This window comes from Streptomyces sp. NRRL S-340, from assembly GCF_000720185.1.
Lineage (GTDB): Bacteria > Actinomycetota > Actinomycetes > Streptomycetales > Streptomycetaceae > Streptomyces.
On record NZ_JOIY01000023.1, the window covers coordinates 1 to 56,705 of the forward strand.

Below are 56,705 nucleotides of genomic sequence, written 5' to 3' on the forward strand. Positions count from 1 at the left end.
CGGAGCCGACCCCTGGGGCGGCACCCGCGCCGCCTTCCGCGCCACCACCGAACTGCGCCGCGAGGACTTCGCGATGAACTACAACCAGGTCCTCCAGGCAGGCATCGCCGCCATCGGCACCACCCTCAAGGTCGAACTCGACATCCAGGCCGTCCAGGGCAGTTCCCTCCCGGCCGGCTGATTGCCCCGCGCCCGCCCGGGCGAGGCCGCCCGCCCCCCGGGGCCCGCTCGGCACGGCCCAGGGGTGCGGCGCGGGGGCCACGTCCGTGTCCGCGCACGTCAGACGCGGGTGGTGTACCGGTCCAGGAGGGCCCGCAGCCGGTCGACGTCCTGCGCCGTGCTCAGGGCGTGCTTGGGCAGGACCTCCAGGCACATGATGTTGGGGTCCCGGCTGAGCAGGACGAAGTGGCCGCGCGTCTCCCGGTAGCCCCGGAGGACCGACCACTTCTGGATGAGCGTGCTGTGGTCGCTCGTGGCGGTGATCCCGGCCGGCGAGACGGTGGTGCGGTACTCGCCCTGCCATCCGACGAGCCGCTGCACCTGGCCGGCCTGCAGCCGGGGGTAGCCGCCCACGACCAGGACGACGAACAGGAACAGGGCGGTGGAGACCACGTCGGCGCTGCCCCGGTGGATGGTGCCGACCAGCCATTGGCCCACCCACAGCACGAGGAACACGCTGCGGATCACCAGCCCCCACCGCTTGATCCGCGCCCGGACCCGCAGGCCGACCAGGGTGTCGGCGGGCTGCGGGCGGTACACCAGCCGCACCGCCTCCTCCTCCACGACATCGGCGGCGGCTTCCGCGCCGCTGCCGGTGACCGCGCTGTCCTCGGCCATGGGCCCTCCCCCTGTGAGACGATCCGGGGATCCTAGACCAAGATCATGCCCGCCGCGCACAGCGGCTCCCGGCCACCGCCCGCCAGCGGTGACCGCAGGTCAGCGGCGGCCCCGGACCGACGGTGACCGCAGGTCAGCCCTGGCCGTCAGTCAGGAGAGGCGCTCGCGGCGTGCAGGACCTGGTGGGCGTCCGGCGGCAGGCGGACCGTGACCGACTCGCGCGCCATGGACCGGCCCCCCTCGGTGAACCGCGTCCCGGCACGGAAGGCGTCGGCGGGGCGTGCCCCTTCTCCTCGCCTGAGCCGGACCGCGTCCCGAAGGTTGATCGACGGGGGAGCGCTGCGTACGCTCGCCGGATGGCACATGACGACCTTCCGGCCCTCGAACTCGCCTTCCCCGGGCCGGAACGTGACCGCGGTGTGGCGGCGATCGTGAGCGGTCGGAAGACCGCGCTCACGGGCCTCCTGGAGATCTACGAGCACGCCCGGGAGCCGGTGCCGGCGCCCGGTCAGCGATTCTCGGTGCTCGATTCCGAAGGCCGTCCTGCCGTCACGATCGAACTCGTCGACGTGCGCGTCGTCCCCATGAAGGAGATCGACGACGACTTCGCGCTGGCCGAGGGACGCGGTTACTCCGGCGTGGCCGAATGGCGGGCGGCCCACGAGGAGTTCTTCCGGAGCGAGGGCGTGAGCGAGTACCTGGGGCACACCCCGGTCGTCGACGACGACACTCTCGTCGTCGCGGAACGCTTCCGCGTGGTCGAACCCGACGAAACGGCCGGTGACCCGCGGCCGTAGCGCCGCCGTGACCACCGTCCTCGCAGCGGTCCCCCTCAGCCGGCCCCGCCGCCGCCCCGGCCGCGAAGGCGGACCACCGCGGCGGAGGCGAGACCGGCGAGCGGGAAGGCGGCCAGCAGCGCCAGCAGCGTGACCGTCACGGTGCGGCCGGGGAAGAGGGACAGCAGGGGTGCGGCGCCGTGCAGCGACCGCCGCAGGAACTCGCCCGGTGGAAGGCCCAGCGTGTCCACCTCGACCCGCAGGCTGAACGCCCAGGACAGCACCAGCCCGAACACGGTCGCGCCCAGCGACGAACCGAGCAGGGACACGATCCGTGCCGACCGGGAACCCCGCAGCGCCGGCCGCCACGCCAGGGCCGCCAGGGCCGTCCAGAGCACGCACCCACAGCTCAGCAGGGTCAGCAGCCCCCACCACGCGATGCGCGTCGGCAGCGGCAGACGGAATATGTACGGCCCCAGGAAGGCGTCCTGGTCGGTGAGGAGACCCGCGGCCGTCATGCCCGCGCCCGCGGCGACACCGAACAGCTGGGACCTGAGCAGCGGACGCGGGCCGTACCGTGCGAGCAGCGTCCGCCACACACCCAGGGCCACCACGGCACCGGCGGGGACGGCCGCCGCGGGCAGGGCCGTCATGGCCTCCAGGGTGAACGACCGCATGGCCGGGGGCACTCCGAGGTGCGCCAGGCCCAGCGAGACCTTCTTGAGCACCGGGGCCCAGGTGAGACCGATGGTGAGACCCACGGCGAAGCACTGCCACACGCTCGGGGCCAGTGCCACCGCGGGATCGGCGATGGCCCGGCGGCGGGCGGCGGGCAGTGGATGGAAGGCGAGCAGCCGGCGCAACCACGTCCATCCCCACGGCTTCTGACGGTCACTCACCCCGCGCTCGCCGCCGTCCCGCGCCGCCTCGGCGGCCGCGAGCACCGCGAGCAGCGGTTTCCCGCTGCCGTTCCAGTGCGCCGCGCGGACGTCGGCGAACAGCTCCCGTTCGCGCAGGACGGCGTTGTGGTTGAGGAGGACCACGGCCGCGAGGGCGATCAACTGCCCCCAGAAACCGGCCCCGCCCAGCGGTGACCGGTCGACGCCGTCGACCTTGTCGTGGAAGAGGAGCAGGAGGGGCAGCAGCAGAACCCCCACGAACACCCGCCAGAGGATCACCGTGAGGTAGCTGACGTCGAGGTCGCCGCCGCGGACGTGGGCGAGTTCGTGGAGCACGATGGCACGGAACGCGGGCCGGTCGGTCACGGCGAGCGCCAGCAGTCCCCGGTTGAGCACGACGCGGCGGGCCCCCACGTGTCCGAAGGCGAGGCCGCCGATCCCGGGGTTGAGGGGGTCGGCGAGAAACCGCACCCGGACGCCGGCGGTCCGCGCCAGGCGGGAGAGTTCCCGGCTCAGCTCCGGCATCCGGTCGATCCGGACGAGGCCGCGGCGCAGGATGATCACATAGGGCGTGAGCGCGTACAGGAGCAGGCACCCGGCCCCGACCACGACGAGGACGGCCAGCTCCGGCGGGACCGGCAGCGGGTTGGGCGGTATCAGGCACTCGTCGTGGTACGCCATGAACGTGGCGAGTCTGCTGTTCGCGTCCGGTCCCCGTACAGCGGCGAACAGCATCGCCTGGCAGCGGCGCGACGTCATGAGCGGGCTCGGCGGAACGGCGTCGGCCAGCAGGGCGGCGAGGTCGGCGGCGGCCGCCACGACACAGACCGCCATCAGCACGAACCGCGGCCACAGCGCACCGGGCACCGCGAAGGGATCGGCGGCCGCGACGGGCCGCCGGTTCACTCCTGCACCTGCCGGCCCATCGCGAGCCGGCCCACGATGGCCGCCGCCATCAGCTCCGCCTGGGTGTGCTGCACGCCCAGCCGCTTCGCCTCGCGGTAGGCGACATCGCAGATCTCGCGCAACACGGCCTGGTCCAGCGCCACTTCGTCGGTGGGCAGACGGCCGGCCGCCCCGCCCCCGGTCGCGTCCGCCCCGGCGGTCCCGTCACCACCACCCGCCGCGGCGCCTCCCGCCGTGCCGTCGCCCGCTTCGCCCTCGGCGGCCTGGCCGCGCTGACCCGGGCGCAGCTTGTCGAACAGGCGTTTGATCCACTCGCCCAGCACCCCCGACGATTCCTCGCGGGCCGCCTGCACCGTCTGCGCCGCCAGGAAGGTCACGACCGCCTGGGTCGTTCCCAGGGCGGTCATGGTCAGCGCCGACACCGACTCGCCCAGGCCGAAGCCCAGCATGTCGTCGGTCCTCCGGTTCCGGCGGCCCCGCCGTGGCCGCCGGAAGTACACCGCGGCCGTCGTCTCCAGCAGCCAGAGTTCCTCGGGAGCCACCGCCTCGACCGCGCACCGCGCCAGCAGGACGACGTCCTGCCGCCCCCACGTCCGTCCCATCGCACCCCCGGATCCTCGGTCACGGACTGCCGGCGGGACCCGCCCCGCCGGGGGAAGCCCGACGGATCCCGACGGACCCCGACCGATCCCCACGGAACGCAACCGGTCACAACGGAGCCCACCGGAGCAGGAGCCCACCGGAGCAGAACGGATCATCCGACCGCAGTCATAGTGCGGTACGCCGCCGGGACGGCGCAGTCGTTTCACCGAAGACCGACCGGCTCCACGGCGGACCCGAACCCCGTCCGGCCCGGCCCGGCAGGCTTCGTGGGCGCCGGGCGCCGGGCGCCGGGCGCGGGGCTCCGGGCGGCCGCGCGGGAGACTCTCCGCCCACCCCCGCGGCCGGGACGGGCAGTGCGGTCACCCGCTGAGCGGGCGACCAGGGCCGCGGCGCTCGGCGTACAGTCGGCGGCCCGCCGGTCCGGTCCGCTCCGGCCGTACGACACCGGGCACGGCGGCCCGGCCGGCGCGCGAGGGATCCGACCGCAGGCCTGCCCTTGGCCCTGGCCGGGCGCCGACCGGTGCGACCACCTCGCGCCGGGCCCGTTGACCTCGTCCCCGCACCCGGCGGCGAGCGCGGACGCCCGGCGGCTGAGCACGCCGGCGACCTCGGTCCCCGCACCCGGCGCCCGCCTGCGGATACCGCACGCCGTACTGAGACCGGCGGGACTGGGTCCCGGCTCGCCCCTCACAGGGGGCTCCGCCCATGCTGGTCGTACGAGGACGGAGTCGGTGGCGCCGAGCGTGCGGGTGCCGGGGACGGCCGTCAGATTCCCGGCGGTGCTGCGGTGGGCGGTCAGGTGTTCTCGGCGGCGGCGGGGGCGGCCCACTCGACGAACTGGACGATCACGCCGTTGGGGTCGGTGACCTGGAAGAGACGTTCGCCCCAGGGCTCCTCGCGCAGCGGCATGACGATCTCGACGCCCTCCGCGCGCAGCCGCTTCTCCTCCTGTTCGAGGCCGGTGGTGGTGAAGGCGAGGATCAGGCCGGAGGCGTGCTGGTCGCGCTGGTCGGCCGGCAGGACCTCGGTGCCCCGGGCGAGCAGGACGATGTCCACCGCGGCGTCTTCGCGCGACAGCGAGGCGAATCCCTCGGCGGCGGCCTGCTCGACGTAGCCGAGATGGGTGGTGAAGAACCGCTGGGACGCGGCGACGTCGTCGACGGTGAGCGAAACGGTGGACGCGGTGATGTGCAAAGTGCATCTCCTCATCGGTTCGGGGGCGGCGGCGGGACGGGCTCAGGGGCGGACGGATCACGGGGCACACCCGATCTTCGCCCGGGCAAAACTTACGACGGACGTAAACTTATGCCAGTTCACTCGGGAGCGTCAACATAAAAATGCTACGAGGGTAAGATTGCACCCATGACTCCTGCCGCGATCCGCTCCGAAGCCGTCGTGCCTCCTCCTGCTCCCGTCGGTCTGCGGGAGTCAAAGAAGCAGGAGACCCGGCAGCTCATCTCCGACGTGGCCACCGGCTTGTTCCTCGCCCAGGGGTTCGAGCGGACCACCATCGCCGAGATCGCCGCCGCCGCGCGGGTGGCGAAGAAGACGGTGACCAACTACTTCCCGCGCAAGGAGGACCTCGCCCTGGACCACCAGGACGTCTTCGTCGCCTCCCTGGCCGCGACGGTGACCGGCCGTCAGCCCGGTGAGCCGGCCCTGTCGGCCCTGCGCCGTGCCTTCGCCGACGCGGTCGCCGAGGCCGACCCGGTCGCCGGGTTCACCGGCCCCGACTTCGCCCGCATGATCGCCGGCAGTCCGACCCTCTCCGCCCGCCTGCGTGACCTGCACGACCTGCGGGAGGCGGCGCTGGCCGACGCGCTGGCGGACGCCACCGGCGCACCCCGCGGCGACGTCATCCCCCGCACCGCCGCCGCCCTGCTCGGCGCCGTGCACCGCACCCTGTTCCAGCGCATCCAGGAACTCACCCTCACCGGTCAGGACAACGCCCGGATCTCGGCCACCGTCACCGCGGAGGCGGACAGCGCCTTCGGCCTGCTGGAGCCTTCGCTCGCCGCCTACGCCGCAGCCTGAGCCGGACGTCGGCGCCGCACGCCGGCCCCGCGCCGCCCTCGCACCTCGCCCCCCGGGCCCCGGGGCCTGAGAGCGCTCACCGTCCTCACGGCCGGGTGCGGCTCACTCCGGCGGCCTCCTGGGCTGCCTTCTTGCGCCGACCTGCTTTGAGACGCCGGTCAGCCCTCAAGTACCCCGGTACCGACGCGCCTTGAGGGACTGACCGGCCTCCGCGCCGGTCTCTTCGCGGCGCCGGCTCTCTCCCGGTGGGCTGCTCAGCCCCCTCTTCTTGCGGCTGCTTCTGCGGCTGAGGGCATCGCCCGCGTGCCCGCCTCCCTTCCCCCTCCCTCTCCCTCTCCCTCTCCGAGGCTCGCGCCACCGGTGCGGTACCGACCAGCTCCAGTCCTCGGTGGACACCTCCCTGACGCACCTCCCTGCCCGATGCCTCGCCTGTCCCTCACATACCCCCGGGGGTACCACTGTCCCTCTGTTATGGTGGTTCGCAGATACCCCGGGGGGTACTTTCAAGGAGAGGATTCGCAGTCGTGTTCTTCGTCGACACCCTGGAGATCGAGGGCCTGGGAAACCGCAGTTACCTGGCCGGCGGTGCCGGGACCGCGCTGGTGGTGGACCCGCCGCGCGACATAGATCAGGTCATCACCGCAGCCGCCCGGCGCGGGGTGCGCATCGCCCTGGTGGCCGAGACCCACGTGCACAACGACTACGTCAGCGGCGGTCTGGAACTGGCCCGCGTGACCGGGGCCCGCTATCTGGTGCCGGCCCGGGCATCCGTGGCCTTCACCCGCACACCGGTCACCGACGGCGACACGTACGCGGTCGACGACGGTCTGACCGTGCGGGCGATCGCCACTCCCGGTCACACCCCGCACCACACGTCGTACGTCCTCGCGGAGGGCGGCCGAGAGGTCGCGGTGTTCACCGGCGGTTCCCTGCTGATCGGTACCGTGGGCCGCCCGGACCTGGTCGACCCCCGGCTGACCGGACAACTCGCCCGCGCCCAGCACTCCTCCGCGCACCGCCTCGCCGACGAACTGGACGACGAGGTCGCGGTGCTGCCCACCCACGGCTTCGGCAGCTTCTGCTCCGCCGCCCCGGCCGAGGGCGCGTCGACCACGATCGGCGAGGAGCGCACCGGCAATGCCGTGCTGACCCAGGACGTGGACACTTTCGTCGCCGAACTCCTGAGCGGACTGGACGACGTTCCGGCCTACTACGCGCACATGAGCCCGGCCAACGCCGCCGGTCCCGCGCCGGTCGACCTCACCGCGCCGAAGCCCGCGGACGCCGAGGAGATCGCCTCCCGGCTGGCCGCGGGGGAGTGGGTGGTGGACCTGCGCAACCGCGTCGCCTTCGCGCAGGGGCACGTCGCCGGATCCCTCAACTTCGAGGGCGACGGCAAGCTCGCCACCTACCTCGCGTGGCTGATGCCCTGGGGCAAACCGGTCACCCTTCTGGCCGAGACGCCCGAACAGGTCGCCGAGGCGCAGCGCGAGCTGGTCCGGGTCGGCATCGACCGCCCGGCGGCCGCCGCCACCGGCGAGGCGGCCGACTGGATCCGCCCGGGCGAGCGGCTCGCCTCCTTCCCGCGTGCCCGCTTCGCCGACCTCGCCGAGGCGCGCGAGCGCGGCGAGCGGGTGGTGGTGCTGGACGTGCGGCGCGATGCCGAGCGTGCGCGCGGATCCGTCGGCGGATCCGTCCACATCCCGGTCCACGCACTGCCCCACCGCATCGGTGACGTGCCGGACGGAGTGGTGTGGGTGCACTGCGCCGGCGGTACGCGCGCGGCGACCGCCGCGTCGCTGCTCCACGCGGCGGGCCGGGCCGTGGTCGCGATCGACGACGGCTTCGACGCCGCCGCCGAGGCGGGACTGACCGCCCCCGCGCCGGAGAGCACCGGCTGAACGACGTGCCCGCGCCACAGGCACCCAAGTACGACCGCCACAGACACCCAAGTACGACCGCGCCACAGGCACGGCCCACCACTGGCACGGCCCACCGCAGGCACCACAGGCACGGCCCAAGGCGCAGATGTACCGCGCCGCAGCACCAGCACCCGCACCACCCACCCGCACGGAGTGATCAACCCATGTTCCCGTTTCTTCGCCGCGGCCCCGGCCGCCTCACCCCGGAACAGGCCCACGAGCGAACCAGTGACGGACGGGCGGTACTGCTGGATGTCCGCGAGACGCCGGAGTGGGACGCCGGTCACGCGCCGGACGCCCTGCACCTGCCGCTGAGCCGCCTGGCCGCGGTGACCGGTCTCCCGTCAGCGGTACGGGGCAGGACGGTCGTCGCCGTCTGCCGCTCCGGCCGCCGCTCCCGGCGGGCCGCCGAAATACTCGCGGCCAGGGGCGTGGACGCCACGGACGTCACCGGTGGCATGACCGCGTGGGCCCGAGCGGGCCTGCCGGTCGTCGACGGCGGCGGCAACAGCGGTGTCGTGGCGTGAGCGCGCTGGTCCCGGCCCTGGCCGCCGGCGCGGTGGTCGGACTCACGCTGGGCGCGCTCGGCGGAGGCGGCAGCGTCCTGGCGGTGCCCGCGCTGATCTACCTGCTCGGCTTCACCCCGGCCGCCGCCACCACCGCGAGCCTGATCATCGTCGCCGCCACCTCGCTCAGCGCCCTGTACGCCCATGCCCGTACCGGCAGCGTGCGGTGGAGGGCCGGCGCCCTCTTCGCGGCGGCCGGACTCCTGCCCGCCGCTGCGGCCGGCGCCGTCGCCGCACGGCTCCCCCAGCCGGTACTGACCGCGGCGTTCGCCCTCGTCGCCGCCCTCGCCGCCGTGCGCATGCTCCGCCCCGCCCGGACGACCGCCCCCGCAAAGTCCGCCCCCGCTACGACCACCTCCGCAACGACCGCCGCAGGGGCGGCTGTTGCCCGGACGGCCCCCGCCCGGACGGCCCCCGAACATACGGCCACCGCCCGCACGACGGCGGCACGGACGACCGTCGAGCGCACGCCGGCGGTACGGGGGAGCGCCGAGCGTACGCCGGCGGTGCGGCCGGCGAGGGTCGCGGGTGCCGGGGCGGGGCTGGGCGCGCTGACCGGACTGCTCGGGGTCGGCGGCGGCTTCCTCGCCGTGCCCACCCTGGTCACGGTGCTGGCGTTCGAGATGCCGTCCGCCGTCGGCACCAGTCTGCTGGTCATCTCGGCCGACTCCGTGGCCTCGCTCGCCACCCGCGGCACCACCACGGCCGGTCTCGACTGGGCGGTGATCGCACCGTTCACCGGGGCCGCGATCCTCGGCGCCTGGGACGGCAGACGTCTGGCCGCCAAGGTCACCGGCGCCCTGCTGCGGCGGACCTTCGCCGTCCTGCTCCTCGCCGTGGCCGCGTTCATGCTCCTCGACGCCCTCACCTGACAGCCGCCGCAGCGGCGCGGCACCGCTTCGTCAGGCCAGCGACAGGAACAGCTTCTCCAGCCGGGCACGCATCTGCTCCCGGTCCTCCGAAGCCGCCATGTCCGCATCGGTCAGGCAGTGCTGCAGCCCGGTGGCGATGATGGCGAAACCCGCCCTGTCCAGCGCACGGGAGGCGGCGGCCAGTTGCGTGACCACGTCCTCGCAGTCCCGCCCCTCCTCGATCATCCGGATCACCCCGGCGATCTGGCCCTGCGCCCGGCGCAGCCGGTTGACCACCGTCTTCAGTTCCTCGGCCGCCATCGCCAGTTCCACCACGAGCCACACCCTTTCCTCATACCCCTGCGGGTATTCTACCGAAAGGGTGGACCCCAGAAGAGCAAAGGAAAGCCCCCATGGCATCCCCCACCGCCCCCACCGCCCTCAGCGCCGCCGAGGCGCACGCCCGCCTGCGGGAGCTGACGGTCATCGACGTCCGCACGCCCGGCGAGTACGCCTCCGGTCACCTGCCCGGCGCGCACAACGTCCCCCTCGACCGCCTGGAGCAGGCCCTGCCCGCCCTGAGGACGGCCGCCGAGCGCCGAGACCTCCTCGTCGTGTGCGCTTCCGGCGCCCGGTCCGCGACCGCCGCCCAGCGCCTCTTGGCGCAGGGCGTGCCCGCCGCCACCCTCACCGGCGGCACCGGCGCCTGGCAGCGACTCGGTCACGACCTCCACCGTCCCGCCGGCGCCCGCACCCCCTGGGCCATGGACCGCCAGGTCCGCCTCGCCGCCGGTTCGCTCATCCTGACCGACCTGCTGGCCGCGCGAGGCCGGCGCAGGGCCCGCCTGCTCTCCGCGGGCGTGGCCGCCGGCCTGGTCCTCTCCGCCGTGACCGACACCTGCGGCATGGCGAAGATCCTCGCCAGGCTCCCGCACAACCGGCCCCGGGCCACCGACCTCGACGCCACGCTCGCCGCCCTCACCGGCTGACACCCGCGGTCCTCCCCCCGCCGCCCCGGCGCGCGCCGGAGCGCACCGCCCCCGGACCACGGGACCGGCGCGCCGCCCGCCGGAGCCGGGGCGGCAGGGGGAGCGGGGGGTGTTCAGGCGGTGCGCGGCAGCGTCCGGGTGCGCCCAGTGGCAGGGATACGGCAGCCCGCGCCTGGGCATGCACTCTGCGAACTCGCTTGGTCGCACTACGTGTTCAGTGGAGGGTGAATGACACCCGGGGCTTCCGTCAGGCACCTCGCCTGCATCATGGACGGCAACGGCCGCTGGGCCCAGAACCGCGGACTGGACCGTACCCACGGCCATATGGCCGCCCACCACGCCTTCGACGCGATCGTGGACGGAGCCCTGGGCGAAGGCGTGGAGTGGCTGACGCTCTTCGCCTTCTCCACCGAGAACTGGGCACGCCCGGAAGAAGAGGTCACCTTCCTGGTGCACTTCCTCGCCGAACGCGTGATCAAGCGGAGCGTGTCGCGCATGCACCAACGCGGTGTACGCCTTCGCCTGCTGGGCTGGGAGGACCCCCGCATCCCCGTCGACGTGATGGACCGGCTGCGCGAAGCAGAGGAACTCACCCGGCGGAACACCACACTGCACCTCACCCTGGCGTTCAACTACGGGGGACGCCGGGACCTGTGCGAGACCGCGCGTTCCCTGGTCTCCCAGGGCGTCACGCCCGAGAGGATCAGCCCCGACACCTTCGCCCGGCACATGGCCCTGCCCGAACTGCCCGACGTCGACCTGCTCCTGCGCACCGGCGGCGAGCACCGGATCTCGAACTTCCTGCTGTGGCACTGCGCCTACGCCGAACTCGTCTTCCTCGACGTGCTGTGGCCCGACTTCCGCGCCCCGCACTTCCAGCACGCCCTGGAGCTGTACCGGCAGCGCCAGCGCCGCTTCGGCGCCGTGGGCCCCGCCACCGCGCCAGGCCCGGACCACCCGGCGGACGACGGGACCGCCTGGCCCGGCGCCGACGGCCGCACCGTCCTTCCCGCCGTCGCCGCCCAGCCCGGCCGGACCGGCCGGGCCGGGCTGCTCGGTCTGCCCACGACGATCGCCTCGCACCTCGGCGCCAGCCTGCTGAACGGCCTGAAGGAGACCGCCCGCTTCGCGCTGCTGCAATTCTCCGACGACCACGGGCAGACCCACGGACCGGAGCCATGGTGAGGCCGCTTCCCGGTCTGCTCACCCTTCCCGGGACCGATCTGCTGCGGGTCCGCGCCCCCCGTGCCGGCCTGAAGCCGGGCGGGGCACCCCCGCGGTGCGGTCCCTGCCGGCCCGCACCTGCGGCAAGGCCCGTGCGGTCCTGGACGCCGCGCAGGAGGCCGCCGACGACGCGGATCCGGCGGTCCGGACGCTCAGCCGCTGCACGCTGACGGTCCCCTGCCAGGCCATGGGCGTTCTCGGACGCCAGGGCGCCGGCCTGCTCCGCGCCGGTCTCTGCGGCACCGCCGGCCCACCACCGCCTACCACCGCCCACCGGGGCCAGGGCGCCGTGCGGGCCGTCCAGCACATCCTCGATCCGGCCTGACCCTTGCTCCGCGCCCGGCTCCTACGCCGCCGGCCGTCCCGGCGTACCCGTGGAGACGGCCAGGTGCAGCCGTCCGTGCAGGACGCGCAGCAGACCGTCGAGGAGCGGGCCGGCACAGAGGCGCAGCGGGAGGGAGACGGGGTGGCGGGTCAGCAAGGCGCCGCGGCGTTCCACGGTGTTCATCACCTGGTGCTGGAAGACCAGTCCGGGCCGGTAGAGCAGTTGGTACTCCGGACCCTGCCGGGCGAAGGCCTCCTCCGCCGCGGTCAGAGCGGCGCGGGCCTCGCGGCAGGCGTGGGCCAGCAGGGTCCGCACCCCGGGCGTGTCACGCCCGGCTTCCAGGTCGGTCCGGGTGACGCCGAAGCGGACCAGATCCGCCAGCGGCAGGGTGAGCTTCCCGTCGCGCAGGTCCTTGGCGAGGTCGGCGAGGTCGTCCGTGCGCTGGACGGCCTCGGCGTGCGCGCGGGCCGCGGGGGCGGGCGGCTGGGGGGCGTCGGGCAGCACCGCGGCATGGATCAGGCGGGTGAGCGGCATGTTGATGCGCTCGATGTACTGCCGGTAGTCCTCCTGGGTCGGGTACTCGGTGTAGGTGATCTGCTGGGCCTGGCCCGCCAGCAGGGTGTGCACGTCCGCGTGGGGCAGCCCGCGCGCGGCCACGGTGTGCAGGAAGGCCCGCAGGAACGGCTGCCCGGCCCGGCCGGTGACCAGCCCCCGCCGCACCTGATCGTTCCAGTCGTACAGCGGTCCGGGGTCACGCTCGGCGACCGGCGCGTCGGCCAGGCTGTCGCCGTGCAGGCCGAAGGCGACGACGGCGAGCAGGTACGGCTGCCAGGCGGCGGGCATGAAGAGCCGGGTGGGCGCGTACCACAGGGGGAAACGGCGCATCGCCGTACCGGCCGCCGCCGTGTAGTCGTCCCGGAGCCGGGAGCCGCGCAGGCCGGCGGCGTTCAGCACGTGTCCCCAAGGGGTGAGCCCGTGGGAACGGGCGATCCGGGACAACGGCTCCCAAGGCGTCGGCATGACAGGCTCCCTCCCCGCGCCGCGTGCCGCACACACGGAGGCGCTCGTGGAACGGGTGGCGCGAGCACCACCCGGGTAGGTCACTTCGCAGCATCGATCACTCACGGAACGTGTTCACTTGGAGGGTGGATGCCCACGAACGCCCCTCGGCATGTGGCCTGCGTCATGGACGGCAACGGCCGCTGGGCCCGGCAGCGGGGACTGGCCGCCGCGCACGGGGACCTCGCCGCCGCCCACGCCGCCGGAGCACTGTTCGAGGCCGCCGAGGAGGAGGGCATCGAATGGCTGACTCTCCTGATCCCCGCCGACAGGCCCGCGGCGCCCGCGGAGCAGGGCGCCGGCTGCCCGCCGCACCTCCTCACGCAGCACATCCTCGGCACAGCCCTGGAACGCCTGCACGACGAGGGCGTACGCGTACGTCTCCTGGGCGCCGCCGGCCCCGGTCCCGCGGCGGAGATCCGCCTGCGGCTGCGGGAGGCGGAAGAGCTGACCCGGCGCAACACGCGGCGCAACCTGACGATCGCCCTCGACGACGGCGGCCGGAAGGACATCCTGGACGCGGCACGCGAGCTGGTCCGCCGCCGTGTCCCGGCCGACCAGGTGACGGAGGACTCCTTCCCCCGGTACATGCGGCACCCGGAGCTGCCCGACGTCGACCTGTGCGTCCGCACCGGGGGCGACCACCGGCTCCCGAGCCTCCTGCTGTGGCACTGCGCCGACGCCGAACTCGTCTTCCTCGACGTGCCCTGGCCGGACTTCCGTCCCGACCATCTGCGCTACGCACTGACCCTCTACCGGCAACGCCGCCTCGGCCGGGCCCCCGCCGGCCAGAGTGCCGCCGAGGCCGCCCGCGGTCCCGGCGCGCCCCCCGCCGGCCCCGCCCTGCGCCCCGGCCCCGACCCGCGGACCGGTCCCGGTTCCCGCACCGGCGAAGACCTGCTGTCCAAGCTGCTCCACCTCCCCCGCGCCCTCGCCGGCCGCCTGGGGCTCGTCCTGCTCGACGGACTTGAGGAGACCAGGCGCCACGCCCCTTCCGAGACCACCAACCACGCTCGGCCGCACCGCTCCTGACACCGCGCCAGGCCTGTCGTCACCTTTCGTCGTCTCCCGGAGGACGGCCCCGCGGTGTCCGGTGCGTGCTCCCGGCGCGCCGGGCGCAAGTCCTCGTACCGGGTGGGCGTGCCCGGGCTTTCGTCCGGTGCGGCGGTAGGGCGTGCCGGGCACCCCGGGGCAGGCGGGAAGGTGACGACAGGACCTGGGGGCCGGGGGAGCCGCGCGGGGGCTACGGCGTCAGCACGATCCTGCCGAAGACCTCACCGGCGTCCATCTTCCGGTGCGCGAGCGCGGCTTCGTCCAGGGGCAACAGTTCGTGCACCACCGCTTCGATCTCGCCGCGGGCGGCCGAGGCGAACAACTCGCCGCGCGCGGCACGCAGGTCGGCCTGGGGGACCGTGGCCGCGCTGAAGGCGGCGAAGGAAATCGACTTCTGGAACGCTGTCATGATCCTCGTGCCGAAGTCGGCGGGCGGCCGGCCTCCGACCGCGCCCACGGCCACCATGCGGCCGTTGGGGTTGAGCCGGTCGAAGAACGACGGCATGTCCTTGCCCGCCACCACGTCGATGATGACGTCGTACCCCTCCGAAGCCGCTGCCGCCGCCCGAGCCGCTGCCGCCCCCTGAGCAACTGTCCCCTCCGGACCCGCCGCATCTTCCTGGTCCGCCGCTCCCTCCGGAGCCCCCGCCCCCTCCGGGGTCACCGCTCCCTCCCGAGCCCCCGCCCCGTCCGAAGCCCCCGCCCTCTCCCGCACATCTGCCCCGCTCTCGCCGGAACGGTCCAGCACGAGGGTCGCGCCGAGTCGCCGCAGGCGTTCGCCCCGCTCCGCCGACGAGGTCGTGACCGCCACCGCGGCGGCGCCGGCCCGGGCCGCGAGCTGGACGGTCATGATCCCGATGCTGCCGGCCGCGCCGCGCACGAGGACCCTCTCGCCGGGTGCGAAGTGAGCGTGCCGCAGCCCGAAGCGGGCCACCGCTCCCGCACTGCCGAGGGTCACTGCCGCAGCGGAGGACAGACCGGCGGGCAGGGGGAGAACCTGCTCGGCCGGCGCGAGGGCCCGCTCGACGTAGCCTCCGCCGGTACCGGTGAAACCCCAGACCCGCCTGCCGATCCACGACGCGTCCACGCCGGCACCGACCGCGGTGACGGTGCCCGCCACCTCGCCGCCGGGGATGTGCCCCTCCGCGAAGCCGTAGGAGGCCAGCGCACCGCTCCGGATCAAGGTGTCGACGCCGCCCACGCCCACCGCCTCGGTGGCGATCACCACCTGCCCGGCGGCAGGCACGGGCTCGGGCAGCTCGACCACGGACAGCCCCTCGGGGCCGCCGAACGTCCGGATCTCGATCGCCTTCAAGGTCAACTCCCTGTTCCCGGACCGCCCGGCGCGGTCCGTCTCCAGCGCCCGCCGGCAGTCCTCGCCCCGGCTGCGGCGCGCGGAAGCCGCCCGGCACCCGAGCCGGACGAGCCGCGTCCCACTGACGCCTCGGACCGTAACGGGCGCCCCCGTCCGCCTGGCTAAAGTGAGAGCGGTGACCGACGATCTGTCTCACTCGCTGCGCTCCGACGCCCGGGACAACCGCGCGCGCGTCCTCGAAGCGGCCCGAGCGCTGTTCTCCGCCGACGGCCTGGACGTGCCGATGCGGGAGATCGCGCGGCGCGCGGGCGTGGGGCCCGCCACCCTGTACCGCCGCTTCCCGACCAAGCAGGCGCTGGTCGCGGAGGCCTTCGCCGACCAGCTGAACGCGTGCCGCGCCATCGTGGACGAGGCGTGCGCGGAGCCGGATCCGTGGCGGGGTCTGTGCCAGGTGATCGAGCGCATCTGCGAGCTGCACGCTCAGGACCGCGGCTTCACGGAAGCGTTCCTTTCGAGTTTCCCGGACACCGTCGACGTCGCGGCGGGCCGCGAGTACACGGTGGGCGCGGTCGCCGCGCTGGCCCGGCGGGCCAAGGAGACGGGACGGCTCAGGTCCGACTTCGTCCTGGACGACCTGATCCTCGTCCTCATGGCCAACAAGGGGATCCGTGCCGCCTCGGCCGCCACCCAGGTCATGGCCTCCCGCCGCTTCGCCGCACTGGCGATCCAGGCGCTGGAGGCCCGCCCCCGGCAGGAGTCCCTCCCGCCGGCGGCACGACTCGCCTCGGCCGAGCCGCGAGGAACGTCGCGCTGAGCGCCGCCCCCGCCATGGCCCGGACCCTGCGTCACCGGCGACGGCGGCGCTGCTCCGCCGCCTCCTGGACTCCAGCTCACCCCCGGCGCGGGGCGAGGGACGGTGGGCGGCACATCTCAGAGCCTGACGACCGGCTTCCTCATGGAGACGCCGTACCCCAGCGCCGCAGGGCGTCGGGGATGCGGGCGAGGCCGGGGCCGACGACGGTCGCCTGCGGTGCGGCGCGGTGGGCGCCGGTGCGAGCGCGGTCGGGAGGAAGCCGGCGTGGATCGCCGGTCCGGCTTCGTTGTCCCATTCCGCCCGGCGGGCGGCAGACGGCCGGCGACCGGCGGGCCGTCGGCAGGCGACCGGCCGGCCGGTGGTGTCTCGCCGGCCGGCTTCCCCCGGCCCTCCCGGTCATCCGCGGTGGCCGCCAGGGACGGGTTTCGGCGCGGGCGCGGGCGCGGGGACCGGGACGGGGCGCCCTTCGGCCCGCGAGCGGGTGGCGGCGTCCGCGACGGCGAGGGCGGCACGGGCGTCCTGGCCGGTGCAGGGACTGGGGCGGACACCGGCCACAACCTCGGTGAAGGCGGTGAGTTCGGCGCGGTAGGCGTCCAGGAAGCGTTCCATGAAGCCGGGGTGCGGGGTGCCTGCGGGCCAGGCCGCCCCCTCCGCCGAGACCAGCGGGGTCTCGTCGGTGAGGCCCGCGACCATCGTGCCCGCGGAGCCGCACACCTCCAGGCGCACGTCGTAGCCGGCGCCGTTGTAGCGGGTGGCGGTGCACGTGGCGAGGGTGCCGTCGTCGAGGGTGAGGACGCTGACGGCGGTGTCGGCGTCACCGGCGTCGGAGAAGAACCTCTCGCCGCGGTTGGCGCCGGTGGCGTACACCTCGACGACCTCGTGGCCCGTCACCCAGCGGACGATGTCGTAGTCGTGGACGGAGCAGTCGCGGAAGATGCCGCCCGATCCGGGGATGTAGCCGGCGGGAGGAGGCGTCGGGTCGGACGTGCACGCCCGCAGCGTGTGCGTCCAGCCCAGGCGGCCGTCGGCGACGGCCTCGCGCACCGCCTGGTACCCGGCGTCGAAACGGCGCTGGAAGCCGATCTGCAACGGGACTTTGCCGCCCTCCAGGGCCGTCAGGACCCGGTCGGTCTCCTCCAGCGTGCCGGCGACCGGCTTCTCGCAGAAGGCGGGCAGCCCCGCGCGGTGGGCCGCCAGGATCAGTTCGGCGTGGATGCCGGTGGGCGCGGCGATGACGACGCCGTCCAGCCGGGCGCCGAGCAGGGCGTCGAGGTCACCCGCGTACTCCGCGCCGACCCGGTCCGCCACCGCACGGGCGGACCGCTCGTCGGGATCGTGCAGCACGAGGGAGGAGACGGCCGGCAGACCGGCCAGGGTCGTCGCGTGGAACGCGCCGATACGGCCCGTGCCGATGAGTCCGATGCGCATGAGCGGAGCCTTTCGTGCGGAGGGGGACGGACGGAGAGCCGGAGCGGCCCGCCTGCTTTCTAGCCCCGGAACCGCCACAGATCAAGTGTTTGTGCTGACATAAAGACGTACGGAGCTTAGAGGCAATGAGGCATACTGACGCCTGTCGGCAGCAGTCCGCAGGAGGATGACGTGGAGCCGCTAGCACACAGGATCACCATCGACCGGAGCAGTCCGGTACCTCTGTACTTCCAGTTCGCCCAGCAGTTGCAGGACCTCATCGAGTCCGGGGAGCTGCCGCCCGGTACGCGGCTGAACAACGAGATCGCCATGGCGGACCAGTTCGGCCTGTCCCGCCCGACCATGCGTCAGGCCATGCAGCACCTCGTCAACAAGGGTCTGCTGGCGCGCAAGCGCGGAGTGGGCACCCAGGTCGTCACCAACCGCATAAGGCGGCAGCTCGAGTTCACCAGCCTCCACGAGGACCTGGAGCGCGACGGGCGCCGGCCGCGCACACAGGTGCTGTCCGTCGAAACCGTCCCCGCCGAAGGGGAGACCGCCGCCGGGCTCCGTCTGGCCGAGGGGACACCGGTGCTGGCCCTGGAGCGTCTGCGCTTCGCCGACGACCAGCCGATCGCGCTCCTGCACAACTTCCTGCCGGAAGGGCTGATCGAGCTGACCCTGGAGGAGCTGGCCGAGGCGGGCCTCTACCAGCTGATGCGCCAGTCCGGCGTCGGCCTGAGCAGCGCGGAGCAGACCATCGGCGCCCGGCGGGCCACGGTCGCCGAGGCCGGCCTCCTCGGCGAGGTCCGCGGCGCCACGTTGCTGACCATGACCCGCATCGCGTACGACGGTTCGGGCCGGCCGGTCGAATACGGCCGTCATGTCTACCGGGCCTCGCGCTACTCGTTCGAGATGACCGTCTCCGCGCACTGAGCGCGCTGCCGTGCGGTACTTCACCGGCACCGCGTCCCTCAGTGCCCGCGTTTGAGGAGCGCGTCGGACAGGTCGGCCGCCGCGTCGTTCAGGCGCAGGCCGATCACGTCGAGGCGGCGCAGCAGTTCGCGGCGGCTCAGGGAACGGGGACCCAGCTCCTTGCGGAACAGGGCGGCGACGGCGGTCTGGTACTCGCGCCGCACCCGGCCCGCGGCCTTGCGGGCGGCCAGGGCTCCGTCCTGCACCCGGCGCGGGTCGTCCGGCAGCACGGCGACCGCGTCGCGCAGCGCGACGAGTCCCTCGCGCACCGCGTCCAGGGCCGTCAGGTCGGCCGGGTCGCCGGGCATGCCGAACAGGTCGGTCTCGCGGACGAGGTCGCGCAGGTTGTCGAGCACGTCGTCGACGGAGCGGGAGAAGCGGTAGAGGTCCTCCCGGTCGATCGGAGTGGTCAGCGACGCGGACAACTCGGCGACCAGCGCGGCCCGGTGGCTGTCGCCCTCGTGCTCGACCGCGCCCATGGCCGTGCGTGCGTCGGCCGGGCTGAGGTGTCCGGCCGCGAGGTCGGCGGCGAGGTCGACGCCCTTGACCGTCGCGTTCAGCTGCTCGGTCAGGAGGGCGACGGTTGTGCGGTGCGAATGTCCGGTGAGGTCACCGAGAATGCGGCGGACGGCAGCGGCTACCAAGAGGTGAGTCCCTTCACGAGAAGGCCGGCCAATGAACCGGCGGCGAAACCGGCCGGCAGGGTCACCAGCCAGGCGGTCAGCAGGGGAACGGTGAACTGCCAGCGCACCCGTCGGCTGCCCTCGCTGGCACCCGTGCCGATCAGGCCGCCGGCCAGGGACTGGGTCATGCTGACCGGCATGCCGAGCCCCACAGTGGACAACACCGCGGCGGAGGAGGCGAGTTCGGCCGACATCACCTGCCACGGCCGGGCGGAGAGCAGCCGGCCGGCCGCGCCGCGCGCGATCCTGCGCGCCCCCACCAGGGCACCCAGGGCGAAGACCACCGCCACCAGGGCGTCGCCGGTCTCCCAGGGCCGGGGGAGCAGCGTGTCTCCCGCGAAGGTCACGGCGACCACCGCGAACATCTTCTGCCCGTCGTTGGCGGCGTAGGCCAGGCACTGTGTTCCGAAAGCGGCCAGTTGCACAGCGCGCACCAGGCGGGGCATGCCGCGCACCGCGGGGATCCGGCGCACGGTGCGGCCGATGAGCCAGCCGGCCGCCACCCCCACCAGCGGTGCAGCGGCACCGACGGTCAGCACCAGGGCCAGGTGCCCCCAGGAGGGCCGCACCCCCAGGGCGAGACCGGCCCCCGCCAGCGCACCCAGCACCGCCAGGGTCAGCGACGTGGCCACACCCCGCCAGGTCAGCACCACGACGAGGGCCACGGAGGCCGCGGCGCCCGCGAGGAAGACCGACTGCGCGGTGGCGGGCGGCCCCTGGCCGAGGCGGCCGGTGAAGGTGCGGGCGACGGCCAGGCCGAAGAGATGCGGGCCCAGACCGACGGCCAGGGTCAGCAGCGCCAGCGCCAGACCCGCCGAGCGGCTGCGGTGCCGTACGGCCAGCTCCAGCAGCGCGCCGCCGTCGTTGGCTCCGCAGACGAAGACGAAGGCGACGGCGGTGACGCACAGGGCGACGGTCAGGGTCACGGAGGCCTCTTTCACGACGGGCGTGTCGGGCAACGGCGGCGCACGGGCACCCACACCGGATCCGCACCCGCGCCGGCAACGGTCCGGACACGGCCCCGGCACCGGCATCGGGCCCGGCAGGGGCCCCGGCACCGGCATCGGGTCCGGTAGGGGCTCCGGCTCCGGCTCCGGCGCGGGCGCGTGGCGCACTCTGCGCGGATCGCGGGCCCGCGGAGCGGCCGGGGAGACGCGCAGGGGGGGCGCCGTCTCCCCGCGAATCGCACGGAGCGCTCCGCGCCGGAGCGGAGCAGGGGTCAGCGCACCCCGGCGGCGCGCAGGACGTCGGCGAGGTCGACGAGCTTGTAGTCGGTGTCGGTGCGGCCCCCGTCGTCGCCGCCCGCGGCCGGTGCATTGTAACCGTCCTGGGCGACGAACAGACCGTGCGGGAAGGCGGTGCCCAGTGCTCGGCCGGTGGCGGCGATGCCGTCCGTCTCCTCCGAGCCGTCGACCGTCGCGCCCGGGGCGACGCGGAACGCGCCGGCCCAGCGGTCGTCGGAGGTGTCGTAGAGGGAGTAGGTGTAGTCACCCTGGCTGGAGGCGATCAGGTACTGCCGGCCGGAGGGTGCGCGAAAGAGGGTGAGTCCCTCGGTGTCCGCGACGAGGTGGTGGCCGCCGTACCCCGGGTCGTCGCCGGCCACGCACTCCTCGCTCGCCGGGTCGTACTCGGCCGGCACGCCGAACTGCTCGGTCCGGTCGACCAGTCGCGGCGCGGCGGCGAGGTCCGCGGACACCTTCCAGATCCCGACGTCCTCCTGGCCGATGTAGGCGACCCCCCGGCCGGCGTCCACGGTGATGCCTTCGGCCTGCGGCCCGCTGCCCGGCTTCTCGCACGGGCTCCAGGAGCCGCCGGGCGTGCGGAAGGTGCTCGGCAGGGTGAGGGTACGGACCTTGTCGTAGGTGAGGGTGCCGGCCGCGGTGACGCGCACCTCGAACAGTCCCACGTCGGGGCTGTGGCGGCGGCTGGCGAGCACGTACGAGCGGCCGGTGCGCCGGTCGCGCCAGGCCGCGGTGCCGTACGCCGTGTACTGGTCGTCGACCTCGGCTTCGGTGGCGGCGAAGGCGCGCGGGACCGCCGCGTCGGTGACGTCGGTCAGCGGCGCCGACGGCCGGGAGCCGTCGATCCGGTAGAAGCGGATGCGGTCGCGTCCGCGGTCGGTGACCACGGCGACGTCCGAGCGCCGGCCGTCGGGGAAGCGCAGACCGGTGAGCACGTCCACGTTGTTGAAGCGGCCGGGTGCCGATCCGGCGGCGGGCGCCGCGGGGGCGGGCAGGGTCTCGAGCCGCGTGCCGTCGAGACGGTGGACGTCGAGGCCGCCCTCCTTGGCCGTGCCCAGGACGAGGCTGGACCCGGGGTGGGCGGCGTCGTACCAGATCGCGGGGTCGTCGGCGTTGGAGTTGCCGCCCTCGTCGTCGTCGAAGAGAGCCGGCGTCTCCGCCTTGGCGTACACCGGCGCGACGGTGTGGTTGCCGGGCAGCGGGGCGGTGGCGGCGGTCGCCGTGGCCGCCGCCAGTCCGGAGACGAGGACGGTGAGCGCGGCGGTGAGGCGGGTGCGTCTGTGCATGGTGTTCCTCCCTGACGGGGGGTCTGTCACCCCATGGTGCTGCGGACCTTACATAAGAATGTGCGGACAAATGAAGGGGGCGGGAAGGAGGTTGTGGCGGCCCTTCCAGGTGAACGGCAGGTGACCTGCGGGTTACGGAAGCACTAACAGCACATCAGAAACTGGTGTCATCAGTATGTCTTGACATAGAACCGGGTGCCGTTGAAGCTGTCCGGCATCAGGTCGCCGAGCCGTGCTCGATGGCCTCGGACCACGCCATTCGAGCCCGGTTTCCCCCGGGACACCGCGGGAGGTCACGCCATGCCCAGTCGCTCTTTCCGGGCCCGTCCCCGACTCACCGGCCGCCACCGGCGCACCGCCGTCGCCGTCGCCCTCGCCGGCGCGCTCGGCGCCGCTGCCGCCTGCGCGCCCTCCGGCAACGCGGGTTCCGGCGCGGGCCCGGGCGCCGGTCCCAGCGTGAAACCGGTGATCGAGACCGGCTTCGACCTGGACCGGCTCGTCGCCGCGGCCAGGAAGGAAGGCAGCGTCACGGTCTACGACAGCACCGGTGACATCACCAAGACTGCCGCCGCCTTCACCGCCGAGTACGGCATCAAGGCCACCGGGGTGAAGAGCAAGGTCGGCGACACCCTGGAGAAGATGACCCGCGAGAACCAGGCGGGCAACGCGACCATCGACGCCACCTTCTACGAGGACGGCCCCTCGCTCGTCGGCCAGTTGCTGGCGCAGAAGGTCGTCTACACGTGGATACCCGGCAGCCTGGTCCAGGACATCCCCGCCCCCAGGCAGAACCCGCTGCAGGTCCTGTCCAAGGGCAACATGTGGGTCTACAACCCCAGGCTCTTCCCGAAGGGATGCCCGGTACGGAACGTCTGGGACCTGACCGACCCGGCCTGGAAGGGAAAGGTCGCCCTCCAGGACCCCCTGGGCAAGCCCAACATGGTCGAATTCTTCAACCAGTTGAAGTCCGGCGGGGAGACCCGGCTGCGGCAGGCGTACCGGGCGAAGTACGGCAAGGACCTGCCGGCCGGCGAGTCCGCCGGTGAGGCCTGGGTCAAGGGCCTGGCCGGCAACAGCCCGATCCTCACGTCCTCGGACGACGACGCGGCCGCCGCCGTGGCCTCGCCGAACCAGACCAAGGAACGCCTCGCCCTGGTGTCCAACGCGAAGTTCCGTGACGTGAAGGACAAGGACTACTCCATGCGGGTCTGCACCGGGATGCAGCCCTGGGCGGGCTACCAGTACCCCAAGTTCGCCGCCGTGGCGACGAAGACCAGGCACCCGAACGCGGCCAGGCTCTTCGTGTACTTCATGCTCACGCAGGCCGGCGTGGACACCCAGATGAACACCGGCGGCGTCCCCGGCAACCCTCGCCTCAAGCCCGGCTCCTTCATGCCGGACGGCCTGACCGACTGGAACGGACAGCTGTTCGTCTTCGACCCGGCCCGGCTCGGCGGCGACTTCGCGAACCTGCAGGCGATGCAGGACTACTGGCGCCTCAACCACCGCTGACCACCCGCCGGGCCCGGTCCGTCACGACCGGGCCCGGCCCGCACCCGGACACGTTACGGAGACCCGCGCATGGCCGCCGCCACCCGCCCACCCGTCACCGCACCTCCCGACCCCGGTCACAGCCCGGCCGGGACCCGGCTCAGCCGACTGCGCTACCGGCTGAGCGTCCTGCGGCACGAGCCGACCCACGTGCTCGGCGTCCTGCTCATCGCCGCCCTGGTCTACCTGGTCCTCGCACCGCTGATCGCGGTCCTGTCCGACTCCGCACAGGTGCAGCACGGCGACGAGGGCCAGGCCTTCCAGGCGCCCGGCTCCACCACCGGCTACTACTTCTGGCGGGTCTTCCGCTCGCCCGTGGCCAGGCTCCTGTTCTGGCAGCCGCTGCTGCACACCGTCGTGGTCTCGCTCGGCGTGACCGTCGTCGCCGTGCTGCTCGGCGGGTCGACGGCCTGGCTGCTGACCCGCACCGACGTGACCGGCCGCAAGTGGCTGTCCACCGCGCTGGTCGTGCCCTACATGCTGCCCTCGTGGACGTTCGCGCTGGCCTGGCTCGCGCTCTTCAAGAACGACTCCTCCGGCGGCCAGATCGGCATCCTGGAGTCATGGGGAGTGCACACCCCCGACTGGCTGGCCTACGGCCAGGTCCCCATCATCATCTGCCTGGGCCTGCACTACTACCCGTTCGTGCTGCTGCTGTTCGGCAACGCGCTGCGCCGCATCGACAGCCAGCTGGAGGACTCCGCGCGCATCCTGGGCGCCGGCCGCGGCACCATCGCGGCCCGGATCACACTGCCGCTGATGCTGCCGTCGCTGTCGTCGTCGGTGCTGCTGGTCTTCGGCCGCATCCTCGGCACCTTCGGCACCCCCTACATCCTGGGCCTGCCGGTCAACTACGACCTGCTCTCCACCTCACTGTTCCGGTCGGTCAACAGCCACCAGCGGGGCGTCACCGCCGTGCTGACGGCGGTCATCGTGGTGATCGGCGTGCTGGTGATCCTCGTCGACACCCGGCTGGCCAGGGAACAGAAGCGGTTCATCACGGTCGGCGGCAAGGGAGCCATGGACCGCCTCGCCCGGCTCGGCCGCTGGCGGCTGCCCGCGCTCGGCGTCGCGCTCGCGGTGTTCACCGCGGGCGTCGTCGTCCCCGTGGCCACCCTGGCCCTGTCCACCGTGACCAAGACCCCCGGCGTCTTCCACGCCGACAACTTCACCCTCAAGTACTGGGTCGGCGCCCATCTGGCGGGCGCACCCGGCTTCCCGCACGGCGTGCTGCGCGGCACCGAGCTGTACTCGGCAGCGTGGAACAGCCTGCGCATCGTCGGCCTGGCCGCCCTCATCTGCGGGGTGGCGGGCCTGCTCATCGGCTACGTCGTCGTCCGCGCCGGCGGCAGCAGGATCGGCTCGCTCCTGCGGCAGATCAGCTTCCTGCCGTACATGGTGCCCGGCATCGCCTTCGCGGCGGCCTTCCTCTCCCTGTTCGCCGTGCGCCGCGGCCCGGTCCCCGCCCTGTACGGCTCAATCAGCCTGCTGGTGATCGTGCTGGCCGTCACCCACCTGCCGTACTCCTCGCGCTCGGGCATCAGCGCCATGACCCAGCTCGGCCGCGAACCCGAGGAGGCCGCCCAGGTGTCCGGGGCCGGCTGGTTCACCCGGCTGCGCAGGATCATCCTCCCGATCCAGCGCGGCGCCCTGACCACCGGAGTGATCCTTCCGTTCATCTCCGGCCTGAAGGAGCTGAGCATCGTCATCATGCTCACCACCACCGGCACCCAGTTGCTGACCACACTGTCGATCAACCTCGTCGACTACGCCTACGACCAGATGGCCAACGCGGTGGTCCTCGTCATCGCGCTGGTCTCCTTCCTCGCCACCTACCTCACCCAGCGCCTGACCAAGACCAACCTGTCGTCCGGACTCGGAGGCTGAAGACGTCATGCCGGCCATCTCGCTCACGTCGGTGCGCAAGAGCTACGGCTCCTCGGCGCCCGCCGTCGACAACCTCGACCTGGAGATCCCCGACGGCTCGTTCACGTGCCTGCTCGGCCCTTCCGGCTGCGGAAAGACCACGACCCTGCGCATGATCTCCGGACTGGAGTCGCTCAACGCGGGAACCATCACCGTCGGCGGCCGGGTCATGGACTCCACGCACCAAGGAGTCTTCGTGCCGCCGGAGAAGCGCGGCATGGGCCTGGTCTTCCAGAACTACGCGCTCTGGCCGCATCTGACGGTCGCCAAGAACGTCGAATTCGGTCTCCGGGTACGCAAGGTCAAACCGGCCCAGCGCGCCGAACGCGCCACCGCCGCCCTGAAGATGATGCAGATCGACTGGGCCGCCGACCGCTACCCGGCCCAGCTCTCCGGCGGCCAGCAGCAGCGCGTCTCGCTCGCCCGCATGCTCGCCGTCAGCCCCGACGTGCTGCTGCTGGACGAACCGCTGTCCAACCTCGACGCCCAACTGCGGCTGGACATGCGGGCCGAACTCAAACGCATCCACGACGAGACGGGCCACACCATCGTCTTCGTCACCCACGACCAGCTGGAGGCCATGACCATGGCCACCCACGTCGTGGTGATGAACAAGGGGGTCGTCCAGCAGATGGCACCCCCGATGGAGGTCTACAACCGCCCGGCCAACACCTTCGTGGCCCGGTTCGTCGGCAGCCCGCCGATGAACCTCTTCGAGGCCGGGGACGACACCGCGCGCGACACGTTCACCGGCGCCGTGCGCGAACGGGTCCTGGCCGCCCGGCCGGACCTGACCGAACGGCTCGCCACCGTCGGCGTCCGGCCCGAGAACCTGCGGCTGCTGCACGACGCCGAGGAGCCGCCCGCCGACGCGTTCGTCTTCGAAGGCACCGTCAAGACGGCGCTGCCCACCGGTTCCAGCTGGACCGTGCTGGTGACCGCCGGACGCACCGAGCTGTACCTGGTGTCGTACACCGACGTGCGCGCCACCCCCGCCACCCCCGTGCGCTGCGCCGTCCGCACGGCCGACCTGCACCTGTTCGACACCTCGGGCAAGAGGCTGCCCGACGACGCGGCCGGCGCCGCACCGATGAAGGAGAACACCGCGACATGGGCCAGCTGACCCGACCCACGGCACTTCTGCTGGACTTCGGCGGAGTGGTCGTGGCGACCACCAACCGCCCCTCCTGGGCGCACGATCTCGCCACCGAACTGCACGCCGCCCTGACCGCCGCGGGCTGCGCCGAGCTGACCGTCGAGCACATCGAGGCGGACCTGTCGGCCGGATCCGCCGCCGACTCGCACTGGAAGAACGCGATGAGCCGGCCGGCCGCCCCCGAGGAGATGACGCACCGGCGCTTCTGGAGCGACTTCGTCGCCGCCGACTGGCCGCAGGCCGCGCTCGCCTGGGTGACCGCCCACGCCGAACCGCTGTGCCACCGGCTCGGCGAGCTCAAGCAGGACCGCGTCACCCGCGACGGCATGCCCGCCCTCCTCGACACCTGTGACGAGCTGGGCATCGCCGTCGGCATCGTCTCCAACGCCCTGGCCGGCTCGGTGCACCGCGACTACATGGCCGAACACGGCCTCGACAAGCGCGTCGCGGTGCAGGTGTACAGCGACGAGGTCGCCGTCCGCAAACCCAACCCGGAGATGATCCGCATCGCCGCGCGTGCCCTGGACACCGACCCGGCCGGCTGCTGGTACGTCGGCGACAACTACGACCGCGACGTGCTGTGCGGCCGGCGCGCCGGAGCCGGCGCGACCGTCCTGATGGAGGCGCGCGGCACCTACGACCGGCCCTACATCGTCCAGGCCGAGCCCGACGCGGTCGTCGCCGGCCCGGACGAACTGCGGGAACTGCTGCTCGCCGCCCCGGCCCCTGCCGCCCGGTGACACCCGCCGGCCGCCCGCGCGCCGCCCCTCCCGCCCACCGGCCCGGCCCCGGCGGACGACGGTGCGGCGCGCACCCCTGCGGCCGTCCGCGCCACGCCGACCCCCTGACCCTCGCGAACAACCCGTACAACCCCTGCGACCCGAACAACCCGAACAATCCGAACAACCCGAAGAACCCGAAGAACCCGAAGAACCGGAACAACCCGAACAACCGGAACAACCCGATGGGAGAGTCCCCGTGACGACGCTCCGCCCCCCGCGGGCGCTGCTGCTGGACCACGGCGGCGTGCTGATGAGGTCCGTCAGACGCCCCGAGCGCATGGCCGCCTTCGCCGACCGCGTGCTCGCCCTGGTGGGCCCCCGCACGGGCCTCGACCGGGACGCCGTGCTGCGCGACGTCAACGCCGGCAAGGCCGCCTACCGCGCCTGGAAGAACGGCGGCGTCCGTACCCCCGAGCCGCGCGAGATCGGGCACCGGGAACTGTGGGAGGACTTCGTCGCCGCCGACTGGCCGCCCGCCGCGCGCGCCCTGGTCGGCGCCGAGGCCGTCCCCCTGTGCCGGGAGATGACGCTCGCCGAGAGCGACAAGACCCTCGCTCCCGGCATGCTGGAGACTCTCAGGCTGGCACGCGGCCACGGGGTGCGCACGGGCATCGTGTCCAACACCCTGCTCGGCTCGCTCAACCGCGACCTCGCCCGGCACGTCGGCACCGACCCCTACCTGGACGTGCAGGTCTACTCCGACGAGATCGGGCTGCGCAAGCCCGCACCCGAGACGATCCGCCTGGCCGCGCGCGCCCTCTCGGTCGACCCCGCCGACTGCTGGTACGTCGGCGACCACTACGACCGGGACGTGGTGTGCGGCCGGCGCGCCGGTGTGGGCGCGACGATCCTGATGCGGCCGGCCGGCCGCCGGGACGCGGGCGCGCGCCCGCAGCCGGACGCCGAGGTCGCCGACGGCCTCGAACTGCTCGGCCTGCTGCGGAGCGCGCTCACCGGGAACGGCACCCGGCCGCACCCCGGTCGGGGGGCGGCCGCATGAGCGAACTGGACGCACTGACGGTCCGGCTGCGCGAGGCCGCCACCGAGGCGGCGCTGGCCGTCGCCCCGGACCTGCTGGCGGCGTTCCGCGGCGCCATGGACGTCGATTTCAAGCGCGACGAGCACGACCCGGTCACCGTGCATGACCGGCGCGCCGAGGAACGCATCCGCGAGCTGCTGCTCAAGCGGGTGCCGGACAGTACCGTCGTCGGTGAGGAGGGCGGACGCCGGGACGGCACCGGCCGCATAGCGTGGTACGTCGACCCCATCGACGGAACCGCCAACTTCGCCCGCGGACTGGCCTTCTTCTGCACCTCCGTCGGTGCCGCGGTCGACGGCGAACCCGTGGCCGGTGCCATCGTCGACCCGGTCGCCGGGCACGTCTTCACCGCCGACGCCACGGGCGCCTACCTCGGCGACGAGCCGCTGCGCCCGAGCGGCGTGCGCGAGGAGGCCCGCGCCCTGCTCATCACCGGCTTCCCCACCTCACGCGAACTGGCGCGCGACGACCCGCAGACCCTGCCGCGGTTCGGCGAACTCATCGCCCGCTACGGCACCGTGCGGCGCACCGGAAGCGCCGCGCTGACCCTCGCCCACGTGGCCGCCGGCTGGTGCGACGCCGCGCTGGGCACCTCCGTCAACGCCTGGGACATCTGCGCCGCCCGGGTGCTGGTGCGGCGCGCGGGCGCCCACTACAGCGCCTTCGCCGGGGACGGCGGCTGGGACCAGCCCGGCTACCTGGCCCACGGCCCGGGCCTGGAGCCGCACGCCGCCCGGGAGTTCGTGGACTGGTACCTGTCCCGCCTGCCAGGAAGGAACACGTGATGGCGCCACCCGGCCCCGGCCTGCGCTACGTGTGGATCGTCACCGACCTCGACGGCACCCTGGTCGACCGCGGCCTGGAGATCGTGCGCCGCAGCGCGCTGGCCCTGCGGCGGTACCGGGAACTCGGCGGAACCGTCGTGATCGCCACCGGCCGCAACGAGGTGTCGGCAGGCCGCTTCCACCGCGAACTCGGCCTGGACACCCCGATGATCGTCTACAACGGCGCTCGCGTCGTCGATCCGCTGACCGGGACCCGGCTGCTCGACCTGGACCTGGGCGCCTCCTGGCGGACACTGCGCGAGGACCTGCTGCCCAGGCTGCCCGAGGGCGTGGGAGCGGTGGCCTTCGCCGGTGAGGACGCCTACGTGCTGCGCGGGGCCCCCTCGCTGGCGGCGTACGCCGCACGCGACCGGATCGAGCTGCGTGCGGGCCCCGCGCCGCAGGTCCCGACGAAGGTGATGCTGATCGCCGACCGGCCGGGCCTCGGCCCGCTGGCGGACCTCACCGCCCGCTGCTGTCCGGCGACCCGGCTGCTGCAGTCGGAGGACACGTATCTGGAGATCCTGCCGGCCGGCGCCGGCAAGGAAGTGGCGCTGCGCCACCTCGCGGAACGGGCGGGTGTGCCGATGGAGCGGATAGCGGCCATCGGCGACAACCCGAACGACACCGCCATGGTGCGGGCAGCGGGCCTGGGCGCGGCGGTCGGCGACGGCCACAAGGAGGTACGTGCCGCCGCCGACGTCGTGGTCGGGCCGTGCGCCCTGGGCGCGGTGGCCGACCTCGTCGAGCGCGTCACCGCGCACCCGGTCCGGTGATCCTCACCGTCCTCGGCTCCTCCGGCTCGGTGCCGGGCCCCGGCAACCCGTGCTCGGGCTATCTGCTCGAACACGGCGGACACCGGCTGCTGCTGGACCTCGGGACCGGGGCGTTCGGCGCGCTGCTGACGTACGCCGGCCCCCACCAGGTGGACACGGTGGTGCTCAGCCACCGGCACGCCGACCACTCGGCGGACCTGGCGGCGCTGGCGTACGCGCAGGAGAAGCTGACCGGCCGTGAGGTGCCGACCCGGGTGATCGCGCCGCCCGGGACGGCGGAGGGCGTACGGCGTGCGTCCGTGCTGGCCTTCGAGGACTCCCGGCCGGGGGACCTGGAGTGCGGGCCGTTCCGGCTGCGGCTGGCGCGGGTGCGGCACTCGGTGGAGACCTGCGCCGTGCGGGTGGAGGCGGGCGGTTCCTGCCTGACGTACACCGGTGACTCCGGACCGTGCCGGGAACTGGCGGAGCTGGCCCGCGGAAGCGGTGTCCTGCTGGCCGAGGCCGCGCTGGGAGCCGATACCGAAGCAGAAGCAGGAGCAGAAGCAGGAGCAGAAGCAGGAGCAGAAGCAGGAGCCGGAGCAGGAGCAGGAGCCGGGGCCACAGGCGCGGCAGGCCCCGGCGCGGCCGCACATGGCTGGGGCCGCGACCACACCGCCCCCGCCCCGCACCACCTGACCGCGGAACAGGCAGGGGAACTGGCCGCTTCGGCCGGTGTCGGTCTGCTGGCGGTGACCCACCTGCGTCCGTGGGACGACCCCGGACGGTCGCTGGCCGCCGCTGCGCTCCGGTTTACCGGCCCGGTCCTCCTGGCCCGGCCGGGGCTGCGGCTGGTCCCCGGTGGCGCCACCGGCGCGCCGGACCCGGACGAGGAGAGAGCAGCGCACCCGGAAGAGGAGAGATGAGTGAGACGCACGGAGCGGCTGCCGGCCGCGATCCGCATCGTCCGCGAGGCCGCGACGGTCGTCACAACGTCCGTCCGGCCGCAGCGGGCCCGCCCGGAGACCTCGGTGGCGGACATCCGCGACAGTACCGACCGGCAGGCGGGACGGCTGATCTGCCGCGGGCCGGCCACCGGGGTCCCCGGCGAGGCGACCGTCGGTGAGGTCCGGGCCGCGGCGGTGGCGCGGTGAACCACGACGGGACCTCGCTGGTCCACCTGGCGGCGGCGTTCGGACTGTGCGCCCTCATCGGCCTGGAGCGCGAGTACCGGCAGAAGTCGGCCGGCCTGCGCACCCATGTCCTGGTGGGGCTCGGCTCGGCGCTGTTCATGCTGGTGTCGAAGTACGGCTTCGCGGACATGCTCGGGCTGGACGGTGTGGCGCTGGACCCCTCGCGGGTCGCCGCGCAGATCGTGTCCGGCATCGGCTTCATCGGCGGCGGACTGATCTTCGTCCGCAGGGACGCGGTGCGGGGCCTGACGACGGCGGCCAGCGTGTGGCTGGCGGCGTCGATCGGCGCCGCGGCGGGCGCGGGACTGCTGGTGCTGGCCTGTGCCGTGACGGTGGCCTACCTCGTCGTGGCGTTCGCCTTCCCGCCACTCGCCCGGCGGCTGCCCCGTTCGCCGGCCGAGGCGGTGCTGCTGCGCATCAGCTATCTGGACGGCCGCGGCCTGTTGCGCGACATCGTCCGCGAGTGCACCGGCGCGGGTTTCCACGTGGCCGGGCTGCGCAGGGCCGGCCCGCTGCCGACGGGTTCCGCGCCCACCCAGGTGGGCGTCCTGCTGGAGCTGTCCGGCAACGGCGCGCAGGACGAACTGGTGCCCCGCCTCTCGGACCGGGAGGGGATCACCGAAGTGACCCTGCTGGAGGACGAGGCGGACTGACGGGGCGGCTGACCGGCGGGACGGCGGGTGCGGGGCGGCGGGCACGAGGCGGCGGGGCGGCGTCTGAGCGTGTCCGCCACCGGCTGCCGGCCGGGTCCCCGCAAAGGCACCTGCGAGACCCTCGACCGCGGGAAGGAACGAGGATGCTCCATGAGTCCGAATGTAAGGACAATAGGTTGACAGGGTGTGTGCGGGAAAGGCAGGCTCGTTCCACGCGGACGGGCCGCCAGCCCGGCGCTCCAGGAGAAGCTGAGAGAGGGCTTGGCATGCCGATCAGGTTGGCCCACGCCGTACACGTCACCGAAGGAGGCAGGCCGTGAGCGCACCCATCGCCGAGCGGGTCGCAGGAGCACCGATCTCCTGGGGAGTCTGCGAGGTCCCGGGCTGGGGGTACCAGCTCGCGCCGGACCTGGTCCTGCGTCAGATGCGCGAGGTCGGCCTCACCGCCACCGAGTTCGGGCCCGACGGCTTCCTGCCCGACGCCCCCGCGGACAAGGCCGCGACGCTGGCCTCCCACGGCCTGCGGGCCGTCGGGCAGTTCGTGCCGGTCGTGCTGCACGACCCGGACCACGACCCGCTGCCCGCGGTCCGGGCGGCGATCACCGGCCTGCTGGCCGCCGACGCCCGTACGGTCGTCGTCGCAGCGGCAACCGGGGCCGACGGCTACGACGACCGCCCGGTCCTCGACGCGGCGGGCTGGTCCGCGCTGCTGGCCAACCTCGACCGGATCTCCGCCGCCGCGCACGAGGCGGGCCTGGTCGCCACCCTGCACCCGCACGTCGGGACGATGATCGAGACGGGCGAGGAGACCGAGCGGGTGCTCGACGGTTCGGGCATCGGGCTGTGCCTGGACACCGGGCACCTGATCATCGGCGGCGGCGACCCGGTCGCCCTGGCGGCCCGGCGGACGGACCGCATCGCCCACATGCATCTGAAGGACGTGCGCCTGGACCTCGCCGACCGGGTGCGGGCCGGCCGGATGACGTACACGGAGGCCGTCGCCGCGGGGATGTACGTCCCCCTCGGCACCGGCGACGTGGACGTCGCGGCGATCGTCGGCCTGCTGGAGGCCGACGGGTACGCCGGATGGTACGTACTCGAACAGGACACGGTCCTGGCGGCCGCTCCCGGTGCGCAGGGCGGCGCCGGCCCCGCCGAGGACGTGCGCGCCTCGGTCGCCCACCTCCTCTCCCTCGCCCATGCCGCCGGACGCGGCCAGGGGAGCTGACCGATGGCACACGAGCTCGTCGTCCTCGGGCGGACCGGGGTCGACATCTACCCGCTCGACCACGGCGTGGGCCTGGAACAGGTGAGGACCTTCGAGAAGTTCCTCGGCGGAAGCGCGGCGAACGTGGCGGTCGCCGCCGCCCGCCACGGCCGCGGCACCGCCCTGATCAGCCGGGTGGGCCGCGATCCCTTCGGCAGGTACGTCCGGCGCGAGGCCGCGCGGCTCGGCGTGGACACGGCACACCTCACGGCGCTCACGACGGCGGACGGACCCCCCACCCCGGTCACCTTCTGCGAGGTCTTCCCGCCCGACGACTTCCCGCTGTACTTCTACCGGTACTCCAGCGCGCCCGACCTGCTGGTCGAACCCGGCGAACTGCCGCTGGAGGACATCCGGCAGGCCGCCGTCTTCTGGGCCACGGTCACCGGCCTGTCGGCCGAACCGAGCCGGGCCGCCCACTTCACCGCCTGGCAGGCCCGCGGCCGGCACGGCCCCACCGTCCTCGACCTCGACTACCGGCCGGTGTTCTGGGCCGGACCCGAAGCGGCCAGGGAACAGGTGACCCGGGCGCTGGAGCACGTCACCGTCGCCGTCGGCAACCTCCAGGAGTGCGAGGTGGCCGTCGGTGAGACGGAACCGCACCGGGCCGCCGACGCCCTCCTCGACCGCGGCCTCGAACTCGCCGTCGTCAAACAGGGACCCAAGGGCGTACTGGCGGCCACCCGGCACGAGCGGGTCGAGGTCGCGCCCTTCCCCGTCGAGGTGGTCAACGGCCTCGGTGCGGGCGACGCGTTCGGGGGCGCCCTCGTCCACGGCCTGCTCAGCGGCTGGGACCTGACCCGGGTCATCGAGTTCGCCAACGTCGCGGGTGCCGTCGTCGCCTCCCGCCTCGCCTGCTCCACCGCCATGCCGACCACGTCCGAGGTGGATGCCTTCCTCGCCTCACGGTCGCTGGTCCGCGCCGAAGGGACCGCATGATGGACGCCGCACAGCTGACCGCGATACGCGCCCGTGAACCCGAGCGCATCGAACAGTCGTGGCGGAAACGGGCCCGCCGCCCGCGGTGCGGGCCGGACGGCCGCCTGCTCGTCGTCGCCGCCGACCACCCGGCCCGCGGCGCCCTCGGGGTCCGGGGCGACGAGGGAGCCATGGCGAGCCGCACCACCCTCCTCGACCGCCTGGCGACCGCCCTGTCGCGGCCGGGCGTCGACGGGGTGCTCGGCACCCCCGACCTCCTCGACGACCTCCTGCTCATGGGGGCGCTGGAGGACCGGATCGCCATCGGGTCGATGAACCGGGGCGGACTGCAGGGATCGGTCTTCGAACTCGACGACCGGTTCACCGCGTACACCCCCGAGGCCATCGCCGCTCAGGGACTCGACGGGGGCAAGACGCTCACCCGGATCTGCCTTGAGGACGCCGGCACCGTGGCCACCCTGGAGGCGGCGGGGAAGGCGGTCACCGGCCTGGCCGCGCACGACCTCATGGCCATGGTCGAGCCGTTCCTCGCGGTGCGGGAGGACGGCCGCGTACGCAATCTGCTCGACCCCGACAGCGTCATCCGGGCGATCCAGATCGCGAGCGGGCTCGGCGCGAGCAGCGCGCACACCTGGCTCAAGCTGCCCGTGGTCGACGAACTCGAACGTGTCCTGGACGCGACCACGCTGCCGACCCTCCTGCTCGGCGGTGACCCGCAGGGCGACCCCCACGACACCTACGCCGCCTGGGACGCGGCCCTGGCGCTCCCGGCCGTACGGGGACTGGTCGTCGGACGCGCCCTGCTCTACCCGCCCGACGGGGACGTGGCCGCAGCCGTCGACATCGCGGCCGAACTGGTCCACGGGAGCGGCGCATGAGCCACAGCACCCGATGGGTGCGGCCGCCGGGCACCGCGAGCGGCGACGGCCGGGAGGCCGCCGTCACCGCCGCCGGCCAGGACCGGCACCACACGAGTCCGCGGGGGGCGGCCCTGACTGCCGGGGACGGCCGCGCCGTCGCCGCCGGCGACGGGGAGCACAACGTAGTACCCCTGTGCGGCGCCGTCCAGGTCACCGCGGTGACCGCGGGCGGCGGCAGTCGTCGTGCTCGTCCAGAACAACGGATTCCACTCGATCGGCGCGCTGTCGCAGTCGCTCGGCTCCCAGCGGTTCGGCACGCGGTACCGCTACCGCACCGCCGACGGGCGGCTGGACGGCCCCCACCTGCCCACCGACCTCGCGGGCAACGCCCGCAGCCTGGGCGCCCACGTGATCGAGGTCCGCTCGCGCGCCGGACTGGAGGCGGCCATCGCCGAGGCCAAGGCGTGGCCGGCCGACGGCGGTCCCGTCGTCATCCACGTGGAGACCGACCCGCTCGTCCCCGCCCCCGGCAGCGACAGCTGGTGGGACGTCCCCGTCGGCGCCGTCTCCACGCTGGGCTCGACGCAGGAGGCCCACACCGCCTACACCCGCCACAAGAAGGCCCAACGGCCGCTGCTCGCACCGGCGCGGCAGCCGGAGCCGGCCCGGCCGCCGCACGAGGACACCCGTGCCCAGCACTGAGGAAGCAGCCTTGACCGCATCACCGAAGGAGCCCGCCGTGAGCGCGCCGACGCGCATCACCCACTTCATCGACGGCCGCCCGTGGAGCGGTCCGGCCGCACGCACCGCCGCCGTGTACAACCCGGCCACCGGAGCGCAGACCGCTTCCGTGGACCTCGCCCCGGCCGGACTGGTCGGCGCCGCCGTGGCGTCGGCGAAGGCCGCGTGGGAGGAGTGGCGCGACCTCTCGCTCGCCAGGCGCGTGCGGGTGCTCTTCGCCTTCCGCGAACTGCTCAACGCGAGGAAGGAGGAGATCGCGGCCCTGATCACCGCCGAACACGGCAAGGTCCTGTCGGACGCCCTCGGCGAGGTGACCCGCGGACTGGAGGTCGCCGAGTTCGCGTGCGGCATACCGCACCTGCTGAAGGGCGGCTACTCCGAGAACGCCTCGACCCGGCTGGACGTCCACTCCATCCGGCAGAGCCTCGGGGTCGTCGCCGTCATCTCGCCGTTCAACTTCCCGGCGATGGTGCCGATGTGGTTCGTGCCCCTCGCCCTGGCCTGCGGCAACGCCGTGGTGCTCAAGCCGAGCGAGAAGGACCCGAGCGCCCCGCTGGCCCTGGCGGCCCTGTGGCAGGAGGCCGGCCTGCCCGACGGCGTACTGCAGGTCGTCAACGGCGACAAGGAGGCCGTCGACGCGCTCCTGCGCCACGAGGACGTCAAGGCCGTCTCCTTCGTGGGTTCCACACCCGTCGCGCGGTACGTCTACGAGACAGGCGCCGCGCACGGCAAGCGCGTCCAGGCCCTGGGCGGCGCCAAGAACCACATGCTGGTGCTCCCCGACGCCGACCTGGACCTGGCCGCCGACGCCGCCGTCAACGCCGGCTTCGGTTCGGCCGGAGAGCGGTGCATGGCGATCTCCGTGCTCGTCGCGGTGGAACCGGTCGCCGACGGACTCGTCGCCAGGATCACCGAGCGGATGCGCGCCCTGCGCACCGGCGACGGCACCCGCGGCTGCGACATGGGCCCCCTCGTCACCCGCGCGCACCGCGACAAGGTGGCCTCCTACCTCGACGCCGGCGTCGAGGCCGGTGCGGTGCTCCTGGCCGACGGCCGTGAGGGCGACTTCGACGCCGAGGGCGACGGCTTCTTCCTGGCCCCGACACTCTTCGACCACGTCGATCCGGGGATGCCGGTCTACACCGACGAGATCTTCGGCCCGGTGCTGTCCGTCGTCCGTGTGGCGTCCTACGAGGAAGGTCTGGCGCTCATCAACGCCAACCCCTACGGCAACGGCACGGCGATCTACACCAACGACGGAGGCGCGGCCCGCCGCTTCGAGAACGAGGTCGAGGCCGGCATGGTCGGCATCAACGTGCCCGTCCCCGTGCCCGTCTCGTACTTCTCCTTCGGCGGGTGGAAGAACAGCCTCTTCGGAGACAGCCACGCCCACGGTGCCGAGGGCGTCCACTTCTTCACCCGCGGCAAGGTCGTCACCTCCCGCTGGCCGGACCGCGGCCACGGCGGCCTCGACCTAGGCTTCCCCCGGAACGACTGAGAGCCGCACTCCCCGCCCGGCACCGGGGCCCGCCGCCCTCGGCACCGTGCTGCGCGACCTCGCCGGCCGGGCGGCGGCTCCTCAGCGCTGCCCGCCGGCGGCGGCCGCCTCGCCGGGCCGCCCGCCGCGGCCATGTGCGTGGAGGTCCTCGCGTGGAGCACCCGGCGCGCCCCGCCCGGCTCCGACCGCTGTGCGGCGTGTCCGGCCGGGCCGCCCACGCACCGGCGGGACGGCATCCAGCAGGGACAGGAGCCGGGTGACGCCGTTGCGGTTCCCACCGGTCGGGGTGACCGCCGGTGGAGTGCGTGTCCGTCGGTGATCAGGTGGTGCCGGCAGCCGGCCCGGCCCCGGGGACACGGTCCCCACCGAGACGACCGGCTTCGCCAGGCGGCGCAAGGGCCGCAGGTGGTCCGTCGGCACCGTCGTCGAGCCCACGGTCACGAGGATCGCGGCCCCCACGCTGCCGATGGCGCCGAACGGGGCGGGTGCCGGCGGCAGCCGACGGCGCCGGGACTTCCTGCCCGGCACAGGGCTGCGAACGCGCGCAGGCCGACCCGGGTCTCTGCACCCAGCTCCACCTGGGGTGAGTGGAGCAATTCCAAGGATTGACCGGGGTGCTGAGGTGCCGGAGGATCAACGCAGGCAGCCCAGACGGCAACCCGGGCTTGTGCCTTGGCACGGATCCTGGCCCGGCGAAGGCGCTGTGCGGGCGCCGGCCAACCCATTACCGAAGGGACACGGACACTGTGCCTGCTCTCCCTGCCACGACTGACCGGGCTGTCACCCTGCTCCGTGACTTCGGTGCCGAGAGCATCGCCCACCCCGGCGGCACTCTCCTCACCCATCTCCGGCGTGTACAGGCGCGGCTGGCGACGTGGAAGGCCCGTCCGGCCCTCCGGCTCGCCGGGCTGTGCCACGCGTTCTACGGCACGGACGGCTTTCCCGCAGCACTGCTGCCACTGGACCGCCGCGATGACCTGGCAGCGGTGATCGGCGCCGAGGCCGAGGCCATCGTGTACCTGTACGCCTCCTGCGACAGGAAGGCGACGTACCCAACTCTCCACCAGGCCGGCGCTGCCTTCCACAACAGGTTCACCGGCCGCTCCCACGTGCCGGGTCCACAGCTGCGCCGGGACTTCGCCGAGCTGTCGGCGGCCAATGAACTCGATCTCGCCGTCATCGATCCCGCCTTCCGCGACAAGTGGGGCCCCGCGCTGCTCGCCCTGTTCACCGGAGTGCAGGATCTGCTCAGTGCCGACGCCTGGCTGGAGTGCCGCACGGTCCTTGCCACCCCTGCCTCCGAGCCGACGAACCGACACACCGCTTCTTCCTCGCCGGTGCCGAAGGCCGACCAGCGCTGAGACGGCCCGCAACCGGCCGCTGTCCTGGCCCTGAAGAGTCTGTCGCGTAAGTGGATCAATACCGTGGACCGATTCCCGAATCCGACATGGGGGACGACATGCGATTTGCCGATGGCCCGAGCGTGCACTGCGATGTTCATGTCGAGGCAGACGTGGCGCGGGTCTGGGAGCTGGTGACCGACATCCGTCTGCCTGCCCTGCTCAGCCCGGAGCTGCAGCGCGTCGCCTGGCTCGACGGCGCGGAACGGCCCCTGGTAGGTGCGTGCTTCGAGGGCTACAACCGGCACGGGCGACTCGGCGAGTGGCGAACTGTCTCCCACGTGGTCGAGCTGGACGAACCGCGGACGTTCGCCTGGGCCGTCACGGATGCGGACGGACGATACGGAGAACCGACGTCGGATCCGGCGAAATCCATGGCGTCCTGGCGCTATGAACTCCAGGCCGAGGACGGCGGGACCCGGCTGCGGCAGTCGGCTCTCATCGGGCCGGGCCGCAGCGGAGTCACGCTGGCCCTCGACCGCCGGCCCGACCGGGAGGAGGAGATCATCGCATTCCGGATGAAGGAACTGCGCGCCGGGATGGAGGCCACCCTCCGCGGGATCAAGGCCCTTGCCGAGGGGAGCGGCTGAGACGGCATTTCGTCCGGTGTGCTCTTGCAGCAGGCGTCACCCCGGTCCGCCCCGGCGGACCGCGGTGACCTGCACCCACCACGGCCGCACGACATCCTCGACCTCACCCGCAGCGCCGTGGCCTCCTTCGCCGCCCGCAACGGCTCGCGCGCAGGGTCTCTGGAGGCGGCGGTGCGGCTGATCGGACCGGGCGGCACCGGCCCGCCCGACCGCCGGGGCACCCAGGTCGCCCGCCCGGCCGGTCCCGAACCGGCGGTTTCCTGACGAGCCCGCATCCCCGAGTCCACGGCGTTTCCCGCCGGCAGGACGCCTCGCCGTCCCGCGCTGTCCACGGCATGGCCGCTACTCGGCCCGGGCGACGGCCGTCGCCGGTGAGGTGCACGAGGCCCGCGGGGCGGGCAGCGCGCCCGCCGCGGCCGTCACCACGACCAGGCCCGCGAAGACCACCGCGAGGCAATCGACAGCCGTCCAGTAGCCATCGGTTGTGACTGAGCGTCGCCTCGTGCCGACGGCGCGGCTGCCGTGTCCGGCGTCGGGCATTCGTAGCCGGTGTGCGTGCTGACCCGGTGGGTCGACGATGTGACGTCGTCAGTCCGCCGCGGTACGGCGGGCGTAGGCGCGGGCGGCGCGGGCGCGGTCGCCGCAGCGGGTGGAGCACCACTGGCGGCGGCCGTGCTTGAGCAGGAAGCGGTTGCAGGGCGGGGAGGCGCAGGCGGTCAGGCGGGCGGCGTCGGGGGCGGTGAGCAGGTCGGCGGCGTCGGCGGCGATGACGGCCAGGGCGTGCTCGACGATCGCGGTGGTGGGGTGGGGCGTGGCGCGGTAGGGGCCGGTCTTCTCGTCCCACAGCAGGAGGGAGGCGGTGGGGACGCGGGTCATCGCGTCGTTGATCGCCGTGACGGCGGCGGGCAGGGCGGGCTGTCCGGCGACGCGGGAGGCCAGGAGCGACCTGACCTGTTCGCGCAACGAGCGCAGCTGTGTCGCGCATACCTCCGCCAAGCCGGCGTCGGCCGGTGCGAGGTCGCGCCGTGCCAGCCACTGCTCGGCCTGTGCCGGGGTGCCCAGGAGGTCGGCTGTGTGGCCGCCGGGCAGTGCGACGGCACTGTTGGCCAGGGCCAGGGCGGGATGCTCGTCCTCGCCCGGCGCCGACGGCAGGGCGGCTTCTTCCGTCACGAACTCTTTCACGCTTCTCATGGTACAGGTTGCGCTCATCCGTGAGATCTGCCTACAGTCGACTCACGGTTAACAAGTTGTCTATCCGTGAGGAATCTCTTTCGTGTCTTCTCCGACCCCGCAGACCGCCCCGTTCCCCGTACGCGTCTTCGGCGGCCCGACCGCCCTCTTCGAGTACGGCGGCCTGCGCTTTCTCACCGACCCGACCTTCGACGGCCCCGGCGACCACCAGGCGCCGGCCGTCGTGCTGACCAAGACGGCGGCGGCCGATGGCAGCCCGGCCGATCTCGGACGCGTCGACGTGGTCCTGCTCTCGCACGACGAGCACGCCGACAACCTCGACACGTCCGGCCGGGCGCTGCTCGCCGACGTCCCGCTGACGCTCACCACCCCCGGCGGTGGGGAGCGTCTCGGTCAGGCGGCCACCGGCCTCGCCGACTGGCAGCCGGTCGAGCTCGAACGCCGGGACGGCGGGCCCGGCACGGTCACCGTGACCGGCGTGCCCGCCATCCACGGCCCCGGCCCGCGCGAGGAGGTCGAGCCGGTCTGCGGCGAGGTCGTCGGGTTCGTCCTGACCGGCGAGGGCCTGCCCACCGTCTACGTCAGCGGCGACAACGCCTCTCTCGACGCGGTCGAGGAGATCGCCGAGCGCTTCGCCCCGGTCGACACGGCCCTCCTGTTCGCCGGAGCGCCCCGCTTCCCCGAAGTCTTCGACGGCAAGGTGATCGTCCTGGACAGCGCCCAGGCCGCCCAGGCCGCGAAGATCCTCGACGCCGGCCGCGTGGTCCCCGTCCACTACGACAGCTGGGCCCACTTCACCGAGGGCCGCGACGAGCTCGTCGCCGCCTTCGCCGCCGCCGGTCTCACCGACCGCGTCGACTTCGGCGTCCGCGGCTGACCCCGCACACGCTCGGCACCTACCCGGACACAGCGACGGCCGACAGAGCCCCTCCGCGACTGCCGGCCGTCGCCCCGCCCCTCCCGGACCTCCAGCACCACCGAAGGACCGCACGACCATGACCGATCCGATCCGCGGCACCCGCCACGGCTCCGCCCCCGCCCCTCTGTCCGTCCTGGACTCGGCCATGACCGGCACCGGTCAGAGGGCCGCCGAGGCGCTGGCCGGCAGCATCGAACTCGCCCGGCTCGCCGACCGGCGCGGCTTCACCCGCTACTGGATGAACGAGCACCACGCCATGCCCGGCGTCTCCACCTCCAGCCCGCCCGTCCTGTTGTCCCGGCTCACCGCGGAGACCGGCAGGCTGCGGCTCGGCGCGGGCGGGATCATGCTGCCCAACCATCCGCCGCTGGTCGTCGCCGAACAGTTCGGCATGCTGGACGCCCTCGCCCCCGGCCGCATCGACCTGGGCCTGGGCCGCGCCCCGGGCACCGATCACGCCACGGCCGCCGCCCTGCGCCGCGGCGCGAGCGACGCCGAGGACTTCCCCCAGCAGGTGGCCGAGCTGCTGCACTTCCTCGGCGACGACTTCCCGGCCGGGCACCCCTACGCCGACCGCGTGTACGCCGTGCCGGGGCCCGCCCAGGACCGGCTCAATGGCGTCACCCCGCCCACCGGCCGCCTGCCGGTGTGGCTGCTCGGCTCGTCCGGCTACTCCGCGCAGCTCGCCGCCCGGCTCGGCCTGCCGTTCGCCTTCGCCGCGCACTTCAACCCGCGCGATGTCGTGGCAGCCCTGCGTCTGTACCGCGAGCGGTTCACTCCGTCCGAGACCCTGGCCGAGCCGTACGCGCTGGTCAGCTTCACCGTCGCGGCATCCGACGACGAGCATGAGGCGCGCCGCCAGGCCGCCACCCTCGCGCACGCCATGCTCCGCATGTTCCAGCGCAAGTCCTACCTGATGCCGTCCCCCGAGGAAGTGGACGCCTACACCTACGACGCCCAAGAACGCCAGGCCGTCGACAACTGGCTCACCCACGTCCCGCACGGCACCCCCGAGCAGGTCACCGCCCACCTGGACCGGGTCCAGCGGGACTCCGGCGCGGACGAGCTCATGATCGGCAGCGTCGGCCACTCCGTCCAGGCCCGGCTGCGTTCCACCGAGCTGATCGCCGACGCCTACGGCATGCCCGACAGCCCGCACTGACACGGGACGGACAACCGGCGGTCCTCCGTCCGTCAACGCATACCCCGTCACCCCAAGTTGTGCGTCCCCAGGAGTTCCCGAGGAGTTCTCATGGCCACCGTCCTCGCCCTGGCCGGCAGCCCCTCCCGGACGTCCCGTACCGCACTCCTGGCCGAGCACACCGCCGCGGACCTCCGGGCCCGCGGCCACCCGACCCGCGTACTCGTCCTGCGCGACCTGCCCGCGGCACCGCTGCTCACCGCCGACACCCACGACGCGTCCCTGGCCCGCGCCGTGAGCCTGGTCACCGAGGCCGACGCCCTCGTCGTGTCCACCCCCATCTACAAGGCCGCCTACTCCGGACTGCTCAAGACCTTCCTCGACCTGCTGCCCCGACACGCGTTCGCCGGGAAACCGGTGCTTCCCCTGGCCACCGGCGGCAGCCCGGCCCACGTCCTCGCCCTCGACCACGCCCTGCGCCCGGTCCTCACCGCGCTCGGCGCCCAGGTCGCCCAGGGCCGGTTCGTCCTGGACCGGCACATCACGACCTCCCCGGACGGCGCGACGACCCTCGGCCACGACGACCTGCGGCAACCGGACCACATCATCGCCCAGTTCGCCCGCGCTCTTCCGTCCCGCACACACCTGAACGCCGCCTGACGACCACCGGACCGCCCCCGCCACCCCTGCCTCCCCCGAAAGTACGGATCACATGGGCCACCCGTCCCCTGCCTTCCCACGCACCCCACCCACCGCCGAGCTCTCCCCCTCCATATCCGCGGTGCAGAAGCGCACCCTTACCGTGCTGCTCCTCTCCCAGGTTCTCAGCGGCGTCGGCCTCGCCGCCGGTGTCACCGTCGCCGGACTGCTGGCCGGACGGATGCTCCACAACACCTCACTGTCCGGACTGCCCATCGCCCTGCTCACCGCGGGCTCCGCCGGTGCCGCCGTCGTCATCGGACGCATCTCCCAGCGCCTCGGCCGCCGCCCGGGACTGGCCGCCGGATACCTCACCGGCGCCCTCGGCGGAGCCGGTGTCGTCGTCGCGGTCACGCTCGGCAGTCCCGCGCTGCTGCTCGTCTCCCTGTTCCTCTACGGCGCCGGCACCACATCCAACCTCCAGGCCCGCTACGCGGGAGCCGACCTCGCCGCACCCCATCAGCGCGCCCGCGCCACCTCCACCGTCATCGTCGCCACCACCGCAGGCGGCATCGCAGGACCCCTGCTCACCACCCCCGCCGGACACCTCGCGACCGCGCTCCACCTGCCCGAACTGACCGGCCTGTTCCTCCTCTCCACGGCCGCGTTCACGCTGGCAGCGCTCACCCTCCTGTTGTGGCTGCGCCCCGACCCGCTCGTGCTCGCCCGCACCCTGCCCGCAGCGTCGGACCAGGGCGCGCCCGCGGATTCCCCCTCCCGGCCCGGCCCCGGCCTGGTCGTCGGCGTCGTGGTCCTCGTCCTCAGCCAGCTCGTCATGGTCGCCGTGATGACCATGACCCCCATCCACATGCACGCCCACGGCTTCGGCACGGCCGCGTCCGGCCTGGTCATCGCCCTGCACACCGGTTCCATGTACCTGCCGTCGCCGCCGGCGGGCCGCCTCGTGGACCGCTTCGGCGCCACTGCCATGAGCGTGGTGACGGCCGGCACCCTGCTCGCCGCGGGAGTGGTCGCCGCCCTCGCGCCCGGCCACTCCTTCCCTCTGATCACCCTCGCCCTCGTCCTGCTCGGCGTCGGCTGGAGCTTCGGTTTGGTCACCGGCACCGCGATCGTCACCAACAGCACACCCCTGGCCACCCGCGCCAAGGCCCAAGGACTGGTCGACGTCGCCGTCGCCGTCGCGGGCGCCGCCGGCGGCCTGGCCTCCGGCATCGTCGTCGCCTCGGCCAGCTACCCGATCCTCGCCCTCACGTGCGGCGCCCTCGCGTTCGTGGCCGCGCCTGCGGCCGTCATCGCGGCCCGCAAGGACTCCGCACGCGCCTGACCGACGCAGGAACGTCGACGTGGAATGGCTGGAACTCGCGGGACCACGCTCCGGCACCGTGCCGTCTGCGGCAACGTCGGGGATACTCCTGCTCCCGTAGGACATGTCGCGGCGTGTGTCGAACGGGGAATCTCCATGCAACGGCTCAGGTACGTCCTCGCGGGCATCGTCACAGCGGGCCTGCTCAGCTCTTGCGCCAGCGGCTCGGGGCACGGTGACGGAACGGAAGAGACCCACAAGCCCCCGGCCGGCGCAGGGAAGACCGGAACCGTGCCCCACGGTCAGTCCGCGCCCCATGACCGCCTGTCCGTGCCCAGCGTGTACGACACCTCCCACGGATGGGAATCGGACATGATGGGGACCCACCTCTTCCTCCCGCACTCCGCGGCCGTCGCCGTCTTCCAGCCGGCCGGGAACAACGGCGAGTTCACCGTCATGGACGCGGCCACCGGCACGACGAGGTGGACGAAAAAGGTCGAAGGCGCCGGCATGATGTCGGCCCTCGTGACGACCGAGCAGGGGCAGGACTATCTCGTGGCCACGTCGTCCGGCACGAAGGGCGAGGACGCGGTCAGAAAAGGCCGGGACGTCACGACCCTCGACATCTTCAGCGCCAAGGACGCGGCCAACGGAGCTGCCATGCCGGCGCGCCATCTCGAACTGCCGGGCGAAGGCACCGTCACCGACGGGGGCGGCGGCCTGCTGGTGCGGTTCGGCGACGAGTCCATCGCGACGGTGGATCCGGCCACCGGGGCGACGAAGTCCTTCGACCTGACGAAGACGAAGCCCCCGGCCGGCGAGTGCCGTCTGTGCTTCGCGTCGACCAAGGCCGTCGCGGTGACCTCGCGTGGACCGCTGCTCGCCACGGACGAGCAGCCCAAGGCCCACTACTGGGTTCCCGGCGTCTGGTCGGGCGGCGCCCTGACCACCGATTCCGAGAACAAGCTCTTCATGACCCCGGTCCGCACCGCCCTGTTCGCCCTGTGGCACGACGACGGGGCCAAGCAGGACACCCTCGCCGTCCTGGACCCCGCGACCGGCAAGGTGCGGGCGAAGGTGAACTGCACGGCGCACGGTTTCCAGCGGAACGAGGACGCCGCCAAGAGCGCTTCACTGTCCGCGAACGGGCGCTACCTCGTCCAGGACGACGCCGCCTTCGACCTGGAGAAGGGCACCGGCCGCTGCTTCGGGGACACCGCGCAGACCAAGGCCGTCGATTTCGACGGCGTGACCGACGACGGCACCGCCTTCGGCAGCACCCTCCCGGGGGACGACTCGCAGGTGCGGTCCCCGGTGGTCGTGGACATCGCCACCGGAACGGTCAGGGCCGACCGGTACGAGGTGACGCCGTTCGGTGACTTCGCCGGCTACGGCCTCTTCCTCTACAGCGCCGACGGAGCGGACACGAACCTGGAGCACTACAAGGTGGTCGCCTACCGGCACGCCCGGTGAGCTGATCGAACCGAGCGAGGCGCTGCCGATCTCCCTGCGCGCCCCGGTGACGGCCGGTCGCCGCTCCTCGGCAGCGCGTCTCCAGGATCGCCGGGGCGGTGGCCGTGAACGCGGCAGACGGGCTCGTCCGGATGACGCGTTACCCGGGCCGGCGGCCACACCTCGTCTACGGCCCGCGCCGCGTTCCCGGAACCACAGACGGAGTGCAAGCAGACTGGTGAGCGGGTCGAGCAGCCGGCGCTGTACGGAGGTCTTCACTGCGTATCCTCATAGGCTTTTTGTCGTAACGGGTCGCGACCGCCCGGGAGTTCTCGAGCCGCGGTTGGTGGTCCGCTCGACTTCGTCACGGCGCCGGTAGTGCTCCTGGTCGAACCCGGCGGGCCTGTCGCCCGCGCTGCCTCCGCACCGGCGGTCGGCCCGCTGGTCCCTCGGCTCCGGGATCGTGTGCCTGATCCGGCGTCTTCGCAGGCAACTGTGGTTGCGGCGAGGACGCCCGGGGGGAGTCGGGGCGGTCCGGGCGGTCCGGTCGCTCACGGCGCGCGGGAGGTCGGACCCTGCGAGCCGCACGGCAGGGTGGTCCTGGGTCCACCCCTGTGGGGGTGCTGGACCGCTGTCGGACCGAACGGGCCGCTCATAGCGTTGAGTTCATGATGGATGACACGAACGAAGAACGAAAAGGTGCCACCCGGCGGACGGCGCTGCGCGGGCTGGGACTCGCAGCGGGGGGCATGGCGCTGGCCACCGGGCTCGGAACCTCGCCGGCCGCGGCGGCCCCGCGTCGCGGGCTCGCAACGTACGTGCTGGTACACGGTACCCACAGCGCCGGCGCGTTCTGGATGCCGATCGCGCGGGAACTGGTGCTGCGCGGCCACCGCGTCGTCATGGTGGACCAGCCGCGGCACGGCGCGGAGGCTTTCGTGGCGGAGTCGTACCAGCGGCAGGACCTCACAGCGATGGCGGTCGAGCCCTCCCCGCTGAAGGGCCTCGGGCTGGACGACTACGAGGCGCGCGTCACGGGCATCGTGCGGCAGGCCGCACGGAACGGTCCGGTGGTGCTGGTCGGGCACAGCCTGGGTGGCGTGTCGGTCAGCCGTGTCGGCGACGCCGTCCCGCACCTGCTTCACCACATCTGCTACATGGCGGCCTTCTGTCCCAGCAACGTCCTGCCCACGGCGGACGCCTGCACGGCGGCGCCCGAGAACGCGAACGCCGTCAGCCCGGTGGAGCTGACGGTGGGTGACCCGGACCGGCTCGGGGTACTGCGGCTGAACTTCCGTACGGGTGTCAGCAGTGAGCTGGCCCTCCTGAAGGAGATGATCTGCGCGGACTACCCCGACGCCGACTTCCGCCGGATTCTGGCCGGCATGCAGACCGACGAGCCCGTCGCCGCCTATGCGGGCCGAGCGGTCGGCCGGCCCGGCACCTGGGGACGCATTCCCCGCACGTACCTGCGTTTCGGCAGGGACCGTACGATCGCCACCGCGCTCCAGGACAGAATGATCGCGGAAGCCGACGCGTCCACACCCGGCAACAGGTTCCGCGTGCACGATTTCCCCGGGGCGTCACACGTCGGCCCTCTGGATCCCACCCCGGTTGCGGACGTCCTGGACACGCTCGTAGGGCAGAGGGGTTAGATTCTGTCCGGCTGATCATGTGACCTTCCGATTGACCGCTCGTTGGTCCGGTCATGCGCCGGGGGATCTGAGGAATCGCGAGTGACCGCTCCCACTCCAGGTCCTCGGGCCGGTGCTCCCGGCGATGCCGCGGCCGAGTTCGTACAGGGCCAGGCGGGCCGCCGCTCACGCGGCGGTCGCACGGTAGGTCCCGGTCGCCCGGGGCGGGATCGGACGGGTCGGAGTACCGCGCGCCAGGAAGCGGACGCCCCGGCGGGCAGGCGGGCCAGTACGCCGTGAACCGGCCGCCCCGCCTTTCAGCTGCGGAGATGCAGGAGTCCCGCATCAGAACGGATCCCGGTGCCCGCGTCACATCAGCCTCACGCCCTCACCCGCGAAATCTCTCGCCGATCGACCGACTCAGGAGCAGTCGGTGGAGGCCAGGTGCTTCGGCGCCCGCGGGCATGGCCCTGCTGCCGGTCGCGGTGGCGGGCATCCTGCTCACCGCGCTGGTGGGCAGCGCGCGGATCATGCGGTTGCGCGCCACCGCCCGCAAGCACCGCCGGGCCGGCCGCAGGGCTGTGAAGGCCGAGGCCAGGACTCGTCGAAGGTCCGGCGGTAGCCCGGACTACCGGGAGCCCGCCACAGGCTGCCGCTTGTAGAAGGACTCCTCCAAGTAGACGGCCGCGTGCGGCTGGTAGGGCTCCTCCAGGTAGGCGGCCTCGTCTTCGTCGAGTTCGACGTCCACCGCGGCGACCGCGTCGGCCAGCTGGGCCGGCTTGGTGACCCCGACGATGGGCGAGGTCACCACCGGGTTGCGCATGACCCAGGCCAGGGCGACCTGGGCCGGGGACAGACCCCGCTTGCCCGCGATCTCGTGGACGCGTTCGGCCACCGCCTGGTCCTCGTCGCGGTAGAGGATCTCGCCGCCCGGGTCACTTCCGGCACGCGCCGTGGCGGTGTCCCGGGCCCGCGTCAGCCTGCCCCGCGCCAGCGGGCTCCACGGGATCACGCCGATGCCCTGGTCGGCGCAGAGCGGGAACATCTCCCGCTCCGCTTCCCGGTGGATGAGGTTGTAGTGGTCCTGCATCGACACGAACCGGGTCCAGCCGTTCAGGTCAGCCAGGTACAGGGCCTTGGCGAACTGCCAGGCGTACATGGAAGAGGCTCCGATGTAGCGGACCTTCCCGGACTTGACCGCGTCGTGCAGCGCCTCGAGGGTTTCCTCGATCGGGGTGTCGTAGTCCCAGCGGTGGATCTGGTACAGGTCGATGTAGTCGGTCCCCAGTCGCTTCAGGGAGGCGTCGAGCTCGGCGAAGATCGCCTTGCGGGACAGCCCGGCGCCGTTCGGGCCGGGGCGCATCCGCATCCAGACCTTGGTGGAGAGAACGACCTCCTCGCGCCGGGCGAAGTCCTTGACCGCCTGGCCGACGATCTCCTCGCTGCTTCCGGCGCTGTACCCGTTGGCCGTGTCGAGGAAGTTGACGCCGCTCTCCAGGGCCTGCTTGATGATGTCCCGGCTGGCGTCCGCACCCAGCGACCAGGGCTCGCCGCCCCGGTCCGGCTCGCCGAAGCTCATGCAGCCGAGGGTGATGGCGGAGACTTCCAGTCCGGTCGCTCCGAGTTTGATATATCGCATGCCCGGAACCTAGGAGTTGGAGTGCGCTGTAACGCAAATACGTCTCGGTCCGGAATCCGGGGCGTGTGGCATGTGCGCCCTGTCAGGTTTCGACCGTCTCGGCCAGACGTACCAGGGAAGCCAGCGGTAGCGAGTGACCAGCTGTCGATTCCCGGCCGAGTGCGTGGGGCACTCACTCCTCAGCCCGGGGCACTCACTCCGCAGCCCTCCGACGGCAAGCCGCCCTCGCGGTTCCGCCGCCACGACCGATCACCGCTCGATCACCATGCCCGCACCCGGCACCCGTACCCGGCACCCGCACCCGGCACCCCCGGCCGCGGACGTGGAGGCGTGCGGACATCACCGTCCGGACAGTGTCCCCGGCTTCGTCGACGACCAGGACTTGTCCGGCCGAACATGTAACCGGCCCGTGCCCGGGCCGCTGGTCCTCCGCCTCCCGCAGCACCTCATCCCGGCCCGAGGCCCGCGGGGCCTGCTGATGTGATCGCCGGGGCGGGGCGGGGCGGGCGCGGGCGGGCGGGGCGGTCAGTCGGGCGCCGCGGCGGGGGTGGGGCAGCTGTGCAGGACCCGGTCCGCACCGGTCAGGGCCAGCATGTGGCGCACGCGTTCGCCGGGGGCGATCAGCGCCAGGCGGGCACCGGCGGTCCTGGCAGTGCGGTAGGCCGCGATCAGGCACGTCAGGCCGGTGGAGTCCAGGAAGGTGACGCCGGACAGGTCCAGGAGCACGCTGTGACCCTCGGTGGCCAGCAGTGGCTGCAGGGTGTCAGCCAGGTGAGGAGCGGTGTGCAGATCGAGACCCCCTCGGAACGTCTCCAGACGGCGGTCGGCACGAGTGCGGTGCACATCGACGTGCGGTGCGCGCTGTCGGTGTTGGGAGGCGGGCGGCTGATCGGTGCTCATCTCCGTTTCCTTCCGCGTGCGCGGCGCTTCAGGGGGTCAGCTCGTGCTGATGGCCGCCGCGCCATTCGGTGAGCAGGACCGTGGCGTCGTCGTCGAGCTTGCCGTCGTGGTGTTCCATGACGGCGGCCATCAGCCGGCGCAGGGTCTCGTGCAGGGTGTGCCGGCCGGAGTGATGGCGGCGGATGAAGTCGACGAAACGGTCCCGCCCGAACTCCGTTCCGTGTCTGTCACGGGCCTCGACGATGCCGTCCGTGTACAGCAGCAGGCGGTCACCGGGCTCCAGCTGCTCGGTGGCCATGGTGACGGACAGGCCCAGGTCGGCTCCCATGGGGCCGGCCGGGGGACAGGACAGGTCGGCGGTCCAGCGGCTGTCACGGATCAGGATCGGCAGGTGGTGGCCGCGGTTGACCCACGTCAGCCTGCCGCTGTCCATGTCCAGGTCGGCCAGGATCCCGGTGACGTAGCGGCGTCCGTCGAACTGCTCGATGAGGGCCTGCTCCACTTCCTGGCTGGTCTTGGCGAGCGTGGCCCCCTGACGGCGGGCGTTGCGGCAGGCCGCGACAGCGACGTTGGCCGTGATGCCGGCGGTGGTGTCGTGTCCCATGGCGTCGAACACGCACAGGTGCAGGGTGGAGCCGGCCACGGCGTAGTCGAAGGCGTCCCCGCCGACCTGGTAGGCGGGCTCCATCACCGCGCCGACGGTCGCGTCATGCCCGGCGTAGGCGGGCGGCGGAGTCAGATTCCACTGCATCTCCGCCGCCACGTTCATCGCCTCGGTACGCACCAGACGCGCATAGGAGTCACTGAACGACCGTTTGCTCAGAAGCAGCAGGGCCGCCATCGACGCCAGATCGCTCACAGCCCGTCGCACGGGTTCGGTGTCGCTGTCGGTGTCGGCCCGCAGCACTCCCAGCCGCTCCACACCATCGGTGACCGCCACCCACCACCGCCTCCGCACACCCTCACCCACCCGGCCCCCTACATGTTCACGGATCACCTCCACACGCTGATACGCCTGCCCCGGCAGACTCCCCGAAACGGTGAACTCCACTCCGCCCTCCCCGGCGGCCGGCCCCCGGCCCGTGACCTCGCGCAGCACCGTCTCCCGGACGTCGACCAGAAACAGGGCCACGTCGTGCATGCCCACCGAGGCGGCATGATCAGCGAGCAGCTGAGGAAGCTGCTCGAAGGTGACCGTGTGACTGGCCTGCATCAGCCACACCAGCGACTCCGCACTGTTCTGCGTCACAGTCCTGGATCCCCTCGCCGTACGTCCAACCCCCCAGGAGCGCACCGCTTCCTCTCACAGCCCCGCTGTGCCCTTTCACTCCTCAACCACCTCACGAGTACCCCCTCCGCCGCGGCACCCACGACCGGGCCGGAAAGGGGCGCCCTCACCACAGAGCGGCAGGGGCCCCTACGAGTCCCGCGCAAGCACGTGGGGCGCTGCCGGCCGGGACCGAAATCAAGCTGGGTCGGTGCCGGAACCGTTGCGCGCTGAATGCCCCGGTCGGCAATGGTTTGATCTTGCTCGGGCAAAGGGCCGTTGTGGCAGTCCGGTGCGAGGGGAAGTTCGGGTGGTGAGGCGGCGGCAGCCCACAGTCCCCGGTGCCGCATGCGACCCCCGCAGGTCCGTGCGGCACGGCCGGGCGATCCGAGTACCGGCATCGGACGGCGCGGGCGCGGGCGGCCCTGCGACAGACCGCGGCCCCGGATGCCGGCCGGGGGAGGAGGAGCAGGAACGGCCGGGCGGCGGCCGGAGGCGACCCAGAATCGGCCTGCATGGGTCCGCCCGTCCCGCCGCACGGCAGCGAGCTGATCAGCAGCACTGCCTTGTAATCGAATGAGTGACCGAGTGGCTGTCCCGGCTTCAGTTGCTCCGCTTCACCCGGCACGCGGTGGCCCAGCAGGCGACAGCGGCCCTCGCCCAGACCGACGGCTGGATCGCCGCGGAAGAGCGACGTCAGGCAGAACGGCGCCGGGGTGCGAAGACGCGGCCGCCACCGCCTGAGTGGCTGATGCACCACGGCCTCAACCGCACGAAGGTCGACGCTGTGCACACCAGTGGCTGCCGGGCGGCGGCCAAGAGCAGCCGATGCCGTCCGCTCACGCGGCAGCAGGCGATCGAAGCCTTGCGCCGGCAGGTCCCGAGTGTGCCCGCTGCCGGCCCGATACGGCCCCGGGCATCCTGGACAGTGCCGCATCAGGCACCCTTCGCCCCGGCGCGGAGCGGGAGTTGATCTCTGTGATACGTTCGGCGCCGCCGTGCACAACTGCGACTTCAAGGAGGTGAGACCGATCAACGCTGTGACAGGTCGGGGCTCCCTCCTTTGCGTGGCCCAGGTCCTGTCGTCACGTTCCCGTCCGCCCCGCGACGCCATGCACGCACTGTCGCCGCACCGGGCCCGGACCCGAGTACGTCCGGTACGAGGGTCAGGGCCCGGCACGCCGAGAGCACGCACCTGACGCCGCGAGGCCCGTCCTGCGGGCGGACGACGGGAAGGTGACGACAGGGCCCAGGGAGCGCCCCGCACAAGGCATCCCGAAAGGTCTGAACCGCTGATGCGCTTCACCTCCCAGACGTCATCGGACGGCGTCACCGAACAGTTCTTCACCCTCGACGGGATTCCCGGCGTGCTGTGGACGCCGGAAGGCGCCTGTGGTCCTCGTCCCCTCGTTCTGCTGGGCCACGGCGGCAGGCAGCACAAGACGGCCCCCAGCAACGTGTCCCGCGCCCGCTGCTACGCCGCCGAGGGCTTCGCGGTCGTCGCCATCGACGCGCCCCACCACGGCGACCGGCCCCAGGACGAGGAGTTCGGCCGGATCCTGGCCGGCATGCGGGCGGGCATGGCCGCCGGTGAGAACCCGGGCGCGCTGGTCGCCGACATGCACGGTCATCTGGCCGGTCAGGCCGTCGCGGATTGGCAGGCGGTCCTGACCGCAGTCCAGAACCTCGACCAGGTCGGCGCCGGACCGGTGGGCTACTGCGGTATGTCGATGGGCTGCGGGCTCGGCATTCCGCTCATCGCCGCAGAACCCCGGATCCGAGCCGCGGTGCTGGGCCTGCTCGGCGTGCACGGGCTTGCCCAGGACGCCGCGCGGATCACTGTACCGGTGCAGTTCCTGGTCCAGTGGGACGACCAGATGGTTCCGCGGGACCAGAGCCTGGCGTTGTTCGACGCGCTGGCCTCACCCGAGAAGACGCTGCACGCCAACACCGGCAAGCACGAGGACGTGCCGTCGTTCGAAGTGGACAGCTCACTGAGGTTCTTCACCCGGCATCTGAGCTGACACCGCGTCACTGCGCCCTGCGTCGGCCGGAACGCCCACGCCAAGAGCGGCAGGCTGCCGCCACAGACCCGCGCGCGTCTTCGCGGTCCCGGGTATCAGCGATGGCGGGCCAGTTCGTCGTAGTGCCGGCGCAACGCCGGGGAGAGTGCGACGCGGCCGTCCTGGAGGAGGTTGCGTGCCATCGCCGAGGCCGCGGGCTCTCCCTTGTCGAAGGCCTGCGCGAGGTGCTGGGCGTGGGTGGGCAGCAGGGTTTCGCCGAACGGTGCCTCGTCCGGGTCGGTGACCGCCTCGATCAGGCACGGCCCGTCGGCCGCCATGGCCTCGGCGAACACACCGGCCGCGTCGGCCGGGTCGTCGATGCGGAACGCCCGCAGGCCGCAGGCGCGGGCGACGGCGGCGAAGTCGACGGGATGCAGGTCGCAGCCCATCTGCGGATTGCCCAGCAGCGCGTTCTGCTCCCACACCTCCAGCGCGAGCGCGTCGTTGCGCAGGACGACGACTTTGACGGGCAGGTCGTACTGGGCGAGCGTGGCCAGCTCGCCCATGCCCATGCTCATCGAGCCGTCGCCGGTGAAAGCGATCACGGGGCGGTCGGGGTGCGCGAGCTGGGCGCCGATGGCGTAGGGCAGCGCGGAACCCATGGTGCACAGGGTGCCGGAGAAGGAGTACTGCATTCCCTTGCGCAGTCTGAGCCGGCCGCCCCAGGCGGTCACGGTGCCGGCGTCCCCGGTCACGATCGCCCCGTCGGGCAGGGCCTTGGACAGCTCCCAGGTCACCACCTGCGGCCGCATCGGTGTGCCCGAGGCCGCCGCCTGCTCGCCGATCAGCCCCCACCAGCGCCGGTAGGTGTCCTGCGCCCGCTCCAGGAAGGAGCGGTCCGTCTTGCGCTCCAGCAGGGGCAGCAGGCGTTCCAGAACGGCACCGGCGTGGCCGACCAGCCCGACTTCGACGGGGTAGCGCATGGCGATACGGTCGGCGTTGAGATCGATCTGCACGCCCCTCGCCTGCCCCGGCTGCGGCCAGAACTCGTAGTACGGCGTGGAGGAGCCGACGATGAGGAACCCGTCGCAGTCCTCGAACGCCTCGTGGGAGGCACGGGTGCCGATCAGGCCCATGCCGCCGGTCGTGTACGGGCTGTCGTCGGGCACGCAGTCCTTGCCCAGCCCCGCCTTGGCGATCGGCGCGCCCAGCACGTCGGCAACCTGTTCGAGGAGGTCGCCGGCGCCCCGCGCTCCGGCGCCCGCGCAGATGGCCACCCGCTCACAGGAGTTGAGGACCTCGGCAGCCCGGCGCAACTGCTCCTCGGGCGGGACCACCTCGAACGGCTGCGGGGCGAGCGAGAGATGCCCCGGCACGTTCTTCGGCGAGGCCGTGTCCTGCTCCAGCGTGAAGGACTGGACGTCGATGGGGATCGCCAGATGCGAGGGGGTGCGGTTCATCAGGGCGCTGCGCACCGCGAGGTCCGTGGCCGTCAGGGCGTGCGCGGGTCCCATGACGCGTTCGGAGAACAGACAGGCGTGTTCGAGCAGCCGGTCGGACGGGAGGTCCTGGAGGAAGTGCGCGCCGACCGTGTCGTGGTACGACAGACCGGTGACGGCGATCACGGGCGCGCCGTCGATCCGGGCGTCGTACAGGCCGTTGAGCAGATGGACCGCTCCGGGGCCCGCGGTGGCCACGCACATCGCGGGACGGCCGGTGAACTTGGCGTAGCCCACGCAGGCCAGCGCGGCGTTCTCCTCGTGACGCACATGGACGAACCTCATCCGCGGATGCGTGCGCAACGCCTCGAAGAAGCCGTTCACCTGATCCCCGCAGATACCGAAACAGGTGTCGACGCCCCACGCGAGCAGCCGCTCCACCACCAGGTCCGACGTGGTCCTGGACCCGGCACCCGCCGCAGACCGATCACTCACAGCTGGATCCTCTCTCAGTGCTCTTCGGGGCCGGCTCTACGGGCCTCCAGGGCGACCGCCGGGCCGGCCCGGGCCGCCTCTCCTCCCAGCAACCTCCCCCGTCGCCGCCCGCGCTACCTGCGCACCCCACGCGTTCACCGGTACGGCCGCGAGGCACGAACGCCCGGGGCCTCGCGCATAGAGCCCCGCGGGCGGCGCGCGCCCGGCGGCCTCGCGCATCCGGCCCCGCCGGCGGCGCGCGCCCGGCACCGGATGCGAGGACCGGCGAGGGGAGCAGCATGGAGGGGACGGCCCTCGGCAGCCGCAGCCCTCGGGCCCGGACGAGGAGGGAGCTGAGAGCGATGGCCGCAGACGCGTCGTACGACGAGGAAGCACAAGAAGCCCAGGCCCACCGGGTGGGACCGGCACCGCCGGGCGGACTGCTCGACCTGCTCAGCGTGTCGGCGGTGGTCCTGGACAGCAGCGGGCGGATCGTGTTCTGGAGCCCGCAGGCCAGTGACGTGTTCGGTTACACGGCCGAGGAGGCGCTGGGCAGGTACGCGGCCCGGCTGCTGGTCCACGACGAGCACCGCGAGCTGGTCACCCAGCTCTTCGCCGAGGTGCTGGCCACCGGGACGAGCTGGGCCGGAGCGTTCCCCGTCCGGCACAAGGACGGCGGCACCCGCCTGGTGGAGTTCCGGAACATGCGCCTGCTGGACGACCTCGGCGACGTCTACGCGCTGGGCATCGCCGCGGACCGGAACGCGCTGGAGCGGATCGAGACCGAGCTGGCACTGTCCGAACGCCTGGTCTCCCAGTCGCCCATCGGCATCGCGCTGCTCGACGCCGACCTGCGCTACCTCCTGGTCAACCCCGCCCTGGAGCGGATCAACGGCGTCCCCCTGGCCGACCACATCGGCCGCCGGCCGCACGACATCCTCCGGTTCGCCCCCATCGGCACCATCGAGTCCGCGCTGCGCCAGGTCCTGGTCACCGGCACCCCGCTGATCGACCAGTACATCGTCGGCCGCACCCCGGCCGACCCGGACGAGGATCACGCCTGGTCGGTGTCGTACTACCGGATCGAGGGGGCGGGCGGACGGGTGATCGGCGTGGCGAACTCGGTCGTCGACGTCAGCGAGCGTCACCGCGCCGCGGCCGAGGCGGACCGGGCCCGTCGCCGGCTGGCCCTGATCGCCGACGCCTCCGCGCGTGTCGGGACCACCCTGGAGGTCGAGCGGACCGCCCAGGAGCTGGCGAGCGCCGCCGTGCCCGACCTGGCCGACGTCGCGGCGGTCGACGTGCTCGACGCCGTCCTGGCCTTCCGGCGCTCCACCGCCTCGCACGAGGGCCCGGAACTGTTCCGGGCCCTCGCCGTGGCCTCGGCCCACCCCACCGAGGCCGTCGCCGCCGCCGACAAGGTCGGAGACCTCGCCGCCTACGGCCCGGACCGGCTGATCACCCGGTGCGTCCACACGGGACAGCCGGTCGTCGTCGCCCGCACCGGCCGGGACGACCTGCTGCGCATCGCCCGCGACCCCGCCGCCGCGGACGCCTTCGCCCGGGCCGGTGTGCACTCCTACCTGGCGGTGCCGCTGATCGCCCACAACGAGGTCCTCGGCGCCTTCGACCTGCTGCGCACCCGCAACCCGCTGCCCTTCGACGAGGACGACGTGATCCTCGCCGGTGAGCTGGCCGCCCGGGCCGCGGTCGCCATCGACAACGCGCGCTGGCACGAGAGCGTGCG

56 protein-coding genes and 2 pseudogenes (1 of these 58 running past the window's edge) are annotated in these 56,705 nt (G+C 73.1%); 40 read left to right on the forward strand and 18 right to left on the reverse strand.

From position 1 onward, the window contains the following. Nucleotides 1–181: YceI family protein (locus tag IG64_RS18925; protein ID WP_037857747.1), on the forward strand; the 181-nt coding region annotated here is incomplete at its 5' end. 98 nt (nt 182–279) lie between these two features. On the opposite strand, the gene IG64_RS18930 is transcribed toward IG64_RS18925, so the two are convergent. Continuing rightward, a complete protein-coding gene (locus tag IG64_RS18930; protein WP_107474298.1) occupies nt 280–837 on the reverse strand; it encodes a YcxB family protein in 558 nt (185 codons plus the stop codon). A gap of 356 nt (nt 838–1,193) precedes the next feature. Between IG64_RS18930 and IG64_RS18935 the strand changes: the two genes are divergently transcribed. Further along, on the forward strand, nt 1,194–1,634 hold the full coding sequence (locus IG64_RS18935) for an ASCH domain-containing protein (protein WP_037857749.1): 441 nt from the start codon (nt 1,194–1,196) through the stop codon (nt 1,632–1,634). Nucleotides 1,635–1,669: 35 nt separating this feature from the next. Here the strand turns inward: IG64_RS18935 and IG64_RS18940 are convergent, their stop codons facing one another. The 3 genes from IG64_RS18940 to IG64_RS18950 all read right to left on the reverse strand — a co-directional run bounded on the left by IG64_RS18940 (nt 1,670) and on the right by IG64_RS18950 (nt 5,215). After that, a complete protein-coding gene (locus IG64_RS18940; RefSeq protein WP_037857752.1) occupies nt 1,670–3,418 on the reverse strand; it encodes a M48 family metalloprotease in 1,749 nt (582 codons plus the stop codon). Beyond that, complete coding sequence (locus tag IG64_RS41200) at nt 3,415–4,020, reverse strand: hypothetical protein (protein WP_037857754.1); 606 nt, start codon at nt 4,018–4,020, stop codon at nt 3,415–3,417. Before IG64_RS41200 ends, IG64_RS18940 begins: the two co-directional genes overlap by 4 nt. A 796-nt stretch (nt 4,021–4,816) precedes the next feature. Next, entirely contained in the window at nt 4,817–5,215 is a 399-nt protein-coding gene (locus IG64_RS18950) for a VOC family protein (RefSeq protein WP_037857758.1), read from the reverse strand. A gap of 168 nt (nt 5,216–5,383) precedes the next feature. On the opposite strand from IG64_RS18950, the gene IG64_RS18955 reads away from it, so the two are divergent. The 4 genes from IG64_RS18955 to IG64_RS18970 all read left to right on the forward strand — a co-directional run bounded on the left by IG64_RS18955 (nt 5,384) and on the right by IG64_RS18970 (nt 9,415). Continuing rightward, on the forward strand, nt 5,384–6,055 hold the full coding sequence (locus IG64_RS18955) for a TetR/AcrR family transcriptional regulator (protein ID WP_051813079.1): 672 nt from the start codon (nt 5,384–5,386) through the stop codon (nt 6,053–6,055). 524 nt (nt 6,056–6,579) lie between these two features. Next, the gene (locus IG64_RS18960) at nt 6,580–7,956 is read left to right on the forward strand and encodes an MBL fold metallo-hydrolase (RefSeq protein ID WP_037857760.1); all 1,377 of its coding nucleotides are present in this window, start codon (nt 6,580–6,582) and stop codon (nt 7,954–7,956) included. 185 nt (nt 7,957–8,141) lie between these two features. Then, nucleotides 8,142–8,504 carry a rhodanese-like domain-containing protein gene (locus IG64_RS18965; RefSeq protein WP_037857761.1) on the forward strand — a complete coding sequence of 121 codons (363 nt, stop codon included), beginning with the start codon at nt 8,142–8,144 and terminating at the stop codon, nt 8,502–8,504. Continuing rightward, the gene (locus IG64_RS18970) at nt 8,501–9,415 is read left to right on the forward strand and encodes a sulfite exporter TauE/SafE family protein (protein WP_037857763.1); all 915 of its coding nucleotides are present in this window, start codon (nt 8,501–8,503) and stop codon (nt 9,413–9,415) included. The genes IG64_RS18965 and IG64_RS18970 overlap by 4 nt, the downstream gene beginning before the upstream one ends. Before the next feature lie 30 nt (nt 9,416–9,445). On the opposite strand, the gene IG64_RS18975 is transcribed toward IG64_RS18970, so the two are convergent. Then, nucleotides 9,446–9,727 (reverse strand): metal-sensitive transcriptional regulator, encoded by a 282-nt coding sequence (locus tag IG64_RS18975; protein WP_037857925.1) that lies wholly within the window; start codon nt 9,725–9,727, stop codon nt 9,446–9,448. A gap of 80 nt (nt 9,728–9,807) precedes the next feature. Here IG64_RS18975 and IG64_RS18980 point away from each other — a divergent pair, with 80 nt between their 5' ends. The 3 genes from IG64_RS18980 to IG64_RS18990 all read left to right on the forward strand — a co-directional run bounded on the left by IG64_RS18980 (nt 9,808) and on the right by IG64_RS18990 (nt 11,932). Further along, the gene (locus tag IG64_RS18980; RefSeq protein WP_037857765.1) at nt 9,808–10,383 is read left to right on the forward strand and encodes a rhodanese-like domain-containing protein; all 576 of its coding nucleotides are present in this window, start codon (nt 9,808–9,810) and stop codon (nt 10,381–10,383) included. 228 nt (nt 10,384–10,611) lie between these two features. Beyond that, nucleotides 10,612–11,568, forward strand: a complete 957-nt coding sequence (gene uppS / locus IG64_RS18985) for a polyprenyl diphosphate synthase (protein WP_078884090.1) — start codon at nt 10,612–10,614, stop codon at nt 11,566–11,568. Nucleotides 11,569–11,662: 94 nt separating this feature from the next. Further along, complete coding sequence (locus IG64_RS18990) at nt 11,663–11,932, forward strand: hypothetical protein (protein WP_037857766.1); 270 nt, start codon at nt 11,663–11,665, stop codon at nt 11,930–11,932. A gap of 21 nt (nt 11,933–11,953) precedes the next feature. On the opposite strand, the gene IG64_RS37655 is transcribed toward IG64_RS18990, so the two are convergent. Then, entirely contained in the window at nt 11,954–12,952 is a 999-nt protein-coding gene (locus IG64_RS37655) for a squalene/phytoene synthase family protein (protein ID WP_078884091.1), read from the reverse strand. Nucleotides 12,953–13,081: 129 nt separating this feature from the next. Here IG64_RS37655 and uppS (IG64_RS19000) point away from each other — a divergent pair, with 129 nt between their 5' ends. Next, the gene (uppS, locus tag IG64_RS19000; RefSeq protein ID WP_078884092.1) at nt 13,082–14,023 is read left to right on the forward strand and encodes a polyprenyl diphosphate synthase; all 942 of its coding nucleotides are present in this window, start codon (nt 13,082–13,084) and stop codon (nt 14,021–14,023) included. A gap of 211 nt (nt 14,024–14,234) precedes the next feature. On the opposite strand, the gene IG64_RS38960 is transcribed toward uppS (IG64_RS19000), so the two are convergent. Continuing rightward, nucleotides 14,235–15,359: a zinc-binding dehydrogenase gene (locus IG64_RS38960; RefSeq protein WP_037857767.1), complete on the reverse strand. Its 1,125-nt coding sequence runs from the start codon at nt 15,357–15,359 to the stop codon at nt 14,235–14,237. Between the two features lie 175 nt (nt 15,360–15,534). Here IG64_RS38960 and IG64_RS19010 point away from each other — a divergent pair, with 175 nt between their 5' ends. Beyond that, entirely contained in the window at nt 15,535–16,173 is a 639-nt protein-coding gene (locus IG64_RS19010) for a TetR/AcrR family transcriptional regulator (RefSeq protein ID WP_037857768.1), read from the forward strand. 396 nt (nt 16,174–16,569) lie between these two features. On the opposite strand, the gene IG64_RS19015 is transcribed toward IG64_RS19010, so the two are convergent. Beyond that, nucleotides 16,570–17,601: a Gfo/Idh/MocA family oxidoreductase gene (locus IG64_RS19015; RefSeq protein WP_037857770.1), complete on the reverse strand. Its 1,032-nt coding sequence runs from the start codon at nt 17,599–17,601 to the stop codon at nt 16,570–16,572. A 171-nt stretch (nt 17,602–17,772) separates the two neighbouring features. Here IG64_RS19015 and IG64_RS19020 point away from each other — a divergent pair, with 171 nt between their 5' ends. Beyond that, entirely contained in the window at nt 17,773–18,516 is a 744-nt protein-coding gene (locus IG64_RS19020; protein WP_037857773.1) for a GntR family transcriptional regulator, read from the forward strand. Between the two features lie 38 nt (nt 18,517–18,554). On the opposite strand, the gene IG64_RS19025 is transcribed toward IG64_RS19020, so the two are convergent. From IG64_RS19025 to IG64_RS19035, 3 genes are all read right to left on the reverse strand, one after another. Further along, nucleotides 18,555–19,199: a DUF47 domain-containing protein gene (locus IG64_RS19025; RefSeq protein ID WP_037857775.1), complete on the reverse strand. Its 645-nt coding sequence runs from the start codon at nt 19,197–19,199 to the stop codon at nt 18,555–18,557. Next, nucleotides 19,193–20,164 carry an inorganic phosphate transporter gene (locus IG64_RS19030; RefSeq protein WP_037857776.1) on the reverse strand — a complete coding sequence of 324 codons (972 nt, stop codon included), beginning with the start codon at nt 20,162–20,164 and terminating at the stop codon, nt 19,193–19,195. Before IG64_RS19030 ends, IG64_RS19025 begins: the two co-directional genes overlap by 7 nt. 293 nt (nt 20,165–20,457) lie before the next feature. Further along, complete coding sequence (locus IG64_RS19035; protein WP_037857779.1) at nt 20,458–21,765, reverse strand: phytase; 1,308 nt, start codon at nt 21,763–21,765, stop codon at nt 20,458–20,460. 300 nt (nt 21,766–22,065) lie between these two features. Here IG64_RS19035 and IG64_RS19040 point away from each other — a divergent pair, with 300 nt between their 5' ends. From IG64_RS19040 to IG64_RS19115, 16 genes are all read left to right on the forward strand, one after another. Beyond that, the gene (locus IG64_RS19040) at nt 22,066–23,277 is read left to right on the forward strand and encodes an ABC transporter substrate-binding protein (RefSeq protein WP_037857780.1); all 1,212 of its coding nucleotides are present in this window, start codon (nt 22,066–22,068) and stop codon (nt 23,275–23,277) included. A 69-nt stretch (nt 23,278–23,346) separates the two neighbouring features. Then, nucleotides 23,347–25,203 (forward strand): ABC transporter permease, encoded by a 1,857-nt coding sequence (locus tag IG64_RS19045; protein WP_037857782.1) that lies wholly within the window; start codon nt 23,347–23,349, stop codon nt 25,201–25,203. 7 nt (nt 25,204–25,210) lie between these two features. Beyond that, nucleotides 25,211–26,365, forward strand: a complete 1,155-nt coding sequence (locus tag IG64_RS19050; protein ID WP_037857784.1) for an ABC transporter ATP-binding protein — start codon at nt 25,211–25,213, stop codon at nt 26,363–26,365. Then, nucleotides 26,353–27,138 carry an HAD family hydrolase gene (locus IG64_RS19055; protein ID WP_037857786.1) on the forward strand — a complete coding sequence of 262 codons (786 nt, stop codon included), beginning with the start codon at nt 26,353–26,355 and terminating at the stop codon, nt 27,136–27,138. Before IG64_RS19050 ends, IG64_RS19055 begins: the two co-directional genes overlap by 13 nt. Continuing rightward, nucleotides 27,135–27,380, forward strand: a complete 246-nt coding sequence (locus IG64_RS19060) for a hypothetical protein (protein WP_037857787.1) — start codon at nt 27,135–27,137, stop codon at nt 27,378–27,380. Before IG64_RS19055 ends, IG64_RS19060 begins: the two co-directional genes overlap by 4 nt. Next, nucleotides 27,377–28,180 carry an HAD family hydrolase gene (locus tag IG64_RS19065; protein ID WP_051813089.1) on the forward strand — a complete coding sequence of 268 codons (804 nt, stop codon included), beginning with the start codon at nt 27,377–27,379 and terminating at the stop codon, nt 28,178–28,180. Before IG64_RS19060 ends, IG64_RS19065 begins: the two co-directional genes overlap by 4 nt. Beyond that, complete coding sequence (locus IG64_RS19070) at nt 28,177–29,004, forward strand: inositol monophosphatase family protein (RefSeq protein ID WP_037857789.1); 828 nt, start codon at nt 28,177–28,179, stop codon at nt 29,002–29,004. Before IG64_RS19065 ends, IG64_RS19070 begins: the two co-directional genes overlap by 4 nt. After that, nucleotides 29,004–29,819, forward strand: coding sequence for an HAD family hydrolase (locus IG64_RS19075; protein ID WP_037857790.1), 816 nt, complete (start codon nt 29,004–29,006; stop codon nt 29,817–29,819). The genes IG64_RS19070 and IG64_RS19075 overlap by 1 nt, the downstream gene beginning before the upstream one ends. Next, nucleotides 29,816–30,721 carry an MBL fold metallo-hydrolase gene (locus tag IG64_RS19080; protein WP_037857793.1) on the forward strand — a complete coding sequence of 302 codons (906 nt, stop codon included), beginning with the start codon at nt 29,816–29,818 and terminating at the stop codon, nt 30,719–30,721. The genes IG64_RS19075 and IG64_RS19080 overlap by 4 nt, the downstream gene beginning before the upstream one ends. After that, nucleotides 30,722–30,949, forward strand: coding sequence for a hypothetical protein (locus IG64_RS19085; protein ID WP_037857796.1), 228 nt, complete (start codon nt 30,722–30,724; stop codon nt 30,947–30,949). Continuing rightward, nucleotides 30,946–31,641: an MgtC/SapB family protein gene (locus IG64_RS19090; protein WP_037857798.1), complete on the forward strand. Its 696-nt coding sequence runs from the start codon at nt 30,946–30,948 to the stop codon at nt 31,639–31,641. The genes IG64_RS19085 and IG64_RS19090 overlap by 4 nt, the downstream gene beginning before the upstream one ends. 316 nt (nt 31,642–31,957) lie before the next feature. Further along, on the forward strand, nt 31,958–32,869 hold the full coding sequence (locus tag IG64_RS19095; protein ID WP_037857799.1) for a TIM barrel protein: 912 nt from the start codon (nt 31,958–31,960) through the stop codon (nt 32,867–32,869). A 3-nt stretch (nt 32,870–32,872) separates the two neighbouring features. Continuing rightward, entirely contained in the window at nt 32,873–33,847 is a 975-nt protein-coding gene (iolC, locus tag IG64_RS19100; protein ID WP_037857801.1) for a 5-dehydro-2-deoxygluconokinase, read from the forward strand. Continuing rightward, nucleotides 33,847–34,725 carry a Cgl0159 family (beta/alpha)8-fold protein gene (locus IG64_RS19105; RefSeq protein WP_037857804.1) on the forward strand — a complete coding sequence of 293 codons (879 nt, stop codon included), beginning with the start codon at nt 33,847–33,849 and terminating at the stop codon, nt 34,723–34,725. The genes iolC and IG64_RS19105 overlap by 1 nt, the downstream gene beginning before the upstream one ends. Before the next feature lie 225 nt (nt 34,726–34,950). Then, nucleotides 34,951–35,409, forward strand: coding sequence for a thiamine pyrophosphate-dependent enzyme (locus tag IG64_RS19110; protein WP_037857805.1), 459 nt, complete (start codon nt 34,951–34,953; stop codon nt 35,407–35,409). Nucleotides 35,410–35,446: 37 nt separating this feature from the next. Continuing rightward, on the forward strand, nt 35,447–36,946 hold the full coding sequence (locus tag IG64_RS19115; RefSeq protein ID WP_037857807.1) for a CoA-acylating methylmalonate-semialdehyde dehydrogenase: 1,500 nt from the start codon (nt 35,447–35,449) through the stop codon (nt 36,944–36,946). Between the two features lie 192 nt (nt 36,947–37,138). Here the strand turns inward: IG64_RS19115 and IG64_RS41625 are convergent. Continuing rightward, nucleotides 37,139–37,323: pseudogene (locus tag IG64_RS41625) on the reverse strand (IS5/IS1182 family transposase); the annotation flags it as partial. A gap of 369 nt (nt 37,324–37,692) precedes the next feature. Between IG64_RS41625 and IG64_RS19120 the strand changes: the two are divergent. The 3 genes from IG64_RS19120 to IG64_RS19130 are packed head-to-tail and all read left to right on the forward strand — an operon-like array spanning nt 37,693 to nt 39,200. Next, complete coding sequence (locus IG64_RS19120; RefSeq protein ID WP_051813091.1) at nt 37,693–38,307, forward strand: DUF6817 domain-containing protein; 615 nt, start codon at nt 37,693–37,695, stop codon at nt 38,305–38,307. Nucleotides 38,308–38,357: 50 nt separating this feature from the next. Beyond that, nucleotides 38,358–38,936 (forward strand): SRPBCC family protein, encoded by a 579-nt coding sequence (locus IG64_RS19125; RefSeq protein WP_234438552.1) that lies wholly within the window; start codon nt 38,358–38,360, stop codon nt 38,934–38,936. Between the two features lie 24 nt (nt 38,937–38,960). After that, complete coding sequence (locus tag IG64_RS19130) at nt 38,961–39,200, forward strand: hypothetical protein (RefSeq protein ID WP_158771600.1); 240 nt, start codon at nt 38,961–38,963, stop codon at nt 39,198–39,200. Between the two features lie 324 nt (nt 39,201–39,524). On the opposite strand, the gene IG64_RS19135 is transcribed toward IG64_RS19130, so the two are convergent. Further along, entirely contained in the window at nt 39,525–40,127 is a 603-nt protein-coding gene (locus IG64_RS19135; protein ID WP_037857813.1) for a CGNR zinc finger domain-containing protein, read from the reverse strand. An 82-nt stretch (nt 40,128–40,209) separates the two neighbouring features. Between IG64_RS19135 and IG64_RS19140 the strand changes: the two genes are divergently transcribed. The 5 genes from IG64_RS19140 (at nt 40,210) to IG64_RS19160 (ending at nt 45,623) form a co-directional block, all read left to right on the forward strand. After that, nucleotides 40,210–41,004: an MBL fold metallo-hydrolase gene (locus IG64_RS19140; RefSeq protein ID WP_037857815.1), complete on the forward strand. Its 795-nt coding sequence runs from the start codon at nt 40,210–40,212 to the stop codon at nt 41,002–41,004. 118 nt (nt 41,005–41,122) lie between these two features. Beyond that, nucleotides 41,123–42,208: an LLM class flavin-dependent oxidoreductase gene (locus tag IG64_RS19145; protein WP_037857816.1), complete on the forward strand. Its 1,086-nt coding sequence runs from the start codon at nt 41,123–41,125 to the stop codon at nt 42,206–42,208. Nucleotides 42,209–42,298: 90 nt separating this feature from the next. Next, the gene (ssuE, locus tag IG64_RS19150; protein ID WP_037857819.1) at nt 42,299–42,847 is read left to right on the forward strand and encodes an NADPH-dependent FMN reductase; all 549 of its coding nucleotides are present in this window, start codon (nt 42,299–42,301) and stop codon (nt 42,845–42,847) included. Nucleotides 42,848–42,899: 52 nt separating this feature from the next. Next, complete coding sequence (locus tag IG64_RS19155) at nt 42,900–44,171, forward strand: MFS transporter (RefSeq protein WP_037857820.1); 1,272 nt, start codon at nt 42,900–42,902, stop codon at nt 44,169–44,171. Nucleotides 44,172–44,306: 135 nt separating this feature from the next. After that, a complete protein-coding gene (locus IG64_RS19160; RefSeq protein WP_037857822.1) occupies nt 44,307–45,623 on the forward strand; it encodes a hypothetical protein in 1,317 nt (438 codons plus the stop codon). Nucleotides 45,624–45,789: 166 nt separating this feature from the next. On the opposite strand, the pseudogene IG64_RS40500 reads toward IG64_RS19160, so the two are convergent. After that, nucleotides 45,790–46,109: pseudogene (locus IG64_RS40500) on the reverse strand (hypothetical protein); the annotation flags it as partial. A 242-nt stretch (nt 46,110–46,351) separates the two neighbouring features. Between IG64_RS40500 and IG64_RS19165 the strand changes: the two are divergent. Then, complete coding sequence (locus IG64_RS19165; protein ID WP_199811625.1) at nt 46,352–47,257, forward strand: alpha/beta hydrolase; 906 nt, start codon at nt 46,352–46,354, stop codon at nt 47,255–47,257. A gap of 607 nt (nt 47,258–47,864) precedes the next feature. Here IG64_RS19165 and IG64_RS19175 read toward each other — a convergent pair. The 3 genes from IG64_RS19175 to IG64_RS19185 form a co-directional block, all read right to left on the reverse strand. Then, nucleotides 47,865–48,875, reverse strand: coding sequence for an aldo/keto reductase (locus IG64_RS19175; RefSeq protein ID WP_037857826.1), 1,011 nt, complete (start codon nt 48,873–48,875; stop codon nt 47,865–47,867). Between the two features lie 525 nt (nt 48,876–49,400). Beyond that, a complete protein-coding gene (locus IG64_RS19180; protein WP_037857828.1) occupies nt 49,401–49,775 on the reverse strand; it encodes an STAS domain-containing protein in 375 nt (124 codons plus the stop codon). Between the two features lie 28 nt (nt 49,776–49,803). Further along, the gene (locus IG64_RS19185) at nt 49,804–50,988 is read right to left on the reverse strand and encodes a PP2C family protein-serine/threonine phosphatase (RefSeq protein ID WP_037857940.1); all 1,185 of its coding nucleotides are present in this window, start codon (nt 50,986–50,988) and stop codon (nt 49,804–49,806) included. An 805-nt stretch (nt 50,989–51,793) separates the two neighbouring features. Between IG64_RS19185 and IG64_RS42255 the strand changes: the two genes are divergently transcribed. Beyond that, on the forward strand, nt 51,794–52,015 hold the full coding sequence (locus IG64_RS42255; RefSeq protein WP_234438560.1) for a DUF6233 domain-containing protein: 222 nt from the start codon (nt 51,794–51,796) through the stop codon (nt 52,013–52,015). Nucleotides 52,016–52,337: 322 nt separating this feature from the next. Further along, nucleotides 52,338–53,066, forward strand: a complete 729-nt coding sequence (locus IG64_RS19190) for a dienelactone hydrolase family protein (RefSeq protein WP_037857830.1) — start codon at nt 52,338–52,340, stop codon at nt 53,064–53,066. 95 nt (nt 53,067–53,161) lie between these two features. On the opposite strand, the gene IG64_RS19195 is transcribed toward IG64_RS19190, so the two are convergent. After that, nucleotides 53,162–54,979, reverse strand: a complete 1,818-nt coding sequence (locus tag IG64_RS19195) for a thiamine pyrophosphate-dependent enzyme (protein WP_037857833.1) — start codon at nt 54,977–54,979, stop codon at nt 53,162–53,164. A 341-nt stretch (nt 54,980–55,320) separates the two neighbouring features. On the opposite strand from IG64_RS19195, the gene IG64_RS19200 reads away from it, so the two are divergent. Further along, a protein-coding gene (locus IG64_RS19200) for a SpoIIE family protein phosphatase (protein WP_037857835.1) crosses the window boundary here: on the forward strand, nt 55,321–56,705 show its 5' portion. Its footprint extends 709 nt past the window's final position; only the first 1,385 of its 2,094 coding nucleotides appear in the window; the start codon lies at nt 55,321–55,323; the stop codon falls past the right edge of the window.

Bases quoted from the DNA above. Each gene is read 5' to 3' on its own strand.
- IG64_RS18930 (WP_107474298.1), bottom strand. From the start codon at position 837: ATGGCCGAGGACAGCGCGGTCACCGGCAGCGGCGCGGAAGCCGCCGCC.
- IG64_RS18935 (WP_037857749.1), top strand. From the start codon at position 1,194: ATGGCACATGACGACCTTCCGGCCCTCGAACTCGCCTTCCCCGGGCCG.
- IG64_RS41200 (WP_037857754.1), bottom strand. From the start codon at position 4,020: ATGGGACGGACGTGGGGGCGGCAGGACGTCGTCCTGCTGGCGCGGTGC.
- IG64_RS18955 (WP_051813079.1), top strand. From the start codon at position 5,384: ATGACTCCTGCCGCGATCCGCTCCGAAGCCGTCGTGCCTCCTCCTGCT.
- IG64_RS18965 (WP_037857761.1), top strand. From the start codon at position 8,142: ATGTTCCCGTTTCTTCGCCGCGGCCCCGGCCGCCTCACCCCGGAACAG.
- IG64_RS18980 (WP_037857765.1), top strand. From the start codon at position 9,808: ATGGCATCCCCCACCGCCCCCACCGCCCTCAGCGCCGCCGAGGCGCAC.
- uppS (WP_078884090.1), top strand. From the start codon at position 10,612: ATGACACCCGGGGCTTCCGTCAGGCACCTCGCCTGCATCATGGACGGC.
- IG64_RS37655 (WP_078884091.1), bottom strand. From the start codon at position 12,952: ATGCCGACGCCTTGGGAGCCGTTGTCCCGGATCGCCCGTTCCCACGGG.
- uppS (WP_078884092.1), top strand. From the start codon at position 13,082: ATGCCCACGAACGCCCCTCGGCATGTGGCCTGCGTCATGGACGGCAAC.
- IG64_RS19015 (WP_037857770.1), bottom strand. From the start codon at position 17,601: ATGCGCATCGGACTCATCGGCACGGGCCGTATCGGCGCGTTCCACGCG.
- IG64_RS19035 (WP_037857779.1), bottom strand. From the start codon at position 21,765: ATGCACAGACGCACCCGCCTCACCGCCGCGCTCACCGTCCTCGTCTCC.
- IG64_RS19040 (WP_037857780.1), top strand. From the start codon at position 22,066: ATGCCCAGTCGCTCTTTCCGGGCCCGTCCCCGACTCACCGGCCGCCAC.
- IG64_RS19045 (WP_037857782.1), top strand. From the start codon at position 23,347: ATGGCCGCCGCCACCCGCCCACCCGTCACCGCACCTCCCGACCCCGGT.
- IG64_RS19050 (WP_037857784.1), top strand. From the start codon at position 25,211: ATGCCGGCCATCTCGCTCACGTCGGTGCGCAAGAGCTACGGCTCCTCG.
- IG64_RS19055 (WP_037857786.1), top strand. From the start codon at position 26,353: ATGGGCCAGCTGACCCGACCCACGGCACTTCTGCTGGACTTCGGCGGA.
- IG64_RS19070 (WP_037857789.1), top strand. From the start codon at position 28,177: ATGAGCGAACTGGACGCACTGACGGTCCGGCTGCGCGAGGCCGCCACC.
- IG64_RS19075 (WP_037857790.1), top strand. From the start codon at position 29,004: ATGGCGCCACCCGGCCCCGGCCTGCGCTACGTGTGGATCGTCACCGAC.
- iolC (WP_037857801.1), top strand. From the start codon at position 32,873: ATGGCACACGAGCTCGTCGTCCTCGGGCGGACCGGGGTCGACATCTAC.
- IG64_RS19105 (WP_037857804.1), top strand. From the start codon at position 33,847: ATGGACGCCGCACAGCTGACCGCGATACGCGCCCGTGAACCCGAGCGC.
- IG64_RS19135 (WP_037857813.1), bottom strand. From the start codon at position 40,127: ATGAGAAGCGTGAAAGAGTTCGTGACGGAAGAAGCCGCCCTGCCGTCG.
- IG64_RS19145 (WP_037857816.1), top strand. From the start codon at position 41,123: ATGACCGATCCGATCCGCGGCACCCGCCACGGCTCCGCCCCCGCCCCT.
- ssuE (WP_037857819.1), top strand. From the start codon at position 42,299: ATGGCCACCGTCCTCGCCCTGGCCGGCAGCCCCTCCCGGACGTCCCGT.
- IG64_RS19155 (WP_037857820.1), top strand. From the start codon at position 42,900: ATGGGCCACCCGTCCCCTGCCTTCCCACGCACCCCACCCACCGCCGAG.
- IG64_RS19160 (WP_037857822.1), top strand. From the start codon at position 44,307: ATGCAACGGCTCAGGTACGTCCTCGCGGGCATCGTCACAGCGGGCCTG.
- IG64_RS19165 (WP_199811625.1), top strand. From the start codon at position 46,352: ATGGCGCTGGCCACCGGGCTCGGAACCTCGCCGGCCGCGGCGGCCCCG.
- IG64_RS19175 (WP_037857826.1), bottom strand. From the start codon at position 48,875: ATGCGATATATCAAACTCGGAGCGACCGGACTGGAAGTCTCCGCCATC.
- IG64_RS19180 (WP_037857828.1), bottom strand. From the start codon at position 49,775: ATGAGCACCGATCAGCCGCCCGCCTCCCAACACCGACAGCGCGCACCG.
- IG64_RS19185 (WP_037857940.1), bottom strand. From the start codon at position 50,988: ATGCAGGCCAGTCACACGGTCACCTTCGAGCAGCTTCCTCAGCTGCTC.
- IG64_RS42255 (WP_234438560.1), top strand. From the start codon at position 51,794: ATGCACCACGGCCTCAACCGCACGAAGGTCGACGCTGTGCACACCAGT.
- IG64_RS19190 (WP_037857830.1), top strand. From the start codon at position 52,338: ATGCGCTTCACCTCCCAGACGTCATCGGACGGCGTCACCGAACAGTTC.